Consider the following 57,671-nt stretch of genomic DNA (forward strand, 5'->3'; position numbering starts at 1 on the left):
CCACCCGTTCTGCTCGAAGTAGGGCTTGTCCACCGTGGGCAGGTCGTAGCTGTTCATGCGGTAGGTCTCGAATTTGCCGAGGTACCCGTAGTCGAACAGTCGGTCTTGGTGCACAGGGTCTTCGTTCCTGCTGTCGAATCGCGAATAGTCGAACTGAACGCTGTAGAAGGCGTTCTTGATGCCGGATTTCTTGGCTGCAGCGCCCTCTTCACCCTCTTCCTTGGCGTTGAACCGTTGTGTGAACCGCACGAAGCCACGCCACGTGATATCACGCGAGCGGTTATTGTTCTCCGCGTTCAACAGGGTGTTGTTGCGGTTGTAGTCTTGTGCTTTTGCGTACTCGAACGACCCCCCGATGGTCAGGTTCACGGTGGGTGTGGTGGTGATATCGAGCTTGCCCGAAGCGAGATAGACCTTACGAGCAGCGTTCTGGCGGGTCCTCAAGTTCTCCAGATCGCTCGTGCCTACATAGTTGGAATTGTAGAACGCTGTAGGCCGGCCAGCAACGTCGCGCACGGTCAGTGGTTCGGCTATCAGTTGGTCCCTGACCTCGGGTTTGATCCGTGGATCGTTAACGTATTGGGGCGCATCGTCCACCACGTTGGTGTACTGGCCGCTCAGGAAGAAGCCCAGCAGGGGCTTCCCTTTATTGCCCAAGCTGTCTTTCTTGAAGAACAATGGGCCGCTCAAGCTGGCTTCCAACTGGTTGAAAGCGTAGGCGTCGAGGCCAACGATGTCGTTGATGTCCTCGCCGACCTTCCAGCCCGATGTCAAGTATTCAACGCCGCCGAAGAACGAACGGCTCGGCCCACGCGTTGTGATGTTGATCACACCGCCCGTAACGTCACCGTAGTTGGCGGGCACACCACCAGTGATCACTTGTACTTCCTCGATGGCGCTCTTGGGCAGGCCGGTTCCAGCACCAGCCGGCACCTTCACCCCGTCGATGTAGTAATAGGTGTTCTCCGTGCGCGCACCGCGGATACTTACGCCACCGCCAGTACCTGCCGTGCTGGCACCGGCCACGGTGGTGGCGATGCTGTTCGCCGTACGGCCCGGCATCTTGCTGATCTGGTCGCGGGTCACCGTTCCACCGCTGGCGCCTCCGTCCTTTTCGATGAGCGGCACCTGGTAGCGCACCACGCGCACCTCTTTCAGCTCCATCCCGCTCTCCATCTTGATGTCCAAGAAGGTGATCTTGTTACCGTTGATCACCACCCCGGTCTGCTTCACGGGCTGGTAACCCACATAGCTGAAGGTGACATCGTAGGTCCCCGGTTCGATCGGCTTGATGAGGTACACCCCATCGAAGTCGGTGGAGCCACCGGCCGCTTGGGTGCCCTTGTTCTCGATCAGCACGTTCACGAACGGCAACGGCTCGCCCGACTTGCCATCGGTGATCGTGCCCTTTAGACTTCCGGAGCCGACTTGAGCATAGCTGGCTGCCGTCGCGAGGCAAAGGGCGGCCAATGAGAGGAACCTTCTCACCATCAACTGAAGGATTTAGGACTGTTCAGGGTTGCAACGAGGGGCGGTAAAGATCGAAAAAGAACGCTTCCGGCCAAATGCGCTGAAACCCTTGATGGGCGCAGGTTTCCCGCGTTCGGGGCGTTTATGCCTCCCGGTCGTACAGTGCATTCGCCGTTCGTCATGGCCGATGTGATGGCGAAATATATCGGCCAGCATTCCATAACACGGGGAAATGGGCCCGCGATCATGGTTCCGGGCTATACACGTCCGGTCTAGTGCCGGCGTCCGAACAAGCGCACGAAGAAGGGGTCGCGGTGCATGTTGGTGCCATGCTTGCCGGCCCGCTTTGTGTGTTGCTTGATGCGTTTGCGCGTGGCCTTGTCCTGGATGCCCAAGTGCCGTTTCTGCTTCTCCTTTTCAGCCTTCTTGGCGGCCTTCTTCTCGTCCTTCTCCTTTCTGGCCTGCATCTTCTCGGCCTCCTTCTTCGAAATGCCCTCTTGCGCATACCCGGCAAGGGCTCCTCCGCCAAGCAGTGCAATTAGCACCAGGATCCGGGTGATGGCTCGTTTCATGGTCACAAGGTTAATGTCATGGCCCCGCTTACATACCTACTTTCGCTGGCGAACGTTCTACGCAGGCATGTTCATACGCCCTCAGCATTGGTTTTTCGGTTTGGCGGTGGTCCTTACCATCATTACCGCCTGCAAGAAGGAGGAGAGGGGCGGGGTGCCTTACACGCTGGTGGACATCCAGTTCAATGTGAACAACCCCGCCTATGTTGATATCCAAGTGCCGGGCGGTTGGGTGTACATCTCCGGTGGAAGTCGCGGTATCATTGTGTACCGCAAAAGCATGGACGAGTTCGTTGCACTGGACCGGCATTGTACCTACCAGCCCGAGAACGTCTGCCAAGTGCATGTGGACGATACGCAAGTGATGGCACGCGACACGGTTTGCTGTGGATCAGGCTTCCTGATCATCGACGGCAGCGTCACCCAAGGTCCAGCGGGCATTGCGTTGAAAAGCTATAACACCACCTTCAACGGCAGCATCTTGCGCATCTACAACTGACCCGCTGGGGGGAATTGAAAGGCCCTCGGGGGAACCGAAGGCCTTTCGCGTTGAAGGATCGAACGTTCAGTAACGGTATGCGTCGTTCTTGAAGGGGCCGTTCTTCGGCACACCGATGTACTGGGCTTGGGCCTCGGTGAGTTCCTCCAGTTCCACGCCGATCTTGGCGAGGTGCAGGCTAGCCACCATCTCGTCCAAGTGCTTGGGCAGCACATAGACCTTGTTCTCATAGTTCGCGTGGTTCTTCCACAGCTCCAACTGCGCCAGTGTCTGGTTGGTGAAGCTGTTGCTCATCACGAAGCTGGGGTGGCCCGTGGCGCAACCCAGGTTCACTAGGCGGCCTTCGGCCAGGATGAGGATGTCCTTGCCATCGATGGTGTACTTGTCCACCTGCGGCTTGATCTCCACCTTGGTGTTGCCGTAGGCCTTGTTCAACCAAGCCATGTCGATCTCGTTGTCGAAGTGGCCGATGTTGCAAACGATGGCCTTGTCTTTCATTTTCCGGAAGGCAGCCTCCGTAACGATGTTGAAGTTGCCCGTGGTGGTGATGATGATGTCCGCGCGATGCACGTTCGGCACCAGCTTCTTCACCTCGAAACCGTCCATGGCCGCCTGCAGCGCGCAGATGGGGTCGATCTCGGTGACGATCACGCGAGCGCCGGCACCACGCAGTGAAGCCGCAGTGCCCTTGCCCACGTCGCCGTAGCCGCAAACGATGGCGACCTTACCGGCCATCATGATGTCGGTAGCGCGGCGGATGGCGTCCACGGCGCTCTCCTTGCAGCCGTACTTGTTGTCGAACTTGCTCTTGGTAACGCTGTCGTTCACGTTGATGGCGGGCATCACCAGGGTGCCGTTCTTCTCGCGCTCCTTCAGGCGCAGCACGCCCGTGGTGGTCTCCTCGCTGAGGCCCTTGATACCGGCCACGAGCTCGGGGAACTTGTCGAACACCATGTTCGTGAGGTCACCACCGTCGTCCAGGATCATGTTCAGCGGCTTACCACCCTCGAAGGCGAAGATGGTCTGCTCAATGCACCAGTCGAACTCCTCGTTGTTCATGCCTTTCCAAGCGTAAACGGGAATGCCCGCTTGTGCGATGGCGGCGGCGGCGTGGTCCTGCGTGCTGAAGATGTTGCAGCTGCTCCAGCTCACTTCGGCGCCAAGCTCCTTCAGGGTCTCGATGAGCACTGCGGTCTGGATGGTCATGTGCAGGCAGCCAGCGATGCGGGCGCCTTTCAGCGGCTTCTCCTTGCCGTACTTCTCGCGCAGGGCCATGAGGCCTGGCATCTCGGCCTCGGCGAGTTCGATCTCTTTGCGGCCCCAATCGGCGAGGGCCATGTCCTTCACTTTGTACTTCAACTGTTCTGCGGTCTTGGTGCTCATTGTTCTGCTTGTTCCATCGCTAGACGCGAAGGGGCCGCGAAAGTAGCCTCTTACCGTGGACCAGCAGGCGGTGTGGTATGTTCGCGGGCATGGCGGGCGTGCTGCAGTTCCTCGACAGGTCGAAGGCCGAAGGGCGGAAGCTGCTGGCCGTGCTCATCGATCCGGACCAGGCAACGGACGCGCGCCAATTGGAACGCACCGTTCAGAACGCGTGCATGGCCAAGGCCGATCTGCTCTTCGTGGGTGGGAGCCTCATGGCCACAGATGGGTTCGATGCCTGCGTGCGGCGGGTGAAGGATCTGAGCGACCGGCCAGTGGTGCTTTTCCCAGGAAGTCCGGCGCAGCTGAGCGCACATGCCGACGCAGTGCTTTTCCTCAGCCTGATCAGCGGGCGTAATCCCGAGCTGCTTATCGGGCATCATGTTACAGCAGCGCCTCGGGTGAAAGCGCTTGGCATCGAAGCTATACCCACCGGCTACATGCTCGTGGACGGTGGCCGCATGACCACAGCGCATTACGTGAGCCAGACCTCGCCCATACCGCACGACAAGCCCAGCATCGCGGGCGCCACAGCCTTGGCCGGTTCGCTGCTCGGTTTGCGCGCCATGTACATGGACACAGGGAGCGGGGCCAAGCGCACCGTGAGCGAAGCCATGATCTCAGCCGTGCGCTCATCCGTTGATGTGCCGATCATTGTTGGTGGCGGTATCCGCGATGGCGCCACAGCACGCGCACTTTGCTTAGCGGGTGCGGATGTGGTCGTTGTCGGCACAGCGGTGGAAGAAGATCCCGAAGCCGTTTTCGCGCTGAGCGAGGCGGTGCACAGTTGACCCTGACATCATGGTGCGGCGCCTCCTTGCCGGATGTCTTGTGCTGAGCGGGATCACCAGCGGCTTTTCCCAGCCGGATTCGCTCTGGAAAGCCTGGAGCGACACTTCGCTGCCGGACAGCTTGCGCCTGCAAGCGATTCAAACGCTCGCATGGAAAGCCGTCTTCGAGCAGCCCGACAGCGGGATGAAGCTCGCGGACCTTCAACTGGCCTTCGCGCTAAAGGCAAAGGACGGTCGGGCGCGCTACGAAGCGTACACGACGCTGGCGGTGGGAAGTAGCATGAAGAGCGATAACCAGGCTTCGCTCGAATACCTGGAACAGTGCGTGGCCGTGGCGAAGGAGATCGGTGACCGCAAGCGGGAGGCGAACGCTTACCGCAACATGAGCAACGTGCACAAGAACACAGGCGACCTCCCACAGGCGTTGGCCATGTGCCAGAAGGCGCTCGTCATCAACGAGGAGCTCGGTAACAAAACGGGTTTGGCCGATACGTACAATACCATCGGCAACCTCTACACGGAGCAGGAGGAGAGCACCAAGGCGCTGGAGAACTACGAACGCAGCCGGGCGCTCTACGAGGAGATGCAAGACACGAAGGGCCGTGCACAAGCATTGCAGAACATCGGCGCAACGCACCTTGCCATGGGCGAGCGGCCCAAGGCCATTGAAGAGTTCCTGCAAAGCCTCGACCTGTACCGGACCATGGGCCGACGGCTGGAGAGCGGCATGGCCTTCAACAACCTCGGGCGTGCTTACACCGGGATGGAGCGCTATGCTGAGGCGCATGCGAGCCTCGATTCGGCACGGAGCATCTTCGGCACCATGGGCAACAAGCGCCTGCTGGCCCGCACCCACTACTACACCGGTGAGCTTTTGCGCGCGCAACAACTGCACCACGAAGCCGTGACGGCCTGCGAGGCCGGCCTTGCGCTGGCAAAGTCCTCCGACCTTCTGCAGCAGCAGAAGGAATGCAGTGAATGCTTGATGCTGGCCTACGAAGCGAGGGGCGACCTGGCCAACGCTTTCCGGGCGCAGAAGGTGTACATGACGGTAAGCGACTCGCTCGACCGCATGAACAACAACAAGGAGGTAATGCGTCTCGAACTACAGCACGCATTCCGCCAGCAGCAGACCGCGGACAGTTTGGAGCAGGCCCGTGCGCGTTACGAGCGCGACCTGGCATTCCAGCAAGAGCTTGCGGTCGAACGGGAACAACGCAACTGGATCCTTTTCTCCGGTATGGGCGTCCTGGTACTTGCCGGTGCGCTGTACGGTCGTCTTCGTTACATCCGCCGTTCGCGTGCTGCCATCCAACGCGAGAAGGACCGTAGCGACGATCTTCTGCACAACATCCTGCCGAAGGAAGTAGCCGCCGAGCTGAAGGACAAGGGCGCCGCGCAGGCGCGTGCATTCGACGAAGCCACGGTGCTGTTCACCGACTTCAAAGGATTCACGCAGCTATCGGAACAGCTTTCCGCAGCGGAGCTGGTGGCCGAGATCGATCACTGCTTCAAGGGCCTCGATGCCATCGTGGACCGCTATCGCATCGAAAAGATCAAGACGATCGGTGATGCCTACATGGCGGTGGCGGGTGTGCCTGATCCCACGCATGCGTCCGCGAAGGAAGCGGTGCTTGCAGCATTGGACATGCAGGCGTTCATCCAAGGGCGCTTTGCCGAGCGGAGCGCTAAAGGACTTCCGGCGTTCGAGATGCGTGTTGGCATCCATACGGGCCACGTGGTTGCCGGTATCGTGGGGTCGAAGAAGTGGCAGTACGACATCTGGGGCGATACCGTGAACACAGCGGCCCGGCTTGAAAGCAGCGGTGCGCCGGGCGAGGTGAACATCAGTGCGGCCACGTTCGAGCGGGTGAAGGACCTCCCGGGACTTCATTTCGAAGCGCGCGGTCGCGTGGGCGCCAAGAACAAAGGCGAACTGGAGATGTTCTTCGTGCGACGCGTTCCGGCCTAGGGGTGCAGCTCAGCGCACCACCATGCGCGCGTTCCTCGTGCCGAGCGGGGTGTGCAATTGCACCGCATAGACCCCATCGGAAATTGGTTGGCCGAAACGAACGTCCAGCGTTTGCTCACCCTCGCTGAGGTTCAGAATGCCGTCGTACACCAGTCGGCCCGACAGATCGAACACCAACAGGCGCGCTGTTCCTTGCTCATCGATCACGGCATCCACCGTGATGTTCACTCCCGCGCCATCGTTGGGGACCGGGAAGAGCGTCAAAGAAGCGTCGGCTTGTGCGTCTTCCGCTTCAACCGAGCGCACCATGGCTTGCACGCCGTTGCGCGTGCGCACACTGCATACAGGACCGTACGGGCACCACGTTGCACCATTGTCAAAGCTCGCCCTCACTTGCACGTCGTAGTAGCGGCCCGGCTTCAGCGGGTTGGTGGCCCATTTGGTGATCGGCAACGCGTTCGTGGGTTTGGCTATGGCACGCGCGTAGGTGCCGCGCGTGAAGAGCCATTGGTAACGGTTTGCACCGGGTACTTGGGTTGCGTGGAGCGTGCTGCCTCCGCTCAGCCAAATGTCCGCACCACAGCTGGTTTCGGGGGCGTCACTTGCGGTCAGTTGGGTCAGGGCACAGGCATCGATGCCGGTCTTCAGGCCTTCACGCGCTTGGCTCGTCAGATCTGCGCCATCGATCTCCACCAGCGTTGCGCCCAAGCTGCTCACGCGGGCATAGCCGGGGCTGCGCGAACCGGCGCTCATGCCATCGCCGCCGCTGTCCATCAGTTCGAAGGTGTAGCAATCCGAAGGCGACAGAACGAGCGTCGCCTGTTGCATCCCGTTCGGTTCCGTGTAAGGTCCGCCTTGCACCACCACGGCGCCGAGCTCATTGCGGATCATCCACGTGGTTTCGTCCGGGTTGTCGTCGGTCTTCACTTCCACGTTCACGCCATAGCTGCTGCCCGGTGCCGGTTCGGCTACCAGGGTCTTGCTCAGGATGTTCCCGTTGGCGTCCTCGTCCGCATTGCCGTTCACGCTGATGATGCGCAGCTCAATGACATCGCCCGGTGCTGCTGGAACTGGTGGGAACGACGGCGTACGCGACTCGCCCGTGGCCGCCGGAACACCAAGGATCCAGTTGAACGAGTTGTCCATCACGCCGTTCTTCCATGTTTCCACCACGCAAGTGCTCATGGTGGTAGTGCCCACGTTCTTGATCCGCGCTGCAGGACCCGCGCTTCCGGCGCAAGCGTGTTCAAGGCCGGTGTAGGCTTCGATGCGTGCGTCGTAGTTGGTCTGGGCAAAGGCTGCCGTGGTCAGCAGCGCAAGCGTGTAGGTGGGCAGGATCCGCATGGTCGTTCAGTTGGCTCTGCCAAAAGAAACGCTCCGCGCGATCAGCTGCAATGGAACCTTTGTTACCCCTGCTCAGAACCGCACCGTCACCCCGCCCAGCACGTTCAGCGGTGCCTGCGGGAAGAGCCCCACCATCTCTTGCCGACGACTTTCGGAGTAGTAGGAATACACCCAGCCGTTGCTCTCGTATTCCTCGCTGAAGAGGTTGCGCACGGTGAGGTTGATGTCGATGCCGTCCACCGGCCCGACGCCCGCAACGGTGATGTTGAGGCGGGCGTCGTTCACCAAGTAGGCATCCAGCGAACGTTCGACGCTGCCCGTGTTGTCGAGGAACTGCTGCCCCACGTATTTCGCGGCCCACGTCAGGTCCACGCGCCCGCCGCGTTGCGAGCGCCAGAGCGTGGCCGTGAGTTCGCCGCCCGCAATGGCGTTCGGTGAGAACGCGAGGTCCGTTTCCCCTTGCTCCACGCGCACCTGCCCGCCGTTGTCCCAGTCGTCCACGTATTCCGTGAAGTCGCGCACGCGGTTGCGGCTGAGGGTGGCGTTGGCGCTGAGCAAGAGACGTGGGTGCAGCCGTGCCGTGCACATCAGTTCGACCCCCGCGCGATAACTGCTGGTCACGTTGGTGCGCAAAGCGGCACCCACATCGTTCAGTTCACCGGTGAGGACGAGCTGATCCTTGTAGTTCATGTAGTAGCCGTTGATGCCGACCGTAAGGCGGGTGCTGCGCAATTCGTAACCGGCTTCGATATCCTGCATCTGTTCCGGTCGCGGGCGGCTTTGCGGACTGGTCTCGGTAAGGTCGTCGCGGTTAGGCTCGCGGTTCGCCACGGCGAATGAGGCGTACAACCGGTCGTTCTTGCGCACGCGAACGTTCACTCCGGCCTTGGGATTGAAGAAGGTGAAGGCCGCCTGCTGCGTCACGTTGCGCAGCTCGTTGTCGTAACCCAAGAAGTCGTGGTTCACGCTGCGCACCTGTGCATCAGCATGCAGATCGATGCGCGGATGAAGGGTCCACGTCGCTTTCAGGAAGGCGTTCATGTCGGTCTTCACGGCATCGTTGAAGTAGTAACGGTCGCGGATGCCGCCTTCACCGGCATAGCGCGCCCAGATCACCTCGCCGAAGTGATCGCCTTCGTACTTGCTGTAGCTGCCGCCGAGCACCAAGCGCAGGTTGTCCATGCGCTGTTCGTAGCTCGCGTTCAACCCGGTGATGACATTGTCGAGCCAACGCCTTCGGATGATGTCGCTCGTTGTGATGGTGTCGCCGCCCGCGATCACCGGGGCGATGCCGTAGTTGGCCAGGTCATCGTCTTCCCTGAACTGCTCGTAGAAGCCTTTGCCCAAAGTCCGGAACAAGGTGATGTTGAGCGCGCCCTTCGCGCCCACCTCTTGATCGAACAACAACTGGTAATAGGTCTGCCGGTAGTCGTCCACCTCGTTGTCGTAAGTGTAGGGATTGAACGTGCGGTTGGTGTCGATCACCTCTCGTGGCACGCCGCCCCATGCCTGGTAGGTCACTTCCTTTCCGCTGAAGGTGATGAACCGCAAGGACCGTGACTTGCCGAGCCAAGCGCCTTGCAGGAAATAGCTGTTCAGGTCTGCGGAAGCGCGGTCGATGTAGCCGTCGCTGTGCATCGTGCTCAGGCGTCCATCAAGACTGAGGCCTTTGTGCACGCCAGTGCCGAAACGGGCTGCATACCGTTGCGTGTTGAACGATCCGCCGCTGACGCTCACCGCGCCGAACGCACTGTCGCTCACCGTTGTGGTCCGCACGTTCACGCTGGCACCAAAAGCACCTGGGCCGTTCGTGCTGCTGCCCACGCCGCGCTGCACCTCGATGTCCTGGGTGCTGGTCGCCAGATCGGGCATGTCCACCCAGTACATGCCTTGGCTCTCGGCGTCGTTGATGGGCACACCGTTCACCGTGACGTTGATGCGCGTGGCATCGCTGCCACGGATGCGTAGGCCGGTGTAGCCGAAGCCAGTGCCCGCATCGGTGGTGGTGACCACACTGGGCAAATGATCCAGCAGCAAAGGCATGTCCACGCCCGTGTTGGTCCTTTGAAGTCGTTCCGCATCCACCGTGTTCTTCACGAAGGGTGTGCGATCGCCAGCGCGCAACGCACGCACCTCGGCTTGCGGGAGCAAATAGGAGAGCGGGCGCAGCGAGAAGTTCACCGTTGCATTTCCTGTTGACCCCACCACGACCGTCGTGTCCACTGGAACGAAACCGAAGTAGGACGCGCTCATCGCAACCCTGCCCTGCTTCAGCACGCCGCTTGTGAACGCCCCATCGCGGTTGGTGAGCAGCACAGTGCCGTCGATGCTGACCAACGCACCTTCAAGCGCTTCGCCCTCGCCGCTTTTGATCGTGCCTGTGATCCTCGTTTGTGCCCCTGCGAGAACTGGCACGGCCAAGGCCATCGCCAACACAACTGACTTCCGCATGTGTACTTCCGTTTTCCTCCTTCCGCCGCACGCAGGGGCCGCGCGCGCCGGTGATCGTGTTCCGATCCCGTGTCCCTTGGCGGCATTACCCGCCCAGGTTCAATGGGTATGATCTCAGCCCCGACGGATCGGGACACCCCAGTGTGAAACCGGGGCGAAGGTAATCGCGATGATGAGGTGCGCCACCGGATCACGAAGACGCGAAGAAGGCCAAGGCCGTGCTTAGCCAATTTTCTTGCACTGCCTAACGTCCACGATCATACTGTAGATCGACGCGGCATCTTGCACAACATCGAACGCGGGCGGGCCTGCGTTGTTCCGGCCAAAACCTATGCGGGAAAAGGGCATTGCTGGCGCAGGTCCCAACAGCACCGTCCCCCATCCTCCATGCTGTGTTTCAACCGAGACGTTCGTAACGGAATGAAGATCCACTGAACGATCGATGCGCCTTGGTGCCGTGGCGGTGATGATCGCGCGCTGATCGGTCAGCGTATACCAAGTATGGCGGCGCTGATAGCTCTCAACAAGAAAGCGCCCGAATACGAAGTACATGCCGATACCGACGAAAGCGAGCCCGAAGATCTTCATGATGAACGGGGCGCTTGTGGCGATCACCGAGACGGTCCAGAAGACTGCGAACCCGCACCATAGTAGGCTGAACGGGATCAAGAAGAGGTCGTGGGTCCGTACGCGAAGCCCTTGCTTCGGTTGACCCTGCCACAGGATACGCTCCTCTGCGTTCAATGCTATGACAGGTGGGATTCTCATTGTTCCAAGCCAGGTCTGGCGATCAATCCACTACGGAGATGTTGGCACCGATGGCGTTCAAGCGGCCTTCGATGTTCTGGTACCCGCGGCGGATCTGTTCGATGTTGTCGATGGTGCTGGTGCCATCGGCGCTCATCGCGGCAATGAGCAGCGATACGCCCGCGCGGATGTCAGGACTCGTCATGCGGATAGCGCGCAAGGGTTTCTCGAAATCCTTGCCGATCACCAGTGCGCGGTGTGGATCGCACAATGTGATCTGCGCTCCCATTTCAATGAGCTTGTCCGTGAAGAACAGGCGGCTCTCGAACATCTTCTGATGGATGAGCACATGGCCGCTCGCTTGTGTGGCCGTAACCAGCACGATGCTGAGCAGGTCCGGGGTGAAGCCCGGCCAGGGATGGTCGCTCACCACGCGGTTGCTGCCGTCGAGGAAAGGCTCGATGGTGTAGTGCTCTTGCGCAGGAACGTGGATGTCGTCGCCACGGCGTTCCACGGCAATGCCCAATTTGCGGAACACGTCCGGGATCACGCCGAGATGCTCGTAGCCGGTGTCCTTGATGGTGATCTCGCTGCGCGTCATGGCGGCCAGGCCGATGAAGGAGCCGATCTCGATCATGTCCGGTAGCATGCGGTGCTCGGTGCCGCTGAGTTCCTTCACGCCATCGATGTGCAGGAGGTTGCTACCGATGCCGCCGATCTTGGCACCCATGCGCACCAGCATGTTGCACAACTGCTGTAAGTACGGCTCGCACGCCGCGTTGAAGATGGTGGTGCGTCCTTCCGCCATCACGGCAGCCATCACGATGTTCGCTGTGCCGGTCACGCTGGCTTCGTCGAGGAGCATGTAGCAGCCGGTCAACTTCTTGGTTTCGGCGCGATAGAACCCATCTGTCTCGTCGTACTTGATGCTGGCACCCAATCGCTCGAAACCCGTGAAGTGCGTGTCCATGCGGCGGCGGCCGATCTTGTCGCCACCCGGACTGGGGATGTAACCACGACCGAAGCGCGCAAGCATAGGTCCGGCCACCATCACGCTGCCGCGCAAGCTGCCGCCCATGCGTTTGTACTCGGGGTCGAGGAAGAACTCCGGGTTCACGCTCTTGGCTTGGAAGCGGAAGGAACCTTCGCCGAGCTTCTCCACGCTCACGCCCATGGCTTTCAGCAGGTCGATGAGCTTGTTCACGTCCACGATGTCCGGCACGTTGTGGATCACCATCGGCTCGGACGTGAGCAACACGGCGCAGAGGATCTGCAGTGCCTCGTTCTTGGCGCCTTGCGGAACGAGTTCTCCCTTCAGCCTGCGGCCGCCTTCGATCTTGAAGCTCTTCATGGTTGCGAAGCAACAACGCCGTTGGAGCGCCATTCCGTCTTGAGAGCGCTACCTACTAACAGACGCCACCGCAAAACGCGCCGGAGATGCTCACGCGACCGCCTTGCCTTGACGGTTGGGGCTTGAGACTTGGGTCTTGAAGTTTACCTAGTAACGGTTCTTCCGCTTGTTCCGGTAGCGCTTCTTGCCACCACCGCCGCGCCGCTGCGGCTGCTCCACGTTGCGTGGGCCGCTTTGTTGCATTCGGGCAATGTCCTGTGCGCTCACCAGCTGCGCTTCAGGTGCCAGGCGCAGCTTGCCTCCGCTCAGTTCGTGCAGGTCCTTGATGATGGTGCCGTCGCCGATGCTGTCGCGGTTCCACACCACGAACTGCTTCTTCATCACGTTGGCGATGAGCTGTGTGAAGTAGTCCTTGGCCGCACCGGCTTCCATGGCCGTGCACTTCTCGATGAAGCGCTCCACCATCTTGCCGTAGTGGCCGTACTTCACGCTGGTCTTCGGGTAAGGCACGGGAGCAGGCTTGCTCTCCAGGCTCTCGGGCGTGGGCTTCGGGAAGGGGCCGTCCACATCGAGCAGGAAGTTGCTCATGATGTAGAGGTGGTCCCACAGCGTGCGGTCGCCGTCCTCGCCGTTGCGCAGTTGCGGGTTCAGCCTGCCGATCACATGGATGATGGCGTGCGCAAGGCGCGTGCGTTCGGCGCGGTCCTCCACGGTGAGGCAATGCTCCACCATGCGCTGCACGTGGCGGCCGTATTCAGGGATGAGGAGTTGTGGGCGCTGCGTGTTGTAGTCGAACGGCAGCAGTTGTTCAGTGGGCTTCGGCGGCATGGTAAGAAGTGCGAGGAAGTGCTGGCATCGGCCTGCACGCACCGCACCGGGCGGCGTTCATCGGCGCCCAAATGTAGGCTGTGAACGCGGCCGACAGCACTAGGACAAGTCAGGGGCGAATGGCACTTTCGCTGCGACCATCGTCCCCATGCGTTGCCCGCTCCTGTTCCCGCCCCTAGTGCTCGCCTCCATCGCCACGGCCCAACAGCCCGGCCACTGGTGGTGGTTCTATTCCGATTCGCTGCAGCAATACCACTACGAAACCGGCGACGAGTTCAACGGCCGCGCGCTGGACCGCAAGTTCTGGATGACCAGCGGTGAGGGACGGCGGAACCACCACGGCAAGCACATGCTGGAGTACAACTCCGATGGCAAGAACGCCTTGCTCGGTGATGGCACGCTACGGATCCAGCTGCGCAGGGAGGAGGTGACGGCGCGCGGAGTGGAGTACGAAGCCGACACGGCCCGACTGGGCGATGGCGGCCCCAACCTGCGCACTTGGAACTACACAAGCACGCTGCTGGTCAGCAATCAGCATTTCCAGTACGGTGTGTTCGAGGCACGGATCAAACTGCCCACTGGCAAGGGGGCGTGGCCGTCGTTCTGGCTGTACGGCGGCAATCCGAACGAAGAGATCGATATCCTGGAAGGCAAGGGCGAGCGCCTCGACCAGTTCCATGTGGACGTTCATTGCCCGGGCGATGCTTGCGATAACTACCGGAACCCCATCGGTGCGTTCGGGCGTTGGCTCGGCATTAATTGGAAGGGTTTCGGGCATTGGAAAACGGCCAATGGGGATCTCACGGCGGCGTTCAACGACTACGTGGGAGAGTGGACGCCGGGTGCGCTCCGCTTCTACCTCAACGGCGAACAGTGCGCTGAATGGAACGGTGGATTGCACGTGCCGGAACGTTTGATCCTGCAGAACGCCTTGGCCAACACATGTAAGGGCTGCCCGTTCGGCCCGGGACCCGACGACACGACCACCTTCGGCGAAATGGTGGTGGACCACGTGCGCGTCTGGAAGCTGATGCACCCCGGCGATCCTGCGCTCACCATCATCAGTGGCGATGGTGTGCCCCGCGACCTCACTGTCGAAGTGAGCATGCGCTATGCAGAAGCTCCAGCGACACTGGAACCGAAGGGCGGCAAGCGGGGCAAGGTTCGCGATGTGTTCAGGGTGAAGACGCTGCACGACGGCGCCAAGCGCATCGTCATACTTGAAGTGACGGGTGAGATCCCCAAGGAAGCCTACATCGATCTCCAAGATCCTGAAGGTGCAACGCTGTTGAAGCGCCGAACCTTGCAACGCGGCATCTACACGTTCACGTTCGCTCCGGGCGCGGGCAACATCGTTGATGTGCTCGTCGGTGATCGCGAACGCTCCGCGGTCGAGCGGGTGGTGCTCAACTAATGCAACCCATCGGCTGGTCGTCAGAACAAATGCTTGGCCGCGCCGAGGAGCAGCTCCTCATCGAACGGTTTGGCCATCAGCTGCAAGCCGATCGGCAGTCCATTGCTGTGCGTTGCCGTAGGCAGGCTGATCGCCGGTGTGCCCGCTAAGTTCGCCTGCACGGTGAAGATGTCCTGCAGGTACATGGCAATGGGATCATTGCTCAGGGCACCTTGGTCGAACGCGGTGATCGGTGTGGTGGGCATCAGCACCAGATCAACGTCGCTGAAGAGGCGCAGCGTGTTGTCGCGTATGAGCCGGCGCACGCGCATGGCCTTGGCGTAGTAGGCATCGTAGTAGCCCGCGCTCAGCACGAAAGTGCCCAGCAGGATGCGGCGTTTCACTTCAGGACCGAAGCCTTCGGTGCGACTGAGCTTGTAGGTCTCGTCCACACCAACAGCTTGCTTGCTGCGGTGGCCGTAGCGGATGCCGTCGAAGCGCGCCAGGTTGCTGCTCGCCTCGGCCGTGGCAAGGATGTAGTAGGCTGGTACCAGATGGTCGAGCATCGGCAGTTCGGCGGGCACGAGCGTGTGGCCATCGGCCTTCAAGCGGTCGATGGTCTCCTGCAGGTGCTTCACCACTTCCGGGTCCATGCCGGCCCGTTCCAGACCTTCACGGTAGTAGGCGATGCGCAGTTTGCCGGGATGCTTCAACCCAAGCGCGTTGTGGGGCTTGCGCGATGATGTACTGTCGCGCTCGTCGGCCCCGGCGATGGCGCTGTAGATCGCAGCAGCGTCGTCCACCGTGTGCGCGAACGGACCGATCTGGTCGAACGACGAGGCGAAAGCGATGAGGCCGTAGCGGCTCACACGGCCGTAGGTCGGCTTGAAGCCGACCGTGCCCGTGAAGGCGGCAGGTTGACGGATGCTACCTCCCGTGTCGCTGCCGAGTGCCACGTGGCAGATACCCGAAGCCACGCTCACGGCCGCGCCGCCACTGCTTCCGCCGGGCACCTTCTTCGTGTCAAGCGGGTGGTTCACGTTACCGTAGGCGCTGTTCTCGTTGCTGCTGCCCATGGCGAACTCGTCGCAGTTCGTACGGCCTATCACCACGGCATCGGCTGCCAGCAGGCGCTCAACCACCGTGGCGCTGTACGGGCTTACGAAGCCTTCGAGGATCTTCGATGATGCACCGGCCTTGTGGCCCTTGTAGCAGATGTTGTCCTTCAGGCTCACCGTCATGCCCGCCAATGGACCAGCGTTGCCGGCCTTGCGCTTGGCGTCCACTTCAGCGGCTTTGCGCAGTGCGCTTTCGGGGAAGAGTTCGCGGAAGGCGTTGAGGCCGGACTTCGCTGATGCTGCATCGAGCGATGCTTGCACGATGTCGTGGACGGAAACACCGGAGGCGATGGCCTCGCGGGCCTCGGCATGGGTGCGCGGATGAACGATGCTCATTGGGAATGGCGCCGACGGTGCGGTAGGGCGCGGTGGAAGCTCCTGCTGCCGTTCTACTTCACTTCTTCCTTGCCGCCGTCCTCGCCCTTGCTGGCATCCTTGAAGTCCTTGATGCCTTTGCCCAAGCCCTTCATCAGATCGGGTATGCGCTTGGCGCCGAAGAGGATGATGATGATCAGCGCAATGACGAGGATCTCCTTGAAACCGATACCGCCCATGGTGGTGTGCTTCGGGGCGAATGTTGACCGCCGTTCAGCGCGGCGAAGGTAGGCCGATCGGCGGCGGCATTTTCCCGCGACTTTCTCAGCGGAACAGCCAAGGAGCCGGATCCACCTTCACGAGGCCTTCGGGTGTGATCTTCCAGATCTCGATGTGCGCCACGCTCCGGCCGTCCTCCGTCAGCACGACACCCACATTGTCCTTTGTTTCCAGCTTCTGGCCCTTGGTCACGTTGGTGTCCCGAAGGTTGCTGTACACCGTGCGGTAGGCGCCATGGTTGAGCACCACGGCCTTGCCTGCGCCGGGGATGACGATGATGCTGCTGACCTCGCCCTTGAAAATGGCCCGCACCGTACTGCCCTTCTCGGTGCACACATCGATGCCGTTGTTCTCGATCACAATGCCTTTCAGGACCGGATGTGGTTGCTTTCCGAAGCCACTGCAGATGACGCCCTTCTCCACCGGCCACGGCAGTTTGCCGCGGTTCTTCTCGAAGTCGGCACCGAGCAGTTTGGCTTCCGGGGTCAGGGTATATGTGGTCTTCGTTGTTCCGGTGCTCGAGCCCTTGCCTTTGTCCTTGGTCGCACCGCTGCTCTTCGCCAGCTCTTCCTCGATGATCCTCTTGATCTTGCTGGCCAGTTCCAGACGCTGCTTCTCCTGCTTGCGCATCTGGTCCTTCAAGCGGCCCTCCTCTTTCTTCAACCCGGCCAGCGCGCTTTGCTGCTCGCTTTTGTCGGCGGTGAGCTTCTTCTTTTCGGCCAGCTCGGCGCCTAGCAGATCGGCCTTCTTCTGTTTCTGTCCTTTGAGCGCATCCACTTTGGTGGCCAGCGAGGCCTGGGTGGCGGTGATGAGCTTGGCTTGGTTGGCGCGTTGTTCGGCCATCAGGTTCAGATAACGGCTACGGCGGAAGGCCTGCGCGAAGTTTTCCGCAGCGAACAAGTAGCTGAGCCGGTCCATGGCGTTGCGGTTGCGGTAGGCGAAGAGCACCATGCGCGAGTAGTCCTCTTTCAACTGCACCATGTCGCGTTCCAATGATCGGATCACCGCTTCATCGTCGCGGATCTGTTCTTCCACCTTGCTCAGTTCGCCGTTCATGGTGGCGATGAGTTCATTGCGTTGGCCTATCTGCGCTTCAAGCAGTTGCAGTTGTTCCTGTGTGAGGCGTTGCTCTTTTCTGGCTTGGTCGATCAGCGATGTGGTGGTCTTGATCTGCTTGTCCAGCGCGTCGCGCTTTTTCTCCAGGTCTTTCTTGCTCTGGGCCGTGGAGGCCAATGGCAGAAGCAGGAGCAGGAGGATGGGGATCGCACGAACGCTGCTTCGGAGCGTCATCGCGAGCGAGGCTTTGCGAGCGAAGCGATCCAGCGGTGAGGGCTCGGCGTAGGCTGGATCGCTTCGGCCCGGACTGCTTCGTCGCAAAGCCTTCTCGCAGTGACGGGCCTCGCGATGACGAGGGCCCACAGGATCAGCGGAGAACTCACTCCATCGGAACGAACTTCTCGGGGATGCTGAAACTGATGTTGGGCGGGTCGCCAAGGCGGATCTTGCTGAGGGCAAGTGTACCGCGCACCCTGCGGCCCGGTTCGGCCAGGGAGAGTTCGATCTGAACAGGCAGGTGGTGACCATCGGGGCTCCGCTCCAGATAACGCACGTCGGCCTGCTGGTCGCGTGCGAGGTCGGTCACTTGTACGCGTGTCACGAAGAAGCTGTCCGGATCGAGCCAGTACCGGAAAACGATGGCACCTTTCTCATCGGCCTTTTCCAGTGTTCGTTCCATGCGGCGCTCGCTGATGTCGCGGTCGCGCCGGGCTGTGGAGTCCGGTGTTTCCGTGATGTCCTCCGCTGCACGGCGGAAGCGGCGCTTTTCCTTGCTGGTGAGCACGTACTGCCCGTCCTCGCGGTCGGACTTGTACTTCTCTTTCGGGTCGAAGCCGATGGGGATGCCGAGCAGGGCTTGCTGGAGCAGTTGCAGGTCGGGCTGCAGGCCGAACCGCGCTTTCGCCTGTGCGCTGTTGCCGACGAAGTACGTGTCGTGCAAGCGGTCCAGCATTTTCACGCTGTCCTTGGTGAGCACCACGCGGGCGGCTTCGATCCCCAGCACAGCCGTGATGGATGTCCAAAGTGCGCTGTCGGTCACCGAGCGCACTTGGGCGTTGAAGCTCTGGTCGCTGGAGTCCGTTGCGATCGTCACGTCCGCTTTCGCGCTGTACCACCTTACGTCCGGCCGGTTCGCCACCACCTTTTCCACGAGCTTGTCGGCGCCGCGCGGCGGGAGCTCGCGGTTCACGATGCGGATGGGCGTCTTGCAGGCCGCAACGAGCAGGAGCAGTATGATCGGCAGTGTCCGGCGCACGCCCGAAGTTATTCCGGCAAACGTCCTTCGCTCACTTTGCGACCTAGTTCATCGCTGGCGCCGGTCAATCCTTGCGCCTTCTTCCATTGGTCCAACGCGGCCATGGGCTCGCCGAGCTTGAAGAGAATGTCTCCGTAGTGCTCCACCACGGTGCCGTCGGCCGCGCCGCCATTGGCCAGCGCCTTCTCGATCCACACCTTGGCATCGGCGTAGCGCTTCATCTGGAAGAGGATCCACGCGTAGGTGTCCTCGTAGCTGGCCTGGCCGGGTTGCAGCTCGTTGCTGCGCTTGCTCATGCGCTCCGCCTTTTCCAAGTTCTCGTTGCGGACGCTCAGGTAGTAGGCCCAGTTGTTCAGCGCGTTCGCGTTGTCGGGCTCCAACTTCAGTGCTTGCTCGAAGGCTTCGTCGCTCTGGGGATAACGCTTGGCATCGTTATGTGCTTCACCGATGGTGCTCCAGAACTGCGCCAGCGTGGTGTTATCGTCCACCACCAGATCACGGCCGGTGATGAGCGTCTCCACGGCTTCGTCGCTGCGCTTCAGGTTGTTCAGGGCCAGCCCGTCGATCAGGTAGAACCAAGGCACCGTCGGGAAGAGTTCGATGGCTTTGGCGGCGTCGTCGTGCGTGCCGGGGTAGTCGCGCAGTTGGAAGTCGAGCTGCACCAGTTGCTGCCAGATGGGGAATTTGTCGTGCTCGTGCTTCACGGCCTCGCGGAACTGGTCACGGGCATCGCCCAGCCGGCCATCGCGGAGGTAGAAGTCGCCGCGGATGGTGTTGGGCTTGCCGCTTTCGGGGTGCGTGCGCTGCAGTACGTCTATAAGGTCGTAGGCTTTCTTGAGCATGGCATCCTGCTCGGGGTTGCCGCTGCCCATGGCTCGCGTGTTCTCGTAAAAGCCGAGCAGCACGCCCATCTTCGGATCGATCTCCAGGTCCGCATCGCCGAACACGAGGGCAAGCTGTTCGTAAGCCTTCTCGAATTCGTTGGCAGCGGTGTAGTGCTCGGCCAAGGCCAGGCGGGCCATACTGTTGCTGGGGTCCAGCTCCAACACTTTGTTGTAGTGCACCAATGCACCGGCATTGTCGCCGGTCTGCTCCAACAGTTCCCCGAGCATGCCATGGTACTGCGCGTTCTGTGGGTCCTTGGCGATCTGCTTTTCCAACAAGGCCTTGGCCTCGGCAGTGCGACCGCTTTGCGCCAGCATGCCGTATTCCTCCATCACCAGTTCCTCGCTCGCACCGATGCGCTTCTCCAGATCACGGAAGACCTGTTGCGCTTCTTCCACCTTGCCCAAGTAGGCGAGGGTGTGCGCCAGGTCCATCCATGTCTCGTGGTTCTCGGGCCACTTCTGCGTGATGGTGCGGTACACCTTGGCAGCTTCGGCCGGTTGGTTGGTCTGTTGGTAGAGGTCGGCCAGCAGGAACTGGTACCACCGGTTCTCCTTGTCCAAGGTGGCGGCCTTCTTCGCCAGGTCAAGGGCACGGTCAGGTTGCTGCGCGGCGTGGTAGAGCTTGCTCAGCTCGAACATGGCCGCATGGTTCTGCGGGTCTTTGCGCAGGCACTCCTCGAACAGCTTGGCGGCGCTGGGCAGGTCGCCGATGAGGCGCGCCCGCGTGGCGGCCATGAAGACCTTGGTCACCTCTTCGTTGGCGGTGCCGGCGCTGGCGTTGTCAGCCACTTCCGTCGGGTGGTCGCCTTTCACCACCGCGGTGCTCTTGGTGCCGCCACAAGCGACCAGCAGGGCAAGGCCCAGGAACAAGAGCACGTTCTTCATGGGTACAAAGATCAGCCGATCGTGCTGTCGTCGCCGATGCTGAGCTCCATGGCGCGACCGGTCACCTTGGCCCGCGCGCCGATGATGCTCTTGGCGATGACGGCATCGGTGATGACAGCGCTTTCACCCACCTGCGTATTGCGCAGCACGCTGCCAACAACTGTTACGCCCTTGCCCAGCGATACGTCAGGCCCGATGATGCAGTCCGTGAGCACGGCGCCGTCAGCGATGGAGCAGGGCGCGATGATCATGGCGTTCTTCAGCGTGATGTTCTTGCTAACGAGCGACGGGTCGTCCTTCAGGAAGCCAAGCACCTTGGCATTAGTGTCCAAGGTGGCGTCCTTGTTGCCGCAGTCCATCCACACGTCAACGCTGCCGCTCTTGAAGCGCGCACCCTTGCGCTTCATGTTCTCCATGGCGTTGGTCAGCTGGTATTCGCCCTTCTCCTTGATGTCGTTGTCCAGCAGGTACTGCATCTCCTTGCGCAGGTACTCGCCGTCGGCGAAGTAGTAGATGCCGATGATGGCCAGGTCGCTCACGAAGGTCTGTGGCTTCTCCACGAACTCGGTGATGATGCCGTTGGCGTCGAGCTTCACCACGCCGAAGGGTTTCGGGTCTTCCACCTTGTTCACCCAGATGACACCATCGCAATCCTTGTCGAGCTTCAGCTTGGCGCGGAAGAGCGTGTCGGCGAAGGCCACGATGATGCGGCCGTTGAGCGCGGGCTCGGCGCACAGAATGGCGTGCGCGGTGCCGAGCGCTTCTTTCTGGTAGTGGATGCTGCCCTTGCTGCCGATGGCCTTGGCGATGGCCAGCAGTTCGTCCTCCACCTTCTTCCCGAACGATGGATGGATGATGTAGGCCACTTCTTCAATGGGCTCTCCGGCCACGGCGGCCAGGTCTTCCACAAGGCGCTGGACGATGGGCTTGCCGGCGATGGGCAGCAGTGGTTTGGCGGTGGTGTGCGTGTGCGGGCGCATGCGCTTGCCCATGCCCGCCATCGGAACGATGATCTTCATGTTCTCAATTTCAAACCGCAAAGACGCAAAGAGCGCAACGACCCTCCATTGCTGGGACTTTCCGGGCGCGCTTTGCGTCTTTGCGGTTCATTCTTCGGCCGCGAAGGTGCCTATTTCCGACCAGTGTGCCCGAAGCCGCCCGCGCCACGTTCTGACGTGCTCAGGTCAACAACTTCCTCAAAGGCCACCTGCTCGTAGCGGGCCACCACCAGCTGGGCAATGCGCTCGCCGTCCTTCACCTCGAAGGGGGCCGCACCGTGGTTGATGAGCAGCACGCCCACCTCGCCGCGGTAGTCGGCGTCGATGGTGCCCGGCGCATTGAGCACCGTAACGCCATGCTTGAAGGCCAAGCCGCTCCGGGGGCGCACCTGTGCTTCGGTCCCGGCCGGCAATTCAAGGTAGAGCCCGGTGGGGATCAGTGCGCGCTCGCCCGGTGCCAGGGTGATGGTGGCCTCCAGGTTGGCGCGCACGTCAACACCAGCGCTCTGTGGTGTGGCGTAATCGGGAAGCGGGTGCTTACTCTTGTTGACAAGGCGCACAGCAGTGCGTTGGGCTGTAGTGGTCATGATTTGGAAACAGGGCAAAGGAACATTCGCGGGGCTCATGGGAGCGCTGCTTCTGTTCTTGCTCCCCTCCTGCACTAAAGACTATCCCACCGACATCCCCGATTGGGTCGAAGACCGCATCCGCAAGTGCAAGCAGCCCTTCACCGATTGCCGCGGCTTGAAGGTGTTGGAGTATAGCGGGCTTGGCCAGCGCTGGTTCTACTTCAGGGAGGCCAGCGGCAACGATGAGCTGTTCACCGAGGGGGCAAGCTCGGTTTGTTCAGGTAACGACCTGTTCGTGTGGGAGGCCCAGTGCACGGTCGTTCCGCTCGATTCCCTGCATCCGGTGCGGACCATTTGGGTTGAGGATTGACCGAACCAGGACACGGACCTTGTTGAACAAAACAAAGTTGTTGGTTGGACGGATCAATGCTGTGACTACCTTCGGACTGCCCAAGAACCAGAACCATGAAGAAGTTCAACTTGTCCTGTCTCAGCGGGATCCTTTCCACGACGGCCGGTGTGCTGTTCACCACTGGAGCCTTTTCACAGGAGATCGCCAAGACCGGGTCAATGGCCGTGCCGATGCCGCTGAACCTGGAGCACGCGGGCGACGCGATCCACAACTACTCCCTCGGCGCCGGTCTGCGCTATACGTTCAAGAGCGAAGGCAACTTCACAGTGGCCTTCGGTGCGCTGCACGAGTGGCGCAATACGCGCTTGGATTACGGCCCGGTCAATGGCCGGAACTTGTACGCCGACCTGAGCCGACGCGCCTTCCAGTTCCAAGTGCTGGGCATCTACAAGCTCGGTGAATGCAAGAGCACCTGCGGTGGTGAGTTCAGCGCACTGCTCGGTGCCGATATGTCGCTTCCGTACAGCAAGGATGCACAGTACACTGCCAGCTCCGCGAACGAAACCTCCCACATGGTGCGCATCGACAACCGCACCGGTTACGGTTTGCGCGCCGGTCTGATGATGAAGAAATCGATGTGTGCGCACCTGGGCTTCTTCATCTCGCCTGAGATCGGTTACCGCCTGGTGCTCGACCACCCGGACTACGCCACGCTGCTCGACCTGCCCGCGCAGGACAGCAACCTGAGCGACCGCGTATCAATGGGCATGCAGATGGGCATCTACCTGAAACTCGACAAGAGCATGTGCCCGATGAAGAAGGGGTAAGCTGAAAGAACGCGAACAGAGCGGGCCATCGAGAAGTCGATGGCCCGCTTTGCTTTTCAAGATGCCATAGCTTACACCACCTTCAACTTCGCGAACCGCAACAGCAACTGCTTCTGTCCCGCGCTCGGGAAGAAGATGGTCGCCTTGAGGTCGGGGTGGCGGCCTTCGATGCTGAGCACTTTGCCTTTGCCGAACCGTTCGTGCTCCACTTGTGCGCCCACTTCCAATCCGTCCACGGTGGTGAAACCTTCGGCAGCCGGCGTCTTGTCGGCGTCCACGCGCTTCAGGCCGCGTTTGGCCACCATGGCGGGCGTGGGCGTGCTGGGCTGCGGTGGTGCGACAGGTCGTGATGGCGCCGGTGTGCGTGCTGGGCGTTCGTCGTGCTGGAACCCCGCGCTACGACCGAAGGCACCGGTGCGGCTGGCCCAAGGCGGCGTGCGCTCGGTGCTGAAGGAGCGCTCGCTGAAGTTGGGCAGCTTCAGGTACTTGGCGTCGATCTCCTCAATGAAGCGGCTCGGCTCTGCGGCGGTGAGGTTGCCCCAGCGGTAGCGGCTAACGGCATAGCTGAGCGTGGCGCGCGTGCGTGCTCGCGTGAGCGCCACATAGAACAGACGGCGCTCTTCCTCCAGCTCCTGCCGGCTGCTCATGCTCATTTGGTTCGGGAAGAGTTCTTCCTCCAGACCCACCACATAGACGTAAGGGAACTCCAGGCCTTTCGCGCTGTGGATCGTCATCAGGCTCACGCGGTCGTTGTCGTTCGGGTCGTCGGTCTTGTCGGCATCGGTGAGCAAGGCGACGTCGATGAGGAAGTCGGGCAGCGTGCGTGGCACATCGGCGTCTTCATTGGCGTCACTGAACTCCTTGATACCGTTCAGCAATTCCTGGATGTTCTCGTAGCGGCTGATCCCTTCCGGCGTGCGGTCAGCATAGAACTCCTTCAGCATGCCACTGGTGCGCGCAATGTGTTCCGCCAAGGCATAAGCGCTGTGACTTTCCAGCATCGTGCGGAAGCTCTGGATCATCGTCACGAAGTCGCCCAGCGCTTTGCGTGTGCCGCCGTGGATGCCGGTGGCGCCTTGCGATAGCATGCCGCCATCGCCGCGCTCCGGGAAGGCGGTGAGCAGGTCCCAGATGCTGCACTTCGCTTCGCTGCTCTGCACCACCAATTTCTCGATGGTGGTCTGGCCGATGCCGCGCACGGGGTAGTTGATGATGCGCTTCAGCGCCTCTTCGTCCTGCGGATTGCAGGTGAGCCGGAAGTACGCCAGCAGGTCCTTGATCTCCTTGCGCTGGTAGAAGCTGAGGCCGCCGTAGATGCGGTAGGGGATGTTGAGCTTGCGCAGCCCTTCCTCCATACTGCGGCTCTGTGCGTTGGTGCGGTACAGGATGGCGAAGCTGCGGTTGGGCAGCTGCTTCTGCATCTTGTGCTCGAAGATGTCGTGCGCCACGAAGCTGCCTTCCTCGTTGTCGCTGGGCGCGCGGTGCACGTGGATCAGGTCGCCCTGCTCGTTCTGCGTCCAGATGGTTTTCTTGATCTGCTCCTTGTTGTGGTCGATGAGGCTGTTGGCCGCGCCCACGATGGTGCCGGTGCTGCGGTAGTTCTGCTCGAGCTTGAAGAGCTGGTGGTCCGGGTAGTCCTTCCGGAAGTTGAGGATGTTCTGGATGTTGGCGCCGCGGAACGCGTAGATGCTCTGGCTGTCGTCGCCCACCACGGTGATGTTCTCGTGGCGCGCGGCGAGCGTCTTCACGATGTTGTACTGCACCAGGTTGGTGTCCTGGTACTCGTCCACCAGGATGTACTGGAAACGCTGCTGGTACTTGAGCATCGCTTCCGGGTGGTCGCGGAAGAGCAGTGCCGTGTTGTAGAGCAGGTCGTCGAAATCCATGGCGCCTGCGCGGAAGCATCGCTCGGCGTAGGTGCGATAGATCGCGGCCATCTGCGGCCGGCCCGTGCTCGTGTCCTGGGTGATCAGCTCGGCATCGTTGGCGTATTCCACCGGGCCGATGAGGTTGTTCTTGCAGATGCTGATGCGGCCGTGCACCTGGCTGGGCTTGTACATCTTGTCGTCCAGCTGCATCTCCTTCACGATGCTCCTGATCAAGCTGCGACTGTCGTCGGTGTCGTAGATGGTGAAGTTGCTCGGGTAGCCGAGCTTTTCCGCTTCGCTGCGGAGGATGCGGGCGAACACGCTGTGGAAGGTGCCCATCCACAGGTTGCGCGCTTCGGTGTTGAGGCCGGGCACATCGGCAAGCAGGTGTGCGATGCGCTCCTTCATTTCGCGCGCCGCCTTGTTGGTGAAGGTGAGTGCCAGGATGCGGAAGGGATCCACTTCCTTGGCCGCCATAAGGTGCGCAATGCGTACGGTGAGGACCTTCGTTTTGCCGGAGCCCGCACCCGCGATCACCATCATGGGGCCCTCGGTGGCCGATGCGGCGTTGTACTGGGCTTCGTTGAGGCCCTTCAGATAGCTGGTCACGGCGCCGAAAATACCCCTCGCCCGCGCTCGGGATGACGGCCGAAGGGGTGGGTCAGTGAGGGTTTTGCACGATCGGGCAAGAAGGCTACGGACCAGGAGCCCCGCGTTTTCGAACGAGCTCCTGAACGTCGAGCAGGTCTTTCGGTCGGGCCGCCCGAAGCTTGCTGTTCACGAGATCGGGGTAGCTGATGACCCGGTATCGCACAACGGGCAGATCAGCGAGTTCGCCCAGTTCGCCGCGTTCCCAGGCCTCATCGAAAGAGCAACCCGGGTCGAACCGTGTGATCAGCTCAAGTGTCAGGTCCGGAGAGAGCTTGATCGAGACGTTCTGGTCCGCCGAGCGCACTGCATCGGGCCAGCGATCAACTTCATAGCCACACGCCGTCAAGGCTTGGCGCAACCGTTCCAGGTTTTCCGGTGAGTGGTCGATCCATAAGTCCACATCGGCGGACAAGCGCTGGTATCCGTGGAAGTTCACGGCGCCACCGCCCACGAGAAGGAACCGGACCCCGTGCTTTTCAGCAGCGGAAAGGAACTCCCGCAATTGCTCACCGAACAGCATCCGCCTGCTTGGTAATGACGAAATTGCCTTGGTCGTCCTTTCGCGCAGGTGCACCGAACCCGCTGCCCAGACACCGGATGAACCAATCGAACCGCTGGGACGGTGTCAGCGCCATGAACCGCTCCTCGCGTTCCTTGTTGCTTTCCTCCTTCTTGGTGAAGGTGATCCGCTTGTCCATCGCCAGTGCCAAAGTACCGCCCGAGGATCACTTCCGCTCCGGCAGGCTGGTGAGCCTCGCCATCAACGACCGGAAGAAGCCGTGGCCCACGAAGAGGTAGAGCGCCATGCCGCCCCAGAGGAAGATCTGCATGATGGTGAAGACCTTTTCGCGGAGCAGTTCGGCCTCTGCCCGCAGGGCCGGCAGCCGCAGGTCGAAGCCATTGTAGTTCTCGATCTCGTTGATCTTCTTCCACAACGCGTCCACGCCGAAAATGTCGAACTCTTCTTCCAAGATCATCAGCGTGGTGAAGAGGATGAACGGTGCAATGCAATTGGCGATGATGGTCATCACTGCGCGACTGGTCCGGTAGGCCTTCAACCTGAACACGAACGGAGCTTGGGCCAAGAGGAAGATGCCAATGAAATAGTGGCCGTAAAGGAGGATGTCATCCGGCCTCACACCATCGTAGCCGTAGTCGTTCCGCCATGTAACGAGGAATGCTACGCACACGAGGACGATGGGAGTGAGGAAGCACACCACGAAGCCGATGAGGAAGGGTTGCCAGTAGATGTTCTTGAAGATGCCGATGAGCAAGGCCAGACAGAAGCTCATGATCACCACCGTATAGAACATGGCCCAGAACCTGGCGAACGAATAGTCCATGGTCTTCGCTTCCCAGAGGCGTTCGATCTGCCGATCGCAATCGAAGACCATGCTGGAGGTTTGCTTGCGCTCGTTGAACTGGAGCAGCGCACTGTCCACGGTGCACCCGCTCGTATCGCGGCGGTAGCTGTCGGCGATGGCGAGCACGTTCGCGATGCGCTCCCGATCGATCATGTCCGGCGCGTCCAACTGTTTCACGTACCGGGCTTCCAGCAGGCTGTCGCTCAGGAAAGGCACACGTTCCACCTCATGCCTGCCGCGCAGGTCGTAGGTGAAGGTCCATCCCTTCTCCGGCGAGAACGGACCATGGGCCACGAAGTAGAGCGGGAAGTTGCGCTCGATGCTGTCCATCTTGGCCAGGTAGCGCTTGGCCTTGTGCGGGTCGCGGGTGTCCGAACTTCCGAATGCCGCCGCATTGTAGGCCTCCTTGTATTCGTCGTAGAGCCCCTGGAGCGATTCCTCCTTTTCGGGGTCGCGTTCGAGCCGCTTGTTGTATTCGTCCAAGCTGCGGAAGTAGGCGTGCGATCCCGTGCCACTATACCATTCTCCATCTTCGATCAGATAGTTGATCTCATCTGGATCCATCCCTTCCAAGGTGATGTTCGACAGGTGGAGCGCGCGCCCATCCCCTGTCAGGAACATGAAGGCCTCCTCGTTCAGGTCGTCCACCTCCTGCACGAACTGCTCATCGCTGATGATGCGGTCGATGCGCCAGGACAGCGTGAGCGCGATGTTGTACGGCAGCGACCAGATGAGGACAATGCTCAGCAGATGCACCATGAACTCGCCCACTTCAGCGAAGGGCTCGCGGAGACCATTGCGGCGCTCGAGGGTGAACAGCACCACCTTGTATACCCAGAAGGCACAGTAGAAGATGGCGGGTACCGTCATCCAGCCGAAGAACTCCTCGGGATCGGGGAAGCTCCGCTTGTCCACGTGCAGGAGCATGCCGAAAACGAACACGAGCACGTTCAGCAGCAGTATGAACCAGATGTGGTAATGGAAGCGCGTGGCCCACAAGCGCGGTTTGCTCTGCTGCAGGTACAGGTCGTACCGCTGCAAAGCGCCGGGGATGAGCTTGCGCAACCAGTTCATGTGTCCTGATGGAAGAGTTTGCGCGTGCTGGTGCTGATATCGCGGAAGTAGCTCACCTCCAATCCGGCATCGCCCATGGCTTTCACCACGTGCTTGGCGGTGCATTCGCGCGGTGTGGTCAGTCGGAATAGCAATCCGGTGTCGTCGAGGTGAAGGATGCGTTCGGTGCCCATGGCGTGCACCAAGGCGCTGCGGTCGAATTCGCCGTTGATCTCAAAGACGTTGCTCGCGCGGTCCACATCGAAACTGGCCACGGCCCCGCTGAACATCGGCCGGCCGTTCTTGAGGAAGATGATGTTGTCGGCCACGGCCTCGATCTCGTGCAACTGCTGGCTGCTGAGGATGACACTGATGGGGTTGCGGCGCGAGGCGGCGAGGAATTTCAGGTCCTGCAGGAAGAGCTGCTGCGCTTGCAGGTCGAGGTTCGCGATGGGCTCATCGAGCACCAGGATGCGCGGGCGCCATACCACCATCTTGGCCAGTTCGAAGCGCAGTTTGTAGCCGCTGCTCAACTGGCTCCAGCGTAGGTGCTGGAAGCGTGTGAGGCCAAGGCGGTGCAGCGTGTACATCACGCGGTCCTCGTTCTCCTCGCCGGTCACCCCGTGCACGGCGGCCATGAAGCGCAGGTTCTGCATCAGCGTGCCGTACCAACGCACGCTACGCTGCGGGATCCACGCTATGCCTTGTTTGATGAGGTACGGGTCGTTGCCGAGCGTGGGGTAGGAGACGCTGCCTTCGTTGTGGTCCAGCAGCCCGGCCACTTGGCGCAAGAGCGTGGTCTTGCCATTGCCGTTCTCGCCCACCAGCCCGGTGATCTCGCCAATGCGCAGGTCGAGGTCGATGGGGCCGAGCTGGAACTTGTGGCCGCGCGAGCTGAACCGTTTGGTGAGCCCTTGAGCACTGAACACCGTAGTGCGATCAGGCAGTGCAGCATCATCGTGCAAAGCCGAGGCCCGCGCAACGATCGTGTGCATGAGCTGCTGGGCGCGCTCCGCGTACGAGGCACCTACGTTGCCGCTCAGTTCGGCCGCACCGAGGTCGCGACTGATGTTGTAATCGGCCCGGAGCGCCATGGCCGTGCGGCGCAGGTCGTGCAGCGCAGGGTACTCGTCGCACAGGTCCATGAGCCGGCGCGTGGCCAGGCTCAGGTCGCTGCCATGCACGAGCGCTTGCAGTTCGTTCAGGCGGTGCTGGGCGCTCATGCGGTGCTACAACTGCGGAAGTGGTGGGGAAAGTATGTGGCGCGCGAATAGGTGGCGGGGTGGATCGCTTCGGTCGCAACGCCGCCCTCGCGATGACGGTTGGGCTACCGTCATCGCGAGCCTTCTGAGGCGAAGCGATCCAGAAGCCTTGCGTCATGCATGAAACGACGAAGGGCCCGAAGGCCCCTCGTTGCTCGACAAGTCGTGGGTTCAGGCTTTTTTGGCCGCCTTTTTCGCGGCCTTCTTGGCCTTCGGTGCTGCCTTGGGCTTGGCAGGTGCTGCGGCCTTCACGGCTGCTGCCACACGCTTCGCCGTGGCGGCTTTGCGCTTGGCGCGGCTGTTCTTCTTGGGTGCCTTGCCTTGGCCGGCAGGTGCGCTGGCGATGCGCTTGATCTTCCTTTTCTGGCCGCTCACAGCGGCTTTCTTGTGGCTCTTCTTTACCATGATGTTCGGTTGATGGACGCAAGGATAGTTGCGCCATCAGCGCTTGTTCACGGAAGCCACGCGCCTCTTTCAACAGCGTGCAGTGCGGTACTGCGATCTTCGCGCATGCAGTTGAACAAGGATTTCTGGGAGAAGCGTTACGCGGATCACGAAACCGGTTGGGACATCGGCCATGCGTCGCCACCGTTGCGCGAGTTCATCGATGGTTTGCATTACAAGCATCTGCGAATCCTGATCCCCGGCGCTGGCAATGCCTACGAAGCCGAGCATGCGCACCGATCGGGCTTCACCAACGTCACGGTCATCGACCTCGCTGCGGAACCGCTGCGGGCGCTCAAGCAGCGTTGCCCGGACTTTCCCGATGGGCACTTGGTCCAAGGCGACTTCTTCGAGCACGTTGCCGAGTACGACGTGATCCTGGAGCAGACCTTCTTCTGTGCATTGGACCCCTCGCTCCGTTCTCGCTACGTGGATCAAATGCATCGTTTGCTTGTTCCGAGCGGTCGTCTGGCCGGCGTGCTGTTCAACGATGCGCTCAACACCGACAAACCACCGTTCGGCGGTTTCGTGCCGGAGTACGCGAAGCTGTTCAGGCCCTTGTTCCCCGGAGCCACCTTCAAGCCTTGCCACAACTCCATCGGGCCGCGGGCAGGAAGAGAGGTGTGGCTGAAGGCGGTGAAGGTCTGAGGCCGATCAGAGCTGCGCGTTCAGCAGCTTGCCGCTGGCGATAAGCTTGTGCAGGTAGGGCTGCGTGAGCGCGTGCTGGATGCCTTCCACATGCGCCATGCTGTGGCAATCGCTGCCCAAGAGTTCATACCAACCGCGATCGATGAGCTGCTCGGCAGTGCGCTTGGCACCGGGGCCGTATGCACCCGCCAGCGCGATCGTGTTCAGTTGGAAGAGCACGCCACGGTCCTTCAGCTTTTCCATGCTGCTGAAGTCGGAATGCCAGAACTGGTAGCGTTCCGGATGCGCGAGGACGGGGCGATAGCCCATCGTCTGCATCTCGAACACCAGCCCAAGGAGCACGACGGGTTCACTGATGAACGGCAGTTCGAAGAGCACGCAGTTGTCGCCGAAGGTCAGCACGCGTTTCTCCTTCACCAGCCGCTCCAGGTCGTGATCGAGGTAGTATTCCGCCGCCGCGTCCACTTCCATGTCGATGCCTTGGCGGCGCACTTCAGCGCGCACCTTCTCCAAACCACCGAGTATGATCTCCGGTGTGTTCCTGTAGCCATCGGCCATCACATGCGGTGTGGTCACCACTTTCTTGTAGCCGAGGCCCTGCATCGCTTTGATCAGTTCGATGCTCGCCTCCAGCGTGGGTGCGCCATCGTCGATGCCCGGGATGAAGTGGCTGTGCACATCGCACTTCAGCACGCTCAGGTCCGCCGGGCCCAGGTCGGGTTGGCGTTCACCGAACAGTTTGGAAAAGAAGCCCATGATTTCTACCGCAAAGAACGCAAAGGGCGCAAAGAGGGACCTGCTCGGTTTTATTCCTTGGCGCTCTTTGCGTCTTGTCGGTGAACGTCAGCGCTCAGCGTAGTGGTCAGCGTAGTACTGCTGGTAGGCCCCGGAAGTCACATGGTCCAACCATTCCGTGTTCGCCAGGTACCAATCCACCGTCCGCTCCAGGCCCACCTCGAAGGTGATGCTCGGTTTCCAGCCCAGCTCGCGTTCGATCTTGCTGGCATCGATGGCGTAACGCAGGTCATGCCCCGCGCGGTCGGTGACGTAGGTGATGAGCTTGGCGCTCTCGCCCTCCGCCCGGCCGAGCTTCTTGTCCATGATGCGGCAGAGCAGGTGCACCAGGTCGATGTTCTTCCACTCGTTGTGCCCGCCGATGTTGTAGGTCTCACCCGTTACGCCTTTGTGGAAGATCGTGTCGATGGCGGATGCATGGTCCTCCACCCACAACCAGTCGCGCACGTTCTCACCCTTGCCGTACACCGGCAGCGGCTTGCTGTTGCGGATGTTGTTGATCATGAGCGGGATCAACTTCTCCGGAAAGTGGTGACTGCCGTAATTGTTGCTGCAATTGCTCAGCACGAAGGGCAGCTTGTAGGTGTTGCCGTAAGCCCGCACGAAATGGTCGCTGGCGGCCTTGCTAGCGCTGTACGGGCTCTGCGGGTCGTAGGGCGTCTCCTCCGTGAAGAAGCCGCCATCGTGCAACGATCCGTACACCTCGTCGGTGCTGACATGATAGAAGCGGTGCTGGACCCCACTTGGGCTCGTATGGACCCCACCCCGACCCTCCCCGGTGGGGAGGGAGGAATGCCAGGCTTCCTTGGTAGCATTCAGCAGGTTGACCGTGCCGATGACGTTCGTGTTGACGAAGGCCATCGGATCGCTGATGCTCCGGTCAACGTGGCTCTCGGCCGCGAGGTGGATCACCCCATCGGGCTTGTGCTCGTCGAAGACCTTGCGCAGCGCTTGCGCGTCGCGGATATCGCATTTCACGAAGGTGTAGTTCGGTGCGTCCTCGATGTCGCGCAGGTTCTCCAGGTTGCCCGCGTAGGTGAGGGCATCGAGGTTGATGATGCGGTATTGCGGGTAGTTGCGCACGAAACGGCGCACCACGTGGCTGCCGATGAAGCCGGCGCCGCCGGTGATGAGGATGGTGCAGGAGGAGTTCATAGGGAAGACCACAGAGGCACAGGGACACAGAGTTCGCCGAGAAACGGAAGAGACCGACCTGCACAATAGCCACGGAGCAGCAAGGCAACGCGAACTCCGTGTGCTCTGTGGCTCCCTGCCTCTGTGGTCTTCATCCTCACAGGCTCCAGTAGTTCACGCTCTTCACCTTCTTCCTGAAGATCCCCTTCAGGTCCACGAGCACGCCTTTCGGAGTGAGCATGCCCTTGAACCAGGCTTCGTCCTTGCTGGCGTACTCGGTGTGGTTCACGGCGACGATGATCGCGTCGTAAGGGCCTTTCATCTCCTTCACCAGCGAGTAACCGTATTCGTGCTGCACCTCGGCACTGTCAGCGTGCGGATCGGCAACGTCCACGGTGCAGCTGAAGCTCTTCAGCTCGCGCACCACATCGGCCACCTTGCTGTTGCGGATGTCCGTTACGTTCTCCTTGAAGGTGGCGCCCATCACCAGCACACGGCTGTTGGCGGGGTTGGCGCCGCTCGCGATCATCTTCTTCACGGTCTGCTTGGCCACGTAGCCGCCCATGCTGTCGTTCACGTAACGGCCGCTGTCGATGATCTGCGCGTGGTAGCCGAGTTCCTTCGCTTTGTACACGAGGTAGTACGGGTCCACACCAATGCAGTGCCCGCCGACCAGTCCCGGTTGGAACTTGAGGAAGTTCCACTTGGTGCCGGCCGCTTCGAGCACGTCGTAGGTGTTGATGCCCATGCGGTTGAAGATGATCGAGAGCTCGTTGGTGAGCGCGATGTTCACGTCGCGCTGCGTGTTCTCGATGATCTTGGCGGCCTCGGCCACCTTGATGCTGCTGGCGCGGTGCACGCCGGCCTTCACCACCAGCTCGTAGGTCTTGGCGATGATCTCCGCGCTCTCCGGGTCGCAGCCGCTGCTCACCTTCACGATGCTGCTCAACGTGTGCTCCTTGTCGCCGGGGTTGATCCGCTCGGGCGAGTAACCCACCTTGAAATCGGTGATGTACTTCAGGCCGCTGAGTTGTTCGAGCAATGGCACGCAATCCTCTTCGGTGCAGCCGGGGTACACCGTGCTCTCGTACACTACGAAGTCGCCCTTCTTCAGCACTTTGCCCACGGTGTTGGAGGCGCCGAGCAGTGGCTTCAGGTCGGGGATGTTCTGGTCGTCGATGGGCGTGGGCACGGCCACGATGAAGAACTCGACGTCCTTAAGGTCGTTGAGGTCGGCGGTGAAGTGGATGTCGGCCCCTTTGAAGGCTTCGGCGGACAGCTCGTTGCTGGGGTCCTCGCCGTTGCGCATCATGTCCACGCGCTTCTGGTTGATGTCGAAGCCCACCACCTTGATGCGGCGCGCGAACTCCAATGCGATGGGCAGACCCACATAACCAAGGCCGATCACGGCCAGCTTGGCTTCCTTCTTGACAAGTCGATCGTAGAGAGAGGTCATTTCGAGTTCAATGTGCTTGAGTGAAGAAGACCACGGAGGCACAGGGTCACAGAGCGCACAGGAGTGATGTTCAGTTCGTTCTTTCTCATCTCAGGGTTCTCCGTGTCTCTGTGGTCTTCTTACTTCAGTTTGTAGATGCGTTCGATGATCTCCACCACCTTCAGTCCTTCCAGGGCGTTGGTGGTGAGCGTGGTTCGGCCTTTCAGCGTGTCCACCACGTTCTGGATGATGTAGCTGTGGTTGTTCGCACTTCCCTTGTAAGCGCCATAGTCGTTGGCCGGGTTGGTGGGTGCGAGCTCGGGCATCGTGTAGTCCTTGATGTGGCAGTGCTCCACCTGGTCCATGTACTGCCCGCCGATCTTCACGCTGCCCTTGCTGCCGATGACGGTGAGGCTGCTCTCGAGGTTCTTGTCCCACACCGCGGTGCTGTAGTTGATGCACCCCATGCCGCCGTTCACGAAGTTGAATTGCACCAGGCCGCTGTCCTCGAAGTCGGTGAGGTCCTTGTGGTTGAAGTCGGCGAACTTGGCTTGGATGTCGGTGATGTCGCCGAACAGCCAGTACATGATGTCGATGAAGTGGCTGAACTGCGTGAAGAGCGTTCCGCCGTCGAGGTCCTTGGAGCCTTTCCACCCGCCCTTCTTGTAGTAGCGTTCGTCGCGGTTCCAATAGCAGTTCACCTGCACCATGAAGATCTCGCCGAGGTGCTTCCCGTCGATGACGCTCTTGATCCAGGCGCTGGGTGGCGAGTAGCGGTTCTGCATCACACCGAAGACCGTCAGGTGCATCTGCAGCGCTTTGTACAGCACTTCCTCGCACTCCTGCTTGCTCAGGCCCATGGGCTTTTCGCACACCACATGCTTGCCCGCACCTAGCGCTTTCAAGCTTTGTTGCGCATGCAGACCGTTGGGCGTGCACACGTTCACCACCTCGATGCCCGGCACTTCGCGCAGCATCGTGTCCAAGTCGTTGAACACCGGCACGCCGAAGTCCTGCACGCCGGCTTCCGCTGCGGTACGCACATCGCACAACGCGACCAGTTCCGCCTCGGCATGGCGCTTCACCATCTCCGCATGGCGCTTGCCGATGTGGCCGCAACCGACCACGGCGAATTTGATCCGGTCGCTCATGAGGCAGATGAAATAGAACCGCAGATGAAAGTCATGATGAAGATGATGTGCGCGTTGATGTTGCCCCGCACTGCCGCCTTTATCATCTTCATCATCTTCATCAAGGGTCGTATCTGTGGTTTCTTCCCTTAGTGGATCCTCGTTACTCGTCCGCCCTCCAGCTTGTACCGCTGCCCGCTCTCCGGACAGATCGCTTCGCCGTTGCCATCGAACTTAAGCTTGTGGCCGAACTCGCTCATCCAGCCGGTTTGGCGCGCCGGGTTACCGACCACTAACGCGTAGTCCGGCACTTCCTTGGTCACCACGGCACCGGCACCGATGAAGGCGAAGCGCCCGATGTCGTGCCCGCAAACGATGGTGGCGTTAGCGCCGATGCTGGCACCCTGCTTCACCAAGGTCTTCAAGTAGGCGCTGCGGCGGTTCACGGCGCTGCGCGGGTTGATGACGTTGGTGAACACCATGCTCGGACCGAGGAACACGTCGTCCTCGCACTCCACGCCGGTGTAGATGCTCACGTTGTTCTGCACCTTCACGTTGCGGCCCAGTTTCACGTCAGGGCTCACCACCACGTTCTGGCCGATGTTGCAGTTCTCGCCGATCGTGCAGTTGGGCATGATGTGGCTGAAGTGCCAGATGCGCGTCCCTGCCCCGATGGTGCAGCCTTCGTCGATGACGGCGGTGGGATGTGCGGTGAATGTCATGTGACCTGTGGCCATGGGGTCACGGGCCCATGGCTGGCGGAAGGGCCGCGAATGTACCGATCGGGTTGGGTCTCGGAACTAGTTTTGAGCGGGATGAAAGCCAGGTCAACTGTCCTGTCGGTCTTGGTCTTGGTTGGTCTGACCGGCGCTGGTTTGAGGCCGATAGTTCCTGTGGACAACCATTCAACCAAGAGCGGTCTTCCAAGGGACCTGGCCGGAACTCGATGGGCGGCGAGCTATTACTACTACCACGAAGACTGGGACTTCGTTTCCCGCGACAGTGTCGATGTGTGTTCCGGCCAAAGGGGCTGGAGCATGCCCGTGGATCCATCGCTCATCGATCAGGACAACCTGTATTTGGGATGCGAACGGAAAGCGTACCGGTTGGTTGATTCGCTGTTGATCCTTCATCGTTGGGTGAGCAGCGCAGAACCGGATACGTTCACTTGGCGTGACGGTGCCTTCCGTTCGAACTGGATGTTCACCTACGGCCATGTTGTGCTTCAGCCGTGGCCGATCGCGGACTGCTCAAAGCACGATCCGCTGGAGAAGCTGAAAGCCGTGCGATAAGGGTCACACAGGCGGCCCCGTCCTCACATCCAGTCCCCAGGTTAGCTTGGTGCGCAACGTTTGCAGGAAATCGCTGTCGGGCAAGCGGACGAGGCGGGCCGTATGCGGGGCGGTGCTGATGGCGATGGGCGCATGGCCGGTGCAGGGCACGCTGCGGCTGTCCATGTTCACCAGGTATTTGTCCTCGCGTGCGTCCACGATCAGTGTGATGCGGCTGCGGTCCGGAAGCACGTAGGGGCGCACGTTCAGGTTGTGCGGCGCGATGGGCGTAATAACGATGCTGTCGCAGCTGGGGTCGAGCACCGGCCCGCCGCAACTGAGGCTGTAGGCGGTGCTGCCGGTGGGCGTGGCCACGATGAGCCCATCGGCCCAGTAGGTGTTCAGGTAGCGGCCGTCCACGTAGGCGTGCACGGTGAGCATGGTGCTGCTGTCGCGCTTGTGCACGCTCACCTCGTTGAGCGCCACGGTGTTGGTGCCCAAGGGATGGTCGCCGTCCACGCGCAGTTGGGTGCGTTCCTCCAGGGTGTAACGGCGCCGGGCCAGTGCATCCAATGCCGGGTCCACAGCATCCAGCGGAATGCTGCTGAGGAAGCCCAGCCGACCGAGATTGATGCCCAGCACGGGAATGCCGCTGGTGCCGCTCAGGGCCACGCTGTCCAGGAAGGTGCCGTCGCCCCCGAGACTGATAAGCACTTCGGCCTTGGGCGGCAGGGTGTCGGCCGCCGTGTGCATTACCTCGCCAATGGTGCCGCTGGCTTGCAACCACTTGCTCAGATCGGGTTGCAGCACGGGCTGCAGTCCTGCCTTGCGCATGCGGCCCAACAGATCAGCCACCACGGGCGCAGTGGCAGGCGACATCTCACGGCCGTTGATGGCGACGATCATGCATTGGCCGCCGAAGCTTTGGGCGAAGGCGGCGTGCGAAGGTGGTGAAAGATCGAAGCCGCATCTTTGGCTTGAGCGGCGTCTAGCTAGAACCATCAACGATCACAGCCATGAGAAACGTTACGCTCATTCTTGGCCTTGCCGCCGCCACCTTGGTGCAGGCCCAATCATGGTGTCCCCCAGGAGCAAGGTGGACCTTCAACACGAGCGACGTTGGGTTCGTGGAGTCTCAGACCTTCCTGACCTATGTTGGTGACACCGTGGTGGACGGCTTCCCATCCCAGCACATTGCACAGGTGAGCGCGATCACCCAGTTGTGGGGGAATGACACACTCATCGTCAACGACCAACTTCCCGTGTTCACGCGAGTGGACGGCGACGTGGTTTTCGATTGGGACTATTCCGATTGGGACACCCTGTTCTGGTTCGGTTCTGTTCCGGGCGACGAGTGGCAACCGCACTGGTCGTTCGGTTGGGAATGCCCCGACCGGGTCTTGCATGTCTTGGACACATCAACCATAGTCATTGATGGCTTGGCACTTCGCCATCTGGATGTCGAGGTCTATTGGAGCGGCGTGCCAACTGGTATCGTTTCGAGCATAACGGAGCGCATTGGCGGTGGTAGTTGGCAAGCGCCGCCGCCATGCGGAGCGGCGGAATGCACTTGCACCATGATCTGCTACCGGGACAATGACATATCCCATCCGATCGACTCATGCGAGTTCACGCTCGGGATCTATCCAGAAAGGCCAGCGATCGGGCAACTGACCGTCTTTGCCGAACGGGACGTGCTTTCGGTGCAAGTTCCCGATGAAATGGTCGGTGGGATCATGCATATCCGCGATGCCATCGGCCGGGAGGTGCTCAGCGCAAGGGTTGCGGCACCACGGACGGACTATCCAACGCAGGGCTTTGCAAGAGGCGCGTATTCCATACTGGTGGTGAACGGTGCCGTGCACAGAAGCGCGCGAGCGGTGTTGCCCTGAGCGACCCGCGTTGCTCAGAACGGCTGCGTGAAGTGCAGGTAGATCCCCTGCTCCCCGATGGAATTGAAGCTGTACTCGAGCCGTATGATCTGATCATAGCTCGTCACCAGGTCCAGCCCCAGGCCGCTGCCGCTCTGCCATTCGTTGTCCAGGAAGTTGCGCTCGGCGTAACGTGCGTCCCACACGTGCCCGGCATCCACAAAGGCATGCAGGTAGAGCGCCAGGTTGAAGGTGCGGAACTCCTCCAGCGGCATGAACTCGGCGCGGCGCACCAGCGGTTTCACTAGCGTGTACACGATGTTGGCGCGCCCCAGCAGCCAGTGCTGGCCATCGATCACATAGTACTCGAAGCCGCGCACCGCGTTGCTGCTGTAGCCCAGGCCTTCCTGCGTGAAGTAGGGCACCGGACCGCCGAACGTCGCTTTGCCGCGCACGCTGGCGTTGAAGGTGTAGCGCTCGCGCACGGGCAGCCACTTGTTCACGCTGGCGAAGACCGTGGTGGTGTTGGGCGCTTGCTCATCGAGCAGGCCCAGGCCGTTGCGCAGCACGCGCAGGTCCGCGAAGTGGCCGCGGCGCGGGAAGACCCGCACATCGCGGCGGTCCCACGACACGGTATAGCCCAGCGAGAGGAAGCGCGTGTGCGTGGCCGTGTCGTTGAAGTAGTCCGGTGCACGCAGGGCCACGCTGTCCACCACATCGGCCTGGGTGAAGCCCAGGCGCAGCGAGTGCCGCACGTCGTGTTGGCGCCGGTACGTCACCTCCACGTCGGCATGCGTTTCCTCGCGCGCATTGCCTTTCGTCGGGCTGTGGAAGACGCGCACATTGTCCACTGTGCCGATGGTGATCTCCTTCTGCTGGAACCAGCCGCCGCCCACGCTCATGCCCCAGTGTTGTTTGCGATCGATCCACGGCACACGGTAGCGTAGGCCGAACTGCTGCGCATAACCGAACTGCAGTTGCAGGAACACCGTCTCGTTGCGGCCGCGGAAGTTGTACTTCGTGAGGAAGATGCCGTAGTTGAGCCGTGATGGATCGCGAGTGCGCCACCATGTGTTGAAGTTCGGATCGGCCAGTTCGAAGATCGGATTGGGCCACAGGTACCACCGTTCGTTCACCGTCACTTCGATGATGGCTTCCGTGGGGCTCACCCACAGCGGCAGCACCTGCACGGTGTTGAAGAGCCCGAGGTTCTGGAGGTTCTGCCGGCTGCGGTCCAGCTCGCGGTACAACGCCTTCACACCGAGCGTGTCGCCTTCGCGCACGGTGAGCTCGCGCAGGATGATGTGTTCCTTGGTGGTCTTGTTGCCGTTCACGGTACCGCCCAGCACCACCACGGGGAGATCCACCTGTGGCGTGTCCGGCTGGAACTGGGCTGACCCTATGTGAGGCAACAGGCACACGGCCGCGCAGACCACCGCAGTTAGGATGCTTCGGCTGCTCAGGTGGAACGGTCGGTGCATGGGCACCCGTGTCGATCAGATGTCCAGGTAGCGCATCAGCTCGTCGTAGCGCTCCTTCAGGTTGTCGTGGAAGCGCGAGCCCTGGTAGGTGTTCTTGACGAAGATGTCGTGCCGCTCGAAGCCCGCCAGCACATCGCTGATGTCCTCACGGTTGATCTTCAGCGTTACTTCCACGCGCACACTGTCCGGCAGGGTGTGCGTGTACACGCTAAGGACCTTCGCGTCGTTGCCTTCCACGATGCCCGCTATACGGTGCAGGCTGTAGTCCACGCTGTTCAGTTCGAGCACCACCACGCTGCCGGGCTGGTTGATGTTGGCCACTTCGCTCAGCCTGCGCAGCGCCTCGTGCTCACCGATCGTGCCCAGGAACTGGCCCATGTCGTCGAGCACCGGCACCACGGTGAGGTTCTGCTCGCTGAACACCTTCATGACGTCGTAGATGTGCTGTCCGCCGCGCACGAAGGCGTGCGTGAACCGGTCGCGCACGCTGTCCAGCATGGCCGCGGCATCGCCGTTGTCCACAAGCGCGCTGTCCTGCACAACGCCCACCAGACGCTTGTTCTCCACCACGGGCAGGTGGTTCACCTTGAATTCTTCCATCCAGTCGAGCGCGCGGCCGATGGTGTCGCTGGTGCGCAACGGTGGGATATCGTCGGTGATGAGGTCGATGGCGTGCATCTATCGCGGGATCGTGCTTCTACTTTTGGGCCGTCGTGCCAAAGGCTTCCAGCCTGTGCGCGGCCAAGGTAGAAGCGTAACCGTGACCCGTCTCAGCGTCAATATCAACAAGCTCGCCACGTTGCGCAATGCACGCGGCGGCAACAACCCCGATGTGGTGCAATGGGCCGTGGACATCCAGCGCATGGGCGCGCACGGCATCACCGTGCATCCCCGGCCGGATGAACGCCACATCCGCCGCAGCGACGTGTACGCGCTGAAGGAAGCCGTTCACACCGAGTTCAACATCGAAGGCTATCCCAGCGACGACTTCATCGGGCTGGTGATGAACGTGAAGCCGCACCAGGTGACGCTGGTGCCCGATCCGCCGGGCGTGCTTACCAGCAACGCCGGCTGGGACACGCTGAAGCACCGCGACTTCCTCCGCACCGTGTTGGCGCGGTTCAAGGACGCGGGCATCCGCACCAGCGTCTTCATCGGCACCGATGCGGACATGATCGCGGGCGCGGCGGAGACCGGTAACGATCGCATCGAGCTCTACACCGAGCCATACGCGGCCAATTTTCACAAGGACCGGCAGAACGCCGTGCTGCCGTTCAGCATTGCCGCCAAGCATGCCACTTCGCTGGGCTTGGGCATCAACGCGGGCCACGACCTCGACCTCCACAACCTCCGGCATTTCCAGGAGAACGTGCCCGGCCTGCTGGAAGTATCCATCGGCCACGCGCTCGTGTGCGATGCGCTGCGCTACGGCATGGCGAACACCGTTGAACTCTACCTGCGCGAACTACAGCAACACTAGCTCATTGGTTCTGTCCAGATGAGGAACTTAATGAAGTATCACACGGAGGCACAGAGGCACGGAGACCCATCGGACATCCTGACCCAACTGGCGCTCCGTGCCTCTGTGCCTCTGTGTGGGATCCTCCTTGGTCGCCATGTTTTCATGGTTCATTCAAAGTCATGAGTGCGGTCGCCTTGCATTTCCGCCGCTTGGGCACGGAAGGCCGCACGCCCATCGTGGTACTGCACGGCTTGTTCGGCAGTGGCGACAACTGGGGCAGCATCGGCACCGACCTCGCCACCGACTTCGATGTGCTGCTGGTGGACCAGCGCGACCACGGCAAGAGCCCACGCACCGAACTGACCGGCTATCCTGAGATGGCCGCCGATGTGCACGCGCTCATCACGTCGCTCGGGTTGACCAACGTGGTGCTGGTTGGCCACAGCATGGGCGGCAAGACCAGCATGGTGTTCGCGCAGCACTGGCCGGAGGTGTTGAAGCATTTGGTGGTCATCGACATCAGCCCGCGCGAGCACGAGAACAACCACGCGCACATCCTGCACGCATTGCGCACCGCCGACCTCTCGCCCGGCCGCACACGCAAGGATGTGGAAGAACACATCAAGGCGCACATCAAGGAGCCGGGCGTGGTGCAGTTCATCCTTAAGAACCTCTATTGGGAAACCCCCGAGCAGCTGGCTTGGCGCATGAACGTGGAGGGCCTCTACCGGAACTTGGGCAACATCCTTGCGCCCATCGGTGCCACCACCGTGCGCGTGCCCACGCTCTTCATCCGCGGCGGCCAGAGCGACTACATCACCCGGGAGGACATCCCGCAGATCCGTGAGCAGTTCCCCAACAGCCGCATCGAAACCATCGACTATGCCGGGCATTGGGTGCACGCGCAAGCACCGCAGGAAGTGGTACGCATGATCAGGGAGGTCGCATGAAGCGGGTGCTGCTCATACCGGTCTGCTTGCTCCTCGGCGTGCGTCTCTGCGCCCAAGCGGACTCAACTGCTCAAGTGCTGGAGGAGGAACGGGTCGATGAGGAAGAGGAGATCGTGGAAGAGAACGACTGGGTGGAGTATGTCGGTGGCTTCGACTTCCGGGAGGGTGTTTATCGCACATGGCGAGAGTTCCGGTTGAACGCGCCGTCGATACCCTTGGAAGCTTTCCGACGCTCAGATGGCCAACCCATTGAGGATTTTCGAAGGCATGAAGGACGTTTGTTCATCCTGAACGATTCGACGAAGAACCTTGAGGTCTATCGTGGCCCTATGTGGGGCTTCTGCAGTAGGAACGTTGTTCTCGTTGCTGCGGGCATCGGATACAACCGCATCGGCATTATGGGCAGCCTTTGCCACCTCACCTACGAATTCATGACACCTACGGCGGAAAGCATGGGCCGAAGCTTCATTTCGGGAGTGCCTCAGATGGGCACTATGGTTGCGCAGGCGCTGCTGAACATGGAAACGGGTGAGCTGACCGGATACGATGCCGCCGCACTTCGCGCCGCCATTTCGGGGGATGGTCAATTGCTCGCTGAGTTCGACGCTTTGCCGAAACGCAAGCGCAACAAACCGGAGACCTTGTTCCAGTTCCTTCGTCACTACAACCAGCGCAACCCTTTGCGGTTCCCCCCGAGCTGAACCCACTCCGGCACGCGATCGGATTTGTCATCCCGAGCGCAGTCGAGGGGTACTTTCGGCCGCCGCAACCACCGCCATGCTCCGCAAGCTTCTTCTCACGGCATCCATCGTTGTGCCGTCCCTGCTCCTCGCGCAGGACAAACAACGCCTCGTTCCCGCCATCATCGGGTTCTACAACATCGAGAACCTGTTCGACACCATCAACGACCCCGCCATCAACGACGAAGAGTTCCTGCCCAGAGGCGCCAACCAATGGACAGGCGAGCGTTACCGGATGAAGTTGCACAACATGGCCAAGGTGATCGGCGAATTGGGCACCGACATCCACCCGCGCGGACCTGCACTACTGGGCCTGGCGGAGGTGGAGAACGGGACGGTGGTGGAGGATCTGGTCCGCACTGAGCCGCTGACAAGTCGCGGATTGAAGGTCGTGAGCCACGAAGGGCCCGACGAGCGCGGTGTTGATGTGGCCTTCATCTACGACCCGCAGCAGTTCAAGCTCTTGGGGCAGAAGGCCTACCGCTTGAACGTGCCCAATGAACCCGACTTCAAGACGCGCGATCAGTTGCTCGTGAGCGGGATCCTCGACGGCGACACCATCCACGCTATCGTGGCGCACTGGCCCAGCCGCAGGGGAGGGGAGAAGCGCAGCCGACCATATCGCAACATGGCCGCCGACCTCGGCCGCCACATCATCGATTCGCTCACCGCGCGCAACCCCAACGCACGCGTGTTCTACATGGGCGACCTCAACGACGATCCCATCAACGAGAGCGTGCGCAAGCACATGAAAGCCGTCGGCGACAAGAACGCCGCCAAAGGGGAACTGCTCTATGGCCCGATGGACAAGTACTACAAGGACGGCATCGGCACGCTGGCATGGCGCGATAGCTGGAACCTGTTCGATCAGATCATCCTGACACCGGCCCTGTGCACCGGCGATGGCGGCCGATACAAGCACCACGGCACCTTCATCCACAACAAGCCGTACATGCGCCAGAAGGAGGGCAACTTCGAGGGCTATCCCTTCCGCACGTTCGTCGGTAACCAGTTCATGAACGGTTACAGCGACCACTTCCCCGTGTATGTAGTGCTCACCCGGCCGGAGTAGGGCAGGACCGGAACGAAGAAGGCCCCCGAGTTGTCGGGGGCCTTCTTCGTTGTTAGAGCTCTGATCAGCGCTGCACCATCACACGCACCGTGCCGATCGCACCGCCCGTGTTGAGCACCAGGCTGTATGCTCCAGGAGCAAGTGCGGAAACCTCCACCGTGCTGCGCATGCTGTTCATTTGGCCATTGAGCACTGTGCGGCCAGTGGCGTCCACCATGGTGAAGATGGCGTTGCCGTTCGGCAGCACAACGTTCAGCACATCAGCGGTCGGGTTCGGGAAGACTTCCACGCCGAAGCTCGCGGCATCGGAGATGCCTGATCCAGCGGTGATATCGCTCAGTTGGCGCGGTTCGATCTTGCGCGATCCGTTGGCCCAGTGCATCACGCCGGTAACATCGTAGTAGTTGCCGACGGTGGGAGCATAGAGGTACATGAGGTCGTCGATAGCCATGGAACCCTGCCAGCTGGTGCCCGTCCATTCGAAGAACGTTACAAGGTCAGGGAGGTTCATGCATTGCAGGCTGTTGATGTGGCACAGGACGCCCTCCCATTGCTCATCTGCGGCGGCCACGGGGTCCAGCACCTGGGGCGCGGGTTCCGGGTATTGGCCCACCACCACAAGGTTGGTCACGTTGGTCAGCTCCGTGGTGCCGTTGAATTCGGCAACCGTTGCCGTGAAGGTCACGCTGTCGCCCAGGGCCACTACCGAGGTGTTGTCGAACGCGTAGACACCGCTCCAAGGGCCGGTGCCCGCTTGCACGAACCAGGAGTTGGTCCCGGCCGTGTCAACGCCGGTGACGATGCCGCCCGTGTTCACCACTTGGTTCATCAAGGGCGAATTGCCGCTCACATCGGTGGTGAATTGGATCTCGTAGATGCTGGCGTCCACCGGTGGGTTGATGATGCCGGAGGTGATGTTGACGTCGTCGATGACCAGATGCTCGGGGCCGCTGGTGAGCTGCACGCTCAGTATGAACTCCGCTGCGGTGGTGTCGTTGGCGCAGGTGATCTGTTGCGTCACCTGGGTCCAGGTGTTGCCCGTGGAAGTGAAGTACGGATTGTAGGAGGCATAGCCGGACCCGCTTGTACGACCATCGAACAGTCCTACGCGGACGTTGCCTGATCCGCGTACCCAGAAGCTCACGTCGTACGTGGTGCCATCGACAACCGTCACCGGCTGCGTTGTGAACCGCTTGTGTGCGCTGGGGCCGTTGATCACGCGCACGGCATAGGTGCCGCCGTGAACGTTCACCGACACTTGCTCAACGCTGTCGGCGCTGAGGGTCGTTTTGGAGCCCATCCAATCACCGGGCACGGTGTCGGGCCATAGTTCGAAGCCGCTGGTGAATTGGGCGTTGGCGCACATGCCAGTGGCCAAGGCGGTGAGGAGTAGTGCGTGTTTCATGCGTTGGGCGCGTTGAAGGGTTGGTGTTGGGCTGTCCGGGCGTGGCGATCAGTTCAATTGAACATCATCCACGCGCATGTTGGTGTCTTGATTGTTGGGGCCACTGCCGGTGTAGCGGAAGCCGACCACGAAGCCGCCGCTGTATCCGTTGGGCAGCAGGCTGGTCAGGTCGATGATGCCGCTGTCCACCCATACGAAGTCGGCCGTACCGTCGTCGGCATAGGTGCAGGACACCGGTGCCCAGTTGGCCGTGCTGAGGTTGGTGCCATCGAAGTCGGTGCAGATGAACAAGGCGAACGGATCGTGGCCCGCATCGCCGAAGGCCCGTTGGGTCTTGAACTGCAAGGTGTTGCTGCCGTTCGCCTGCATGTTCGGGCTCACGAGCCAGCTTACGGTGGTGGCCGCCGTGCTGGTGTAGGCACTGCCTTGCGCGAAGAGTTCAGCTTGGAAGGCCCCGCCGCGCCACACGCGCAGATCGCTCGATTGGGTGCCGTTGTACCAGCACGCCAGGTCGATGTTGGTATTGGCCGTAACGGTGCTGAAGTCTTCTTGCACGCCGCCTGTGGGCGGGCAAGGCTGGAAGGGCAGCGGACATGGATCGCAACGGTCGCCGAAGAGCGCTACCTCAGCCAGGTTGCGGATGATGAGCTGGTTGGTGCCATTGTATTGGCCAAGAATACCGGTGAAGGTGCCATTGCCGGCCGCCAGTGGCGTGTTGGCGAAGTTGGCATAGCCGCTGCTGCGTACGATGATGCTGTTGGTGCAGTCGCCCATGTACCGGTCCACGGAGTTCTGCCCGACCGCATCGGCGTAGGTGAGCCCGTTGCACGCGTCATTCTGGTCGAATTCAACCCCCACGATACGAATGAGCATGCTTTGCAGCGTATCGAGGCCGAAACCGTTCAAATGCGATTGGTTGAGCTCCGCGATGGTCATTTCCAGTGGCTCCACATGGTTCAGCGTGCTCTGCTTCACCACGTTGTTGTCCACGTCCACGGAATCGAGCTGCAGCACACCGTTGTATTGGCTCAGCGTGGTGCCCGGCAGGTAGATGCGCACGCGATCGCCCTGGTAAAGACCACCGCTGTTCTTCAAACGTACGTTGATGGCCTGGCCACCGTCCTGCATGTACACGTTCTTGTAGAGGTTGCCGTTCTGCTCGTCGGCCGTGATGGTGCCGTAAACGCTCAATGGCGCTGTGAAGCGAACTGCAATTTGTCCGCTGTCGGCGAACATCTGCCGCAGGTCGCGGACGGTGATGACCGCGCTGTCCGGGATGCTTGCGATCGGCGGTGTGTCGAATTCCTTGTCGCACGAAGCGAAGAGCGACAAGGCGCCCAGGGCGAAGAACAAGTTGCGCACGGAAAAGGTGTTGTTCATGGATCAGAAACTGAAGGTGGCCATCACGAAGAAGGTGCGGCCGTACATGTAACTGTAGCGGTTCGGGAAGCGGTCCACGTCCTGGCGGTCGAAGCGCAGTTGCTCGAAGCCGCCGGTGATGAAGTCCGTTACATTGAAGAGGTTGTTGATGTTGGCGTTGACGGCGAAGCGGTACTTGCGCTTGAACATCCAGCTCTTGCCACCGTAGATGTCCACGATGAACGCGCTGTTGAGCTTCTCCTGTTCGAGCAGTTTTTCCACCTGCGGATCGTCCTGCACGAAGATCTCCGTGGCTTCGGCCGTGCGGCGTGCAGGGTTCGGGTCCAGGTAGATGTCGTCGAAGTAGTTGCCGTTGGCGCCCACGAACCAGAATTTGGGTGCACTGTACTTGAGGCCGATGCTCGCGGCGGTCTGCGGCATGCCGCCCACGCGGTAGTTCTTCCAGTAAACGGTACGGTCGCTCGCCAATACTTCGCTGCTGTTGTCGCGTGTTGCTGTCGCTTGCGGACGGCTGCTGTAGAGGTATTGCCCCCCTGCGTACACAGCGGTCATCGTCCATGTTGCGGTGATGTTGGCCTCGGCGCCGAGCTCCACGCCCATGTGCGTCTGGTCAACCCCGCTCATGGTGTAGTTGACGATGGTGAGGAACTCCTCGTTGAAGAAACTGCGGCTCCAGATCTGGTCCGTGAACTTCGTCCAGTAACCAGTCAAGCGCCCTTTGATGCGCGGGGCGCGAAGGATGTAGTTGATGTCGGCGCTGGTGACCTTCTCGTTGGTGAGGCCGTCGATCACGCCATCCTGGTTGCGCGCGCTCAGGTACGACCAGCGGGGAGCAGGCGGCCGGGTCATGTACGCGGCATTGGCGGATACGTAGTGACGGCCACTGATCTTGTACACGGCACCGCCCTTCAACCCGTAATGGAAGAAGCTGTGCGTTCCGCCCTTGCCCTTGCTGCTGGTGGGGAAGCGGCCGTTGGCCACGTTGCCTTCGCGGAAGAAACTGGTGTTCGCGAGGTTCAGGCCCAGGTACACCTCCAGTGTGCGCCACTTCTGCTCGAACTGGCCGAAGGCGTTCAGGTTGCTCACGTGCAGTTCATAGTCGTAGCCGAAACGATCGCCCACGCGCACCACACGGTTGGGGTTCTCGATGTCGTTCTGTGCCGCGTTCGGGTCGTCCTGGTCCAGCTCCGCGAACTGGTTCAGGTCGAGCCAGTAGTCGCCGCCCAGCAGGTCCTTCACCACCTTGAAATTGTGCGTCACCTGCTTGTTCCAGCTGATGCCGGCGGTGATGTGGCCGTTCTCTTTCCAGGGCTTGTTCCACACGCTGTTGATGCCCCAACGCGTGGGGTCGTTGCGCTGCTCTTCCACGATGTACTTGCTGCGCATGCCCGTCACGTTGTTCCCAACAATGCCATCGGCGTTCACCACCGTGTGCAGGTTCTTGCTGTTGGCGAAGTAGAGCTGCTCCCAGTCGATCTGGCGCACATTGTCGTCGCTGCCCCAAAGGCTCGCCAGTTGCGCGGCGTAGGCCGGGTCGGTCTGGTCGTAGTAGCTCGGCAGGTAGCGGTAGTAATCGGGGCGGGGGTCCTTGGCGTCGAACCAGTTCAGGTTGGTAAGGCCATCGCGACCGAATGTGTAGACCACGCTCGTCTGCACTTTGCCCTTCTTGTCCAGGTCCCAGTTGTGCGTGAGCAGGAACACGGGCTTGTGGTCGTGGCTCATCCTTGCGTTGCGCTTTTCGCCATCCTGGTAACCCCAGTTCGGGTTGTAATAGTTGGTGCCAGTGAGATCATAGATCTCTTGGATGGCAGCGCCTTGGCGGCCTTGGATGATAGGCGCGCCGAAGTAGGTGAAGTTCAGGCTCTGCTTCTCGGTGAGCTTGCGCTCCACGGCCAGGAAGTAGGCCCAGGCATTGTAGCTGGTTCCGTCCACGTATCCTTCCTCGGCCCAACGGCGGCTGCCGCTCACGCTCAGTGCCCAGCCATTGCTCTGCATGCCCGTGTTATAGGTCACCATCACGCGGTTACGGTAGCTGCGGTTGGTGAAGGCCACCGAGGTGCGCAGGCCCTTGCGCAGGTGACCGGCGCGCAGGCCGATCTCCGTGTGCCCGCCTATGCTGCCGAAGGTCTCGCGGCTCGCTGCCACACCGTTGTGCACCCGCATCCAGCGGGTAACGTCGTTCAGGCCGCCCCAGAGGGTCCACGGCGCGAAGCCGCTCTCCAGGTCGTTGATCATCACGCCGTTCAGCGTCACAAGCGTGTTCTCGCCGTCGTAGCCGCGGATACGGAACCGTGCGTTGCCGAAGTTGAAGCCTGCCGTGCTGGTGAACACATCGCGGGAGCTTTGCAGCACACCACTGATGTCCTGGGCGCCCAGGGCCGCATCGAGCTCCTGCGCATCCATGGTGTACATGGGTGCGCGGGAGGCGCCGCCGGCCGTGTCGGCGGGCATGTACAGGGTGGTATCGATCTGCGCCAGAACGCCCAAGGCCGGGCCGAACGAAGCGAGCAAGAGGAGCGAGCGTACAGAACGGATCATGGGTGGCGGACGTCGGGCGGCTTTCTGAAAGGGCGCCAAATGTAGCCCGCTGCTTGCCCCGGCTAAGGCCGAGTTGTTCACCGTTGCGCTAAGGCTGTGCAAAGGATCCGTGCACCGCCCGACTTGCGTAACTCGTCTTCCACCGGCGTCGACAGCGCCCCCCCGCGGGCGATACATTCGACGGCTTTTCCCGGCCCCTCATGGCTTTCCCCTCCATGCCCGCCTTCCGAAGCGTCCTCCTGGCCGCACTATTGGGCTGCGCCAGCGGGTTGAGGGCCGGCCACTTCGCCGGGGGCAACATCACGTACGAGTGCCTTGGTGGAACCAGCTACGAGGTGACGCTTGATCTCTTCCTGGATTGCTCGGGGGCCGCCATGATCCCCCAGGACCTCAATTTCCAAAGTGATTGCGGCGTCAGCTTCTCCCTGAACTCGCTGCCTGCACCCGTGCCCACCGAGGTGAGCCAGCTCTGCGCGGCGGAGATCCCGAACAGCACCTGCAACGGCGGTGCCTTGCCAGGCATTGAACACTACCAGTTCACCGTGGTGGTGAACCTGGCGGCGTGCAACGACTGGACGATCAGCTGGGATCTCTGCTGTAGGGCAGGCACCAACAACCTCATGGGCGTGCCGGGGATGTACGTCTCCGCCAACCTGGACAATGCAACAGCGCCCTGCAACAACAGTCCTGTCTTCACGGATTACTCCATCCCTTACGTGTGCGTGGGCCAACCGGCCAGCTACAACTACGGCATCACCGAGCCCGATGGCGACAGTATCACGTATGCGCTGATCTCCGCATTACAGAACGTAGGCGTGCCGGTGCCTTACCAAGGTGGATTCACCGGCGCGGTGCCGATCCCGGGTGTGGCGCTCGACACACAAACCGGCCAGCTGACCTTCACCCCGCCCAACATCGGCAACTATGTGGTGGCGGTGCTCGTGAACGAGTACGATGCCAATGGCGTGCTCATCGGCCAGGTGATGCGCGACCAAATGTTCATCGCCATCGCATGCACCGGAAGCACACCAACGACAACGGGTATTTCCGGCGTCACCGGTCCCGCGGGCACTTACCTGGTGACGAGTTCCAACAGTATCGAGATCTGCGATGGTGCCAACGTGTGCGTTGATGTGGAGTTCACCGACGTTGACCCGGCAACCACCATCCAGGTCGTATCCCAAGCGGCCACGTTGCTTCCTGGCTCAACCTTCACCATTACCGGCACCAACCCGGCAGTGGCCACCATTTGCTGGACGGCCAACATCAACAACTCACCGGTGAACGTGCTCATCCAGGCGGATGATGGCGCGTGCCCGATCGAGAACACCGTCAGTACGTCCATCAACTTCGTGGTGACGCAGCCGCAGGCCGGTGCCTTCGATCCGGGGACGAACGGTAGCATCACCGTGTGTGAGAACGTTGCACCCTTTCCGCTGTTCGGCGAACTGGGCGGAACGCCGGATGCTGGTGGGACTTGGACTGCACCGGGCGGTGCCGCTCACAGCGGTACGTACGATCCTTCCGTTGATGTGCCCGGTGTGTACACCTACACGGTGGGCAATGCCTGTGGCGGCGCCAGTGCAACTGTTACCGTGACGGAGAACCCGCTGCCGAACGCTGGAACCAACGGGAATCTGCAGGTGTGCGATAACGCAGGCCCTGTTGCATTGTTCAGCGGTTTGGGCGGCGCGCCTTTGGTGGGTGGGACCTGGACGGCCCCAGGCGGAGCAGCACATGGTCCCAATTACGATCCGGCCAGCGATGTGCCTGGCGTGTACACCTACACGGTGAACGGTGTTGCACCCTGTGTCACTGCTTCGGCAACCGTAGCGGTGACCGAAGTGGCCCCACCGAACGCCGGAACCAACGGATTCTGGACGCTCTGCGGACAGACCGGTACTGTGAACATGTTCCTGGCCTTGGGCGGAGCGCCGCAAGCAGGTGGCACATGGACCGCTCCCGGTGGCGTTGCTCACGGCGCGATCTACGATCCGGTGGTCGACAATCCCGGTGTGTACACCTACACTGTTCCGGGCACCGCGCCGTGTGCTGCTTCCTCCGCCACTGTAACTGTTACAGAGAATCCCGCGGCGAACGCCGGTTCTAACGGGGCCATCACCATCTGTTCCACCAGTGCGCCGTTCGTGCTGTTCGCACAGCTGGGCGGAACGCCCGATGCTGGCGGAACATGGACCGGCCCCGGTGGCGCTGCGCATGGCCCGAACTACAACCCGGCAGTGGACGGTAGCGGTGTATACACCTACACTGTTGCAGGCATTGCGCCCTGCCTGAACTCAGTGGCCACGGTCACTGTCACGGAGAACGCGGCGCCGAACGCAGGAACGAACAACGCGATCACGGTGTGTTCCAACGGAGCGCCTGTTTCGCTTTTAGGCTCACTCTTGGGCGGTCCATCGGCCGGTGGCACATGGACCGATCCCGGTGGGGTGGCCCACGGTGCGCTCTACGATCCGCTGGTTGACGCTCCCGGCGTTTACACCTACACCATTCTTGGCAACGCTCCTTGCGCCAATGCCTCGGCGACCATCACCGTAACGGAAACCACCGCTCCCAATGCCGGTACGAACGGAGTGCTGACCGTGTGCGCGAACAGTGCTGCAACTGGTCTCTTCGCTTCACTTGGTGGTGCGCCGCAAGCTGGCGGAACATGGACAGCCCCAGGCGGCGCAGGGCACAGCGGCACCTACGATCCTGCGGTGGATGCACCCGGCGCATTCACATACACTGTTGCTGGTGCACCTCCCTGCGCGAACGCGACGGCAACGGTGACGGTGACGGAGAACGCACCGCCGAACGCTGGCACGAACGGAGCACTAACGGTCTGCGCCAACAGTGCTGCAACAGGTCTCTTCGCTTCACTTGGTGGCGCGCCGCAAGCAGGCGGAACATGGACTGCACCCGGTGGCGCAGCGCACAGTGGTACGTATGACCCGGCGGTGGATGCACCGGGCGCATACACATACACCGTCGCTGGACCGGCGCCTTGCGCGAACGCGACGGCAACGGTGACGGTGACCGAGAACGCACCGCCGAACGCTGGCACGAACGGAGCACTAACGGTCTGCGTCAACAGTGCTGCAACAGGTCTCTTCGCATCGCTCGGCGGTTCGCCGCAAGCAGGCGGAACATGGACCGCCCCAGGCGGCGCAGCGCACAGCGGCACCTACGATCCTGCGGTGGATGCACCCGGCGCATTCACATACACTGTTGCTGGTGCACCTCCCTGCGCGAACGCGACGGCAACGGTGACGGTGACGGAGAACGCACCGCCGAACGCAGGCACGAACGGAGCACTAACGGTCTGCGCCAACAGTGCTGCAACAGGTCTCTTCGCTTCACTTGGTGGCGCGCCGCAAGCAGGCGGAACATGGACTGCACCCGGTGGCGCAGCGCACAGCGGTACGTATGACCCGGCGGTGGATGCACCGGGCGCATACACATACACCGTCGCTGGACCGGCGCCTTGCGCGAACGCGACGGCAACGGTGACGGTGACCGAGAACGCACCGCCGAACGCTGGCACGAACGGAGCACTAACGGTCTGCGTCAACAGTGCTGCAACAGGTCTCTTCGCATCGCTCGGCGGTTCGCCGCAAGCAGGCGGAACATGGACCGCCCCCGGCGGTGCAGCGCACAGCGGCACGTATGATCCGGCTGTTGATGCACCCGGGGCATACACATACACTGTCGCTGGACCGGCGCCTTGCGCGAACGCGACGGCAACGGTGACGGTGACCGAGAACGCACCGCCGAACGCTGGCACGAACGGAGCACTAACGGTCTGCGCCAACAGTGCTGCAACAGGTCTCTTCGCATCGCTCGGCGGTTCGCCACAAGCAGGCGGAACATGGACCGCCCCCGGCGGTGCAGCGCACAGCGGCACGTACGATCCGGCCGTTGATGCACCCGGTGCGTACACATACACCGTCGCTGGAACGGCGCCTTGCGCGAACGCAACGGCAACGGTGACGGTGACGGAGAACGCACCGCCGAACGCTGGAACGAACGGCGTGCTTACGCTTTGTGCGAACAGTGCTGCATCAGCGCTCTTCGCTTCACTTGGTGGCGCGCCGCAAGCAGGCGGAACATGGACTGCACCCGGTGGTGCGGCTCACAGTGGCACGTATGATCCGGCTGTTGATGGCGCCGGTGCATACACATACACCGTTGCTGGTACACCGCCTTGCGCGAACGCCACGGCAACGGTGACGGTGACCGAGAACGCACCGCCGAACGCTGGCACGAACGGTGTGCTGACCGTGTGCGTGAACGGTGTCGCGACCGGTCTCCTCACATCGCTTGGTGGTGCACCGCAAGCCGGTGGAACATGGACCGCCCCCGGTGGTGCAGCACACAGCGGCACGTACGATCCGGCTGTTGATGGGCCTGGGGTTTACACCTACACTGTTGTCGGCGCTGTGCCATGTGCTGATGCTGTTGCCACGGTTTTGGTAACTGAGAATGCTGCTCCGGATGCCGGGATCGACGGTGCGCTTGTGGTCTGCTCCAACGGTCCAATGGTCGGCTTGATCGCTTCGTTGGGTGGTGCACCCCAAGGAGGAGGTGTGTGGACGGCCCCAGGTGGGCTCGCGCATTCCGGCAACTACGATCCGACCGTGGATGGTCCAGGCGTATACACCTATTCGGTTTGGGGCACCGCACCCTGTGCAGTTGCCACAGCTTCGGTCACTGTCACCGAAAACGTTCCACCCTCTGCAGGTACGAACGGCGGGTTGTCCATATGCTCCAATGGAGCACCCACGGGGCTGTTCTTTTGGCTGGCAGGGGCCCCGCAAGCCGGTGGGACCTGGACAGCGCCTGGTGGTGCGGCGCACAGCGGTACGTACGATCCAGCGGTCGACATGCAGGGTGCATATACCTACACGGTCCTTGGGTCGGCACCCTGTGCGGATGCCAGTGCCACCGTAACGGTCACGGAGAATGCGGCTCCCGATGCCGGAGCCGATGCTGTGCTGACCATCTGTTCCAGCGATGGGCCACTGGCACTCTTCACCTTGTTGGGTGGCGCGCCGCAACCAGGTGGCAGCTGGACGGGTCCGGGTGGCACGGCGCATAGTGGCACGTATGATCCCGCCGTCGATGCCACGGGTGCCTACATGTACACCGTTGTTGGGTTGCCCCCGTGCGCCAATGCAACTGCCACCGTTACGGTGACGGAAGTCGCTGCCGTTGATGCTGGTGCGAACGGAGCGCTGAGTGTTTGCGCAAGCACCCCGGCTGTTGCACTGATCAGTAGTTTGGGGGGGGCTCCTGGTGCAGGTGGCTCGTGGACCGCGCCGGGCGGTGCCGCACACAGTGGTGTCTTCGATCCAGCGGTGGATGTGGCAGGCAACTACACGTACACGCTGTTAGGAACTGCACCCTGTCCCGATGCCGCTGCTGTGGTGGCTGTCACCATCGCGCCGGCTCCGGATGCCGGCGGTAGTGCTGGGTCCCTTGCTTGCAGCGACGGGCCAGCAATGGACCTCTTCCTTGGGTTGACCGGAGCACCTGATGCAGGTGGGACGTGGACCGCGCCAGGTGGTTTGGCGCACTCGGGCTTGTACGATCCACTGGTCGATGCTCCGGGGGTCTACACCTACACCGTACCAGGAACACCGCCGTGTGCGAACGCAAGTGCCGGTGTTACGATGATGGAAGTGGCACCTGCCAACGCGGGCATTGATGCGGCGTTCGCGGCTTGTGCCACCGGTGGGGCAACGAACCTGTTCCCATTGTTGGGTGGTGCCCAACCCGGTGGAACATGGACCGCTCCGGGCGGTGGTGCGCACAATGGCTTCTTCGATCCCGCGGTGGATCTTGCCGGTGCATATGCATACACCGTTCTTGGAAATGCTCCGTGCCCGGACGACGTGGCTGTGATCACTGTCGTGATCACGGCAACACCGGATGCCGGTACGAATGGAACGCTGACGCTGTGCGAAGACATGGCGCCAACGTCGCTCTTCGCGGCGCTCGGTGGCGGCCCGGATGCCGGGGGAACATGGACCGATCCCAATGGCAATGTGCATGGTCCAACGGTCGACCCGACCGTTGACCCCAGCGGTGTGTACACGTACACTATCGCGGCGGTGCCGCCCTGCTTGGGTGACGTCAGTACCGTCACGGTGTCCATTAACGCATTGCCTGATCCCGGCACCAACGGTTCACTCACCGTGTGCGACCAGGGTGCTCCGCAACCGCTCTTCGCCGCGCTCGGTGGAAGTCCGGACGCTGGAGGAACGTGGACCGATCCCAACGGCAACGCACACAGTGGCAGCATCGACCCGAGCATTGATCCAGCAGGCAACTACACCTACACGGTGAACGGAACAGCGCCATGCGGCAGTGCAAGTGCGATCGTTTCTGTAACGATCACCGGCTCTCCCACCGCTGGAACAGACGGAGCTTGGACCTTGTGCGAGGACATGGCGCCAACGTCGCTCTTCGCGGCGCTCGGTGGCGGCCCTGATGCCGGGGGAACATGGACCGATCCCAATGGCAATGTGCATGGTCCAACGGTCGACCCGACCGTTGACCCCAGCGGTGTGTACACGTACACTATCGCGGCGGTGCCGCCCTGCTTGGGTGACGTCAGTACCGTCACGGTGTCCATTAACGCATTGCCTGATCCCGGCACCAACGGTTCACTCACCGTGTGTGACCAAGGCGCGCCACAATCGCTCTTTGCCGCGCTCGGTGGAAGTCCGGACGCTGGAGGAACGTGGACCGATCCCAACGGCAACGCACACAGTGGCAGCATCGATCCGAGCGTTGATCCCGCGGGCAACTACACATACACCGTGAATGGCACAGCGCCGTGCGGCAGTGCAAGTGCGATCGTTGCTGTATCGATCACCGGCTCTCCCACCGCTGGAACAGACGGAGCTTGGACCTTGTGCGAAGACATGGCGCCGACATCGCTCTTCGCGGCCTTGGGTGGTGGCCCTGATGCTGGCGGCACATGGACCGATCCGAACGGCAATGCACACAGCGGCACTATTGATCCCGCAACGGATCCTGCAGGGATCTACACGTACACTATTGCGGCTGTTCCACCTTGCCTTGGAGATGTGAGCACAGTTACGGTCACCATCAACGCGCTGCCCGATCCCGGCACCAACGGCGCGCTCACCGTGTGCGATCAAGGAGCGCCGCAGTCGCTCTTCGCCGCGCTTGGTGGAAGTGCGGACGTCGGTGGCACATGGACTGATCCCAACGGCAATGCACACAGCGGCAGCATCGACCCGAGCATTGATCCGGCGGGCAACTACACCTACACCGTGAATGGCACAGCGCCGTGCGGTAGTGCTAGTACGGTCGTTGCAGTAACGATCACCGGCTCTCCCGATGCGGGAACAGATGGCGCATGGACCTTGTGCGAAGACATGGCGCCGACGTCGCTCTTCGCGGCGCTCGGTGGCGGCCCTGATGCTGGCGGCACATGGACCGATCCGAACGGCAACGCACACAGCGGCACGGTCGACCCCGCCAATGATCCCGCTGGTGTCTACACGTACACGATCGCAGCCGTTCCACCGTGCTTGGGTGATGTCAGCACAGTGACAGTGACGATCAATGCGCTTCCTGATCCCGGCACCAACGGCGCGCTCACCGTGTGCGATCAAGGTGCTCCGCAAACGCTCTTCGCGGCGCTTGGTGGAAGTCCGGACGCAGGCGGAACATGGACGGATCCCAACGGCAACGCACACAGCGGCAGCATCGACCCGAGCATTGATCCAGCGGGCAACTACACCTACACCGTGAATGGCACAGCGCCATGCGGCAATGCCTCCTCTGTTGTTGCAGTCACCATTTCCGGTTCACCGAACGCGGGCACCAATGGTGCGTGGACGCTCTGTGAGTCCTTCGCTCCAACGTCGCTCTTCGCAGCACTCGGCGGCGGCCCTGATGCCGGGGGAACATGGACCGATCCCAACGGCAATGCGCACGGTCCAACGGTCGACCCGACCGTTGACCCCAGCGGTGTGTACACCTACACCATCGCTGGTGTACCCCCCTGCCCAGGTGATGTGAGCACGGTGACCGTTACCATCAATCCATCGCCGGATGCGGGTCTGGATGGAGCGTTGACGGTGTGCGATCAGGGAGCATCACAATCGCTCTTCCCCGCGCTCGGTGGAAGTCCGGATGCCGGTGGCACATGGACCGATCCCAACGGCAACGCACACAGTGGCAGCATCGATCCGAGCGTTGATCCGGCGGGCAACTACACCTACACCGTGAATGGCACAGCGCCGTGCGGTAGTGCAAGTTCGGTCGTTGCAGTAACGATCACCGGATCGCCCACT

At 61.4% G+C, this 57,671-nt stretch carries 46 protein-coding genes and 1 riboswitch (2 of these 47 only partly in view); of the genes, 14 read left to right on the forward strand and 32 right to left on the reverse strand.

Annotated features, from left to right (window positions below; all coding sequences use genetic code 11):
* On the reverse strand, nt 1-1,491 hold the beginning of the coding sequence (locus IPJ76_11260) for a carboxypeptidase-like regulatory domain-containing protein (protein QQR85193.1). 2,271 nt of this gene lie to the left of the window's left edge; only the first 1,491 of its 3,762 coding nucleotides appear in the window; its start codon is at nt 1,489-1,491; its stop codon lies off the left edge, out of view.
* A gap of 251 nt (nt 1,492-1,742) precedes the next feature.
* Entirely contained in the window at nt 1,743-2,042 is a 300-nt protein-coding gene (locus IPJ76_11265) for a hypothetical protein (protein ID QQR85194.1), read from the reverse strand.
* 67 nt (nt 2,043-2,109) lie between these two features.
* On the opposite strand from IPJ76_11265, the gene IPJ76_11270 reads away from it, so the two are divergent.
* Nucleotides 2,110-2,541 (forward strand): hypothetical protein, encoded by a 432-nt coding sequence (locus tag IPJ76_11270; GenBank protein QQR85195.1) that lies wholly within the window; start codon nt 2,110-2,112, stop codon nt 2,539-2,541.
* Between the two features lie 66 nt (nt 2,542-2,607).
* Here the strand turns inward: IPJ76_11270 and IPJ76_11275 are convergent, their stop codons facing one another.
* The gene (locus tag IPJ76_11275; GenBank protein ID QQR85196.1) at nt 2,608-3,924 is read right to left on the reverse strand and encodes an adenosylhomocysteinase; all 1,317 of its coding nucleotides are present in this window, start codon (nt 3,922-3,924) and stop codon (nt 2,608-2,610) included.
* 89 nt (nt 3,925-4,013) lie between these two features.
* On the opposite strand from IPJ76_11275, the gene IPJ76_11280 reads away from it, so the two are divergent.
* Both IPJ76_11280 and IPJ76_11285 read left to right on the forward strand, forming a co-directional pair.
* Entirely contained in the window at nt 4,014-4,754 is a 741-nt protein-coding gene (locus IPJ76_11280) for a geranylgeranylglyceryl/heptaprenylglyceryl phosphate synthase (protein QQR85197.1), read from the forward strand.
* 10 nt (nt 4,755-4,764) lie between these two features.
* Nucleotides 4,765-6,726 carry a tetratricopeptide repeat protein gene (locus tag IPJ76_11285; GenBank protein QQR85198.1) on the forward strand — a complete coding sequence of 654 codons (1,962 nt, stop codon included), beginning with the start codon at nt 4,765-4,767 and terminating at the stop codon, nt 6,724-6,726.
* A gap of 9 nt (nt 6,727-6,735) precedes the next feature.
* Here IPJ76_11285 and IPJ76_11290 read toward each other — a convergent pair whose 3' ends face one another.
* From IPJ76_11290 to IPJ76_11310, 5 genes are all read right to left on the reverse strand, one after another.
* On the reverse strand, nt 6,736-8,070 hold the full coding sequence (locus tag IPJ76_11290; protein QQR85199.1) for a T9SS type A sorting domain-containing protein: 1,335 nt from the start codon (nt 8,068-8,070) through the stop codon (nt 6,736-6,738).
* Nucleotides 8,071-8,142: 72 nt separating this feature from the next.
* A complete protein-coding gene (locus tag IPJ76_11295; protein QQR85200.1) occupies nt 8,143-10,521 on the reverse strand; it encodes a TonB-dependent receptor in 2,379 nt (792 codons plus the stop codon).
* 54 nt (nt 10,522-10,575) lie between these two features.
* Nucleotides 10,576-10,672, reverse strand: a riboswitch (TPP riboswitch).
* Between the two features lie 71 nt (nt 10,673-10,743).
* Nucleotides 10,744-11,265, reverse strand: coding sequence for a hypothetical protein (locus IPJ76_11300; protein QQR85201.1), 522 nt, complete (start codon nt 11,263-11,265; stop codon nt 10,744-10,746).
* 46 nt (nt 11,266-11,311) lie between these two features.
* Entirely contained in the window at nt 11,312-12,619 is a 1,308-nt protein-coding gene (gene murA / locus IPJ76_11305; protein ID QQR85202.1) for a UDP-N-acetylglucosamine 1-carboxyvinyltransferase, read from the reverse strand.
* Nucleotides 12,620-12,766: 147 nt separating this feature from the next.
* Entirely contained in the window at nt 12,767-13,447 is a 681-nt protein-coding gene (locus IPJ76_11310; GenBank protein QQR85203.1) for a DUF4290 domain-containing protein, read from the reverse strand.
* A gap of 148 nt (nt 13,448-13,595) precedes the next feature.
* On the opposite strand from IPJ76_11310, the gene IPJ76_11315 reads away from it, so the two are divergent.
* Entirely contained in the window at nt 13,596-14,861 is a 1,266-nt protein-coding gene (locus IPJ76_11315) for a glycoside hydrolase family 16 protein (GenBank protein ID QQR85204.1), read from the forward strand.
* A 20-nt stretch (nt 14,862-14,881) separates the two neighbouring features.
* On the opposite strand, the gene gatA is transcribed toward IPJ76_11315, so the two are convergent.
* From gatA to dut, 7 genes are all read right to left on the reverse strand, one after another.
* Nucleotides 14,882-16,294, reverse strand: coding sequence for an Asp-tRNA(Asn)/Glu-tRNA(Gln) amidotransferase subunit GatA (gene gatA / locus IPJ76_11320; GenBank protein QQR85205.1), 1,413 nt, complete (start codon nt 16,292-16,294; stop codon nt 14,882-14,884).
* Nucleotides 16,295-16,347: 53 nt separating this feature from the next.
* Nucleotides 16,348-16,512 carry a twin-arginine translocase TatA/TatE family subunit gene (gene tatA, locus IPJ76_11325; GenBank protein ID QQR85206.1) on the reverse strand — a complete coding sequence of 55 codons (165 nt, stop codon included), beginning with the start codon at nt 16,510-16,512 and terminating at the stop codon, nt 16,348-16,350.
* Between the two features lie 85 nt (nt 16,513-16,597).
* Nucleotides 16,598-17,842: a peptidoglycan DD-metalloendopeptidase family protein gene (locus tag IPJ76_11330; GenBank protein ID QQR85207.1), complete on the reverse strand. Its 1,245-nt coding sequence runs from the start codon at nt 17,840-17,842 to the stop codon at nt 16,598-16,600.
* A gap of 145 nt (nt 17,843-17,987) precedes the next feature.
* The gene (locus IPJ76_11335) at nt 17,988-18,863 is read right to left on the reverse strand and encodes a DUF4292 domain-containing protein (protein QQR85208.1); all 876 of its coding nucleotides are present in this window, start codon (nt 18,861-18,863) and stop codon (nt 17,988-17,990) included.
* 8 nt (nt 18,864-18,871) lie between these two features.
* Nucleotides 18,872-20,635 (reverse strand): tetratricopeptide repeat protein, encoded by a 1,764-nt coding sequence (locus tag IPJ76_11340; protein ID QQR85209.1) that lies wholly within the window; start codon nt 20,633-20,635, stop codon nt 18,872-18,874.
* Nucleotides 20,636-20,646: 11 nt separating this feature from the next.
* Nucleotides 20,647-21,654: a nucleotidyltransferase gene (locus tag IPJ76_11345; protein ID QQR85210.1), complete on the reverse strand. Its 1,008-nt coding sequence runs from the start codon at nt 21,652-21,654 to the stop codon at nt 20,647-20,649.
* 110 nt (nt 21,655-21,764) lie between these two features.
* Nucleotides 21,765-22,220: a dUTP diphosphatase gene (gene dut, locus IPJ76_11350; protein ID QQR85211.1), complete on the reverse strand. Its 456-nt coding sequence runs from the start codon at nt 22,218-22,220 to the stop codon at nt 21,765-21,767.
* 37 nt (nt 22,221-22,257) lie between these two features.
* Between dut and IPJ76_11355 the strand changes: the two genes are divergently transcribed.
* Entirely contained in the window at nt 22,258-22,572 is a 315-nt protein-coding gene (locus IPJ76_11355; protein ID QQR85212.1) for a hypothetical protein, read from the forward strand.
* Between the two features lie 95 nt (nt 22,573-22,667).
* A complete protein-coding gene (locus IPJ76_11360; GenBank protein ID QQR85213.1) occupies nt 22,668-23,381 on the forward strand; it encodes a hypothetical protein in 714 nt (237 codons plus the stop codon).
* Between the two features lie 71 nt (nt 23,382-23,452).
* On the opposite strand, the gene IPJ76_11365 is transcribed toward IPJ76_11360, so the two are convergent.
* The 6 genes from IPJ76_11365 to IPJ76_11390 form a co-directional block, all read right to left on the reverse strand.
* Nucleotides 23,453-25,792, reverse strand: a complete 2,340-nt coding sequence (locus tag IPJ76_11365) for a UvrD-helicase domain-containing protein (protein QQR88447.1) — start codon at nt 25,790-25,792, stop codon at nt 23,453-23,455.
* A gap of 151 nt (nt 25,793-25,943) precedes the next feature.
* Complete coding sequence (locus tag IPJ76_11370) at nt 25,944-26,420, reverse strand: nucleotidyltransferase (GenBank protein ID QQR85214.1); 477 nt, start codon at nt 26,418-26,420, stop codon at nt 25,944-25,946.
* The gene (locus tag IPJ76_11375) at nt 26,407-26,598 is read right to left on the reverse strand and encodes a hypothetical protein (GenBank protein QQR85215.1); all 192 of its coding nucleotides are present in this window, start codon (nt 26,596-26,598) and stop codon (nt 26,407-26,409) included. The genes IPJ76_11370 and IPJ76_11375 overlap by 14 nt, the downstream gene beginning before the upstream one ends.
* Nucleotides 26,599-26,625: 27 nt before the next feature.
* Nucleotides 26,626-28,338, reverse strand: a complete 1,713-nt coding sequence (locus IPJ76_11380) for a hypothetical protein (GenBank protein ID QQR85216.1) — start codon at nt 28,336-28,338, stop codon at nt 26,626-26,628.
* A complete protein-coding gene (locus IPJ76_11385) occupies nt 28,335-29,540 on the reverse strand; it encodes an ABC transporter ATP-binding protein (GenBank protein QQR85217.1) in 1,206 nt (401 codons plus the stop codon). The genes IPJ76_11380 and IPJ76_11385 overlap by 4 nt, the downstream gene beginning before the upstream one ends.
* Nucleotides 29,541-29,750: 210 nt before the next feature.
* Complete coding sequence (locus IPJ76_11390) at nt 29,751-29,984, reverse strand: hypothetical protein (GenBank protein QQR85218.1); 234 nt, start codon at nt 29,982-29,984, stop codon at nt 29,751-29,753.
* Nucleotides 29,985-30,089: 105 nt separating this feature from the next.
* On the opposite strand from IPJ76_11390, the gene IPJ76_11395 reads away from it, so the two are divergent.
* Nucleotides 30,090-30,671 (forward strand): methyltransferase domain-containing protein, encoded by a 582-nt coding sequence (locus IPJ76_11395; protein QQR85219.1) that lies wholly within the window; start codon nt 30,090-30,092, stop codon nt 30,669-30,671.
* 6 nt (nt 30,672-30,677) lie between these two features.
* On the opposite strand, the gene IPJ76_11400 is transcribed toward IPJ76_11395, so the two are convergent.
* The 5 genes from IPJ76_11400 to IPJ76_11420 all read right to left on the reverse strand — a co-directional run bounded on the left by IPJ76_11400 (nt 30,678) and on the right by IPJ76_11420 (nt 35,887).
* A complete protein-coding gene (locus IPJ76_11400) occupies nt 30,678-31,427 on the reverse strand; it encodes a capsular biosynthesis protein (protein QQR85220.1) in 750 nt (249 codons plus the stop codon).
* An 87-nt stretch (nt 31,428-31,514) separates the two neighbouring features.
* Nucleotides 31,515-32,621, reverse strand: a complete 1,107-nt coding sequence (gene rfbB, locus IPJ76_11405) for a dTDP-glucose 4,6-dehydratase (protein QQR85221.1) — start codon at nt 32,619-32,621, stop codon at nt 31,515-31,517.
* A 136-nt stretch (nt 32,622-32,757) separates the two neighbouring features.
* Nucleotides 32,758-34,056 carry a nucleotide sugar dehydrogenase gene (locus tag IPJ76_11410; protein QQR85222.1) on the reverse strand — a complete coding sequence of 433 codons (1,299 nt, stop codon included), beginning with the start codon at nt 34,054-34,056 and terminating at the stop codon, nt 32,758-32,760.
* A 119-nt stretch (nt 34,057-34,175) separates the two neighbouring features.
* Nucleotides 34,176-35,186: a Gfo/Idh/MocA family oxidoreductase gene (locus tag IPJ76_11415; GenBank protein QQR85223.1), complete on the reverse strand. Its 1,011-nt coding sequence runs from the start codon at nt 35,184-35,186 to the stop codon at nt 34,176-34,178.
* 128 nt (nt 35,187-35,314) lie between these two features.
* A complete protein-coding gene (locus IPJ76_11420; GenBank protein ID QQR88448.1) occupies nt 35,315-35,887 on the reverse strand; it encodes an N-acetyltransferase in 573 nt (190 codons plus the stop codon).
* A gap of 93 nt (nt 35,888-35,980) precedes the next feature.
* Here IPJ76_11420 and IPJ76_11425 point away from each other — a divergent pair, with 93 nt between their 5' ends.
* On the forward strand, nt 35,981-36,457 hold the full coding sequence (locus IPJ76_11425; protein QQR85224.1) for a hypothetical protein: 477 nt from the start codon (nt 35,981-35,983) through the stop codon (nt 36,455-36,457).
* 3 nt (nt 36,458-36,460) lie between these two features.
* On the opposite strand, the gene IPJ76_11430 is transcribed toward IPJ76_11425, so the two are convergent.
* Nucleotides 36,461-37,342 (reverse strand): NAD kinase, encoded by an 882-nt coding sequence (locus tag IPJ76_11430; protein QQR85225.1) that lies wholly within the window; start codon nt 37,340-37,342, stop codon nt 36,461-36,463.
* Nucleotides 37,343-37,452: 110 nt separating this feature from the next.
* On the opposite strand from IPJ76_11430, the gene IPJ76_11435 reads away from it, so the two are divergent.
* Entirely contained in the window at nt 37,453-38,328 is an 876-nt protein-coding gene (locus IPJ76_11435) for a hypothetical protein (GenBank protein QQR85226.1), read from the forward strand.
* A gap of 14 nt (nt 38,329-38,342) precedes the next feature.
* Here IPJ76_11435 and IPJ76_11440 read toward each other — a convergent pair whose 3' ends face one another.
* Together IPJ76_11440 and IPJ76_11445 are read right to left on the reverse strand one after the other, a co-directional pair.
* On the reverse strand, nt 38,343-39,788 hold the full coding sequence (locus tag IPJ76_11440; GenBank protein ID QQR85227.1) for a BamA/TamA family outer membrane protein: 1,446 nt from the start codon (nt 39,786-39,788) through the stop codon (nt 38,343-38,345).
* A gap of 15 nt (nt 39,789-39,803) precedes the next feature.
* The gene (locus tag IPJ76_11445) at nt 39,804-40,466 is read right to left on the reverse strand and encodes a CBS domain-containing protein (GenBank protein ID QQR85228.1); all 663 of its coding nucleotides are present in this window, start codon (nt 40,464-40,466) and stop codon (nt 39,804-39,806) included.
* A gap of 82 nt (nt 40,467-40,548) precedes the next feature.
* Here IPJ76_11445 and IPJ76_11450 point away from each other — a divergent pair, with 82 nt between their 5' ends.
* The 4 genes from IPJ76_11450 (at nt 40,549) to IPJ76_11465 (ending at nt 44,012) form a co-directional block, all read left to right on the forward strand.
* Nucleotides 40,549-41,268: a pyridoxine 5'-phosphate synthase gene (locus IPJ76_11450; GenBank protein QQR85229.1), complete on the forward strand. Its 720-nt coding sequence runs from the start codon at nt 40,549-40,551 to the stop codon at nt 41,266-41,268.
* 161 nt (nt 41,269-41,429) lie between these two features.
* Nucleotides 41,430-42,200: an alpha/beta fold hydrolase gene (locus IPJ76_11455; GenBank protein QQR85230.1), complete on the forward strand. Its 771-nt coding sequence runs from the start codon at nt 41,430-41,432 to the stop codon at nt 42,198-42,200.
* Nucleotides 42,197-42,901, forward strand: a complete 705-nt coding sequence (locus IPJ76_11460; GenBank protein QQR85231.1) for a hypothetical protein — start codon at nt 42,197-42,199, stop codon at nt 42,899-42,901. Before IPJ76_11455 ends, IPJ76_11460 begins: the two co-directional genes overlap by 4 nt.
* Before the next feature lie 76 nt (nt 42,902-42,977).
* Entirely contained in the window at nt 42,978-44,012 is a 1,035-nt protein-coding gene (locus IPJ76_11465) for an endonuclease/exonuclease/phosphatase family protein (GenBank protein ID QQR85232.1), read from the forward strand.
* A gap of 64 nt (nt 44,013-44,076) precedes the next feature.
* On the opposite strand, the gene IPJ76_11470 is transcribed toward IPJ76_11465, so the two are convergent.
* The 3 genes from IPJ76_11470 to IPJ76_11480 are packed head-to-tail and all read right to left on the reverse strand — an operon-like array spanning nt 44,077 to nt 49,335.
* Entirely contained in the window at nt 44,077-45,417 is a 1,341-nt protein-coding gene (locus IPJ76_11470) for a carbohydrate binding domain-containing protein (GenBank protein QQR85233.1), read from the reverse strand.
* Between the two features lie 48 nt (nt 45,418-45,465).
* Entirely contained in the window at nt 45,466-46,797 is a 1,332-nt protein-coding gene (locus IPJ76_11475; GenBank protein QQR85234.1) for a choice-of-anchor J domain-containing protein, read from the reverse strand.
* 3 nt (nt 46,798-46,800) lie between these two features.
* On the reverse strand, nt 46,801-49,335 hold the full coding sequence (locus IPJ76_11480; GenBank protein QQR85235.1) for a TonB-dependent receptor: 2,535 nt from the start codon (nt 49,333-49,335) through the stop codon (nt 46,801-46,803).
* A 215-nt stretch (nt 49,336-49,550) separates the two neighbouring features.
* On the opposite strand from IPJ76_11480, the gene IPJ76_11485 reads away from it, so the two are divergent.
* Nucleotides 49,551-57,671: the 5' portion of a gliding motility-associated C-terminal domain-containing protein gene (locus tag IPJ76_11485; protein ID QQR85236.1), read on the forward strand. Its footprint extends 3,174 nt past the window's final position; the window shows 8,121 of its 11,295 coding nt (coding positions 1-8,121); it begins with the start codon at nt 49,551-49,553; its stop codon lies off the right edge, out of view.

This window comes from Flavobacteriales bacterium, assembly GCA_016699575.1.
GTDB lineage: Bacteria > Bacteroidota > Bacteroidia > Flavobacteriales_F > PHOS-HE28 > PHOS-HE28.

Bases quoted from the DNA above. Each gene is read 5' to 3' on its own strand.
- IPJ76_11265 (QQR85194.1), bottom strand. From the start codon at position 2,042: ATGAAACGAGCCATCACCCGGATCCTGGTGCTAATTGCACTGCTTGGC.
- IPJ76_11270 (QQR85195.1), top strand. From the start codon at position 2,110: ATGTTCATACGCCCTCAGCATTGGTTTTTCGGTTTGGCGGTGGTCCTT.
- IPJ76_11275 (QQR85196.1), bottom strand. From the start codon at position 3,924: ATGAGCACCAAGACCGCAGAACAGTTGAAGTACAAAGTGAAGGACATG.
- IPJ76_11280 (QQR85197.1), top strand. From the start codon at position 4,014: ATGGCGGGCGTGCTGCAGTTCCTCGACAGGTCGAAGGCCGAAGGGCGG.
- IPJ76_11285 (QQR85198.1), top strand. From the start codon at position 4,765: ATGGTGCGGCGCCTCCTTGCCGGATGTCTTGTGCTGAGCGGGATCACC.
- IPJ76_11290 (QQR85199.1), bottom strand. From the start codon at position 8,070: ATGCGGATCCTGCCCACCTACACGCTTGCGCTGCTGACCACGGCAGCC.
- IPJ76_11295 (QQR85200.1), bottom strand. From the start codon at position 10,521: ATGCGGAAGTCAGTTGTGTTGGCGATGGCCTTGGCCGTGCCAGTTCTC.
- murA (QQR85202.1), bottom strand. From the start codon at position 12,619: ATGAAGAGCTTCAAGATCGAAGGCGGCCGCAGGCTGAAGGGAGAACTC.
- IPJ76_11310 (QQR85203.1), bottom strand. From the start codon at position 13,447: ATGCCGCCGAAGCCCACTGAACAACTGCTGCCGTTCGACTACAACACG.
- IPJ76_11315 (QQR85204.1), top strand. From the start codon at position 13,596: ATGCGTTGCCCGCTCCTGTTCCCGCCCCTAGTGCTCGCCTCCATCGCC.
- gatA (QQR85205.1), bottom strand. From the start codon at position 16,294: ATGAGCATCGTTCATCCGCGCACCCATGCCGAGGCCCGCGAGGCCATC.
- tatA (QQR85206.1), bottom strand. From the start codon at position 16,512: ATGGGCGGTATCGGTTTCAAGGAGATCCTCGTCATTGCGCTGATCATC.
- IPJ76_11330 (QQR85207.1), bottom strand. From the start codon at position 17,842: ATGACGCTCCGAAGCAGCGTTCGTGCGATCCCCATCCTCCTGCTCCTG.
- IPJ76_11340 (QQR85209.1), bottom strand. From the start codon at position 20,635: ATGAAGAACGTGCTCTTGTTCCTGGGCCTTGCCCTGCTGGTCGCTTGT.
- IPJ76_11345 (QQR85210.1), bottom strand. From the start codon at position 21,654: ATGAAGATCATCGTTCCGATGGCGGGCATGGGCAAGCGCATGCGCCCG.
- dut (QQR85211.1), bottom strand. From the start codon at position 22,220: ATGACCACTACAGCCCAACGCACTGCTGTGCGCCTTGTCAACAAGAGT.
- IPJ76_11355 (QQR85212.1), top strand. From the start codon at position 22,258: ATGGGAGCGCTGCTTCTGTTCTTGCTCCCCTCCTGCACTAAAGACTAT.
- IPJ76_11360 (QQR85213.1), top strand. From the start codon at position 22,668: ATGAAGAAGTTCAACTTGTCCTGTCTCAGCGGGATCCTTTCCACGACG.
- IPJ76_11365 (QQR88447.1), bottom strand. From the start codon at position 25,792: ATGATGGTGATCGCGGGTGCGGGCTCCGGCAAAACGAAGGTCCTCACC.
- IPJ76_11370 (QQR85214.1), bottom strand. From the start codon at position 26,420: ATGCTGTTCGGTGAGCAATTGCGGGAGTTCCTTTCCGCTGCTGAAAAG.
- IPJ76_11375 (QQR85215.1), bottom strand. From the start codon at position 26,598: ATGGACAAGCGGATCACCTTCACCAAGAAGGAGGAAAGCAACAAGGAA.
- IPJ76_11380 (QQR85216.1), bottom strand. From the start codon at position 28,338: ATGAACTGGTTGCGCAAGCTCATCCCCGGCGCTTTGCAGCGGTACGAC.
- IPJ76_11385 (QQR85217.1), bottom strand. From the start codon at position 29,540: ATGAGCGCCCAGCACCGCCTGAACGAACTGCAAGCGCTCGTGCATGGC.
- IPJ76_11390 (QQR85218.1), bottom strand. From the start codon at position 29,984: ATGGTAAAGAAGAGCCACAAGAAAGCCGCTGTGAGCGGCCAGAAAAGG.
- IPJ76_11395 (QQR85219.1), top strand. From the start codon at position 30,090: ATGCAGTTGAACAAGGATTTCTGGGAGAAGCGTTACGCGGATCACGAA.
- IPJ76_11400 (QQR85220.1), bottom strand. From the start codon at position 31,427: ATGGGCTTCTTTTCCAAACTGTTCGGTGAACGCCAACCCGACCTGGGC.
- rfbB (QQR85221.1), bottom strand. From the start codon at position 32,621: ATGAACTCCTCCTGCACCATCCTCATCACCGGCGGCGCCGGCTTCATC.
- IPJ76_11410 (QQR85222.1), bottom strand. From the start codon at position 34,056: ATGACCTCTCTCTACGATCGACTTGTCAAGAAGGAAGCCAAGCTGGCC.
- IPJ76_11415 (QQR85223.1), bottom strand. From the start codon at position 35,186: ATGAGCGACCGGATCAAATTCGCCGTGGTCGGTTGCGGCCACATCGGC.
- IPJ76_11420 (QQR88448.1), bottom strand. From the start codon at position 35,887: ATGACATTCACCGCACATCCCACCGCCGTCATCGACGAAGGCTGCACC.
- IPJ76_11425 (QQR85224.1), top strand. From the start codon at position 35,981: ATGAAAGCCAGGTCAACTGTCCTGTCGGTCTTGGTCTTGGTTGGTCTG.
- IPJ76_11430 (QQR85225.1), bottom strand. From the start codon at position 37,342: ATGATCGTCGCCATCAACGGCCGTGAGATGTCGCCTGCCACTGCGCCC.
- IPJ76_11435 (QQR85226.1), top strand. From the start codon at position 37,453: ATGAGAAACGTTACGCTCATTCTTGGCCTTGCCGCCGCCACCTTGGTG.
- IPJ76_11440 (QQR85227.1), bottom strand. From the start codon at position 39,788: ATGCACCGACCGTTCCACCTGAGCAGCCGAAGCATCCTAACTGCGGTG.
- IPJ76_11445 (QQR85228.1), bottom strand. From the start codon at position 40,466: ATGCACGCCATCGACCTCATCACCGACGATATCCCACCGTTGCGCACC.
- IPJ76_11455 (QQR85230.1), top strand. From the start codon at position 41,430: ATGAGTGCGGTCGCCTTGCATTTCCGCCGCTTGGGCACGGAAGGCCGC.
- IPJ76_11460 (QQR85231.1), top strand. From the start codon at position 42,197: ATGAAGCGGGTGCTGCTCATACCGGTCTGCTTGCTCCTCGGCGTGCGT.
- IPJ76_11465 (QQR85232.1), top strand. From the start codon at position 42,978: ATGCTCCGCAAGCTTCTTCTCACGGCATCCATCGTTGTGCCGTCCCTG.
- IPJ76_11470 (QQR85233.1), bottom strand. From the start codon at position 45,417: ATGAAACACGCACTACTCCTCACCGCCTTGGCCACTGGCATGTGCGCC.
- IPJ76_11475 (QQR85234.1), bottom strand. From the start codon at position 46,797: ATGAACAACACCTTTTCCGTGCGCAACTTGTTCTTCGCCCTGGGCGCC.
- IPJ76_11480 (QQR85235.1), bottom strand. From the start codon at position 49,335: ATGATCCGTTCTGTACGCTCGCTCCTCTTGCTCGCTTCGTTCGGCCCG.